General features: G+C 67.6%; 59 protein-coding genes (2 of these 59 only partly in view). 29 read left to right on the forward strand and 30 right to left on the reverse strand.

All coding sequences use genetic code 11. The features are described 5' to 3' along the window. From ACNQPB_RS04940 to ACNQPB_RS04965, 6 genes are all read left to right on the forward strand, one after another. A protein-coding gene (locus ACNQPB_RS04940) for an alpha/beta fold hydrolase (protein ID WP_498749584.1) crosses the window boundary here: on the forward strand, window positions 1-241 show its end. Its footprint begins 578 nt before the window's first position; the window shows 241 of its 819 coding nt (coding positions 579-819); the start codon falls outside the window, past its left edge; the stop codon is at window positions 239-241. Then, the gene (gene pcaC, locus ACNQPB_RS04945) at window positions 238-684 is read left to right on the forward strand and encodes a 4-carboxymuconolactone decarboxylase (protein WP_498749585.1); all 447 of its coding nucleotides are present in this window, start codon (window positions 238-240) and stop codon (window positions 682-684) included. The genes ACNQPB_RS04940 and pcaC overlap by 4 nt, the downstream gene beginning before the upstream one ends. Further along, window positions 681-1919 carry a thiolase family protein gene (locus ACNQPB_RS04950; RefSeq protein ID WP_498749587.1) on the forward strand — a complete coding sequence of 413 codons (1239 nt, stop codon included), beginning with the start codon at window positions 681-683 and terminating at the stop codon, window positions 1917-1919. Before pcaC ends, ACNQPB_RS04950 begins: the two co-directional genes overlap by 4 nt. Before the next feature lie 14 nt (window positions 1920-1933). Further along, window positions 1934-2626 (forward strand): 3-oxoacid CoA-transferase subunit A, encoded by a 693-nt coding sequence (locus tag ACNQPB_RS04955; protein WP_498749588.1) that lies wholly within the window; start codon window positions 1934-1936, stop codon window positions 2624-2626. A 1-nt stretch (window position 2627) separates the two neighbouring features. Beyond that, window positions 2628-3302: a 3-oxoacid CoA-transferase subunit B gene (locus ACNQPB_RS04960; RefSeq protein ID WP_498749590.1), complete on the forward strand. Its 675-nt coding sequence runs from the start codon at window positions 2628-2630 to the stop codon at window positions 3300-3302. A gap of 80 nt (window positions 3303-3382) precedes the next feature. Further along, window positions 3383-4186, forward strand: a complete 804-nt coding sequence (locus tag ACNQPB_RS04965; RefSeq protein ID WP_498749592.1) for an IclR family transcriptional regulator domain-containing protein — start codon at window positions 3383-3385, stop codon at window positions 4184-4186. Window positions 4187-4264: 78 nt separating this feature from the next. Here the strand turns inward: ACNQPB_RS04965 and ACNQPB_RS04970 are convergent, their stop codons facing one another. Together ACNQPB_RS04970 and ACNQPB_RS04975 are read right to left on the reverse strand one after the other, a co-directional pair. Further along, the gene (locus ACNQPB_RS04970; protein ID WP_498749593.1) at window positions 4265-4609 is read right to left on the reverse strand and encodes an iron chaperone; all 345 of its coding nucleotides are present in this window, start codon (window positions 4607-4609) and stop codon (window positions 4265-4267) included. A 159-nt stretch (window positions 4610-4768) separates the two neighbouring features. Next, on the reverse strand, window positions 4769-5380 hold the full coding sequence (locus ACNQPB_RS04975) for an NADPH-dependent FMN reductase (RefSeq protein WP_498749594.1): 612 nt from the start codon (window positions 5378-5380) through the stop codon (window positions 4769-4771). Between the two features lie 259 nt (window positions 5381-5639). Between ACNQPB_RS04975 and ACNQPB_RS04980 the strand changes: the two genes are divergently transcribed. Genes ACNQPB_RS04980 through ACNQPB_RS05000 form a run of 5 tightly spaced genes read left to right on the forward strand, consistent with a single transcriptional unit; the run spans window position 5640 to window position 9634 of the window. Next, window positions 5640-6830: a Re/Si-specific NAD(P)(+) transhydrogenase subunit alpha gene (locus ACNQPB_RS04980; RefSeq protein WP_498749596.1), complete on the forward strand. Its 1191-nt coding sequence runs from the start codon at window positions 5640-5642 to the stop codon at window positions 6828-6830. Then, window positions 6830-7168 (forward strand): NAD(P) transhydrogenase subunit alpha part 2, encoded by a 339-nt coding sequence (locus ACNQPB_RS04985; protein ID WP_498749597.1) that lies wholly within the window; start codon window positions 6830-6832, stop codon window positions 7166-7168. Before ACNQPB_RS04980 ends, ACNQPB_RS04985 begins: the two co-directional genes overlap by 1 nt. Next, window positions 7165-8538, forward strand: a complete 1374-nt coding sequence (locus ACNQPB_RS04990) for an NAD(P)(+) transhydrogenase (Re/Si-specific) subunit beta (RefSeq protein WP_498749599.1) — start codon at window positions 7165-7167, stop codon at window positions 8536-8538. Before ACNQPB_RS04985 ends, ACNQPB_RS04990 begins: the two co-directional genes overlap by 4 nt. Window positions 8539-8562: 24 nt before the next feature. Next, window positions 8563-8910: a hypothetical protein gene (locus ACNQPB_RS04995; RefSeq protein ID WP_498749600.1), complete on the forward strand. Its 348-nt coding sequence runs from the start codon at window positions 8563-8565 to the stop codon at window positions 8908-8910. Window positions 8911-8929: 19 nt separating this feature from the next. Next, window positions 8930-9634 carry an alanyl-tRNA editing protein gene (locus ACNQPB_RS05000; protein WP_498749601.1) on the forward strand — a complete coding sequence of 235 codons (705 nt, stop codon included), beginning with the start codon at window positions 8930-8932 and terminating at the stop codon, window positions 9632-9634. 28 nt (window positions 9635-9662) lie between these two features. Here the strand turns inward: ACNQPB_RS05000 and ACNQPB_RS05005 are convergent, their stop codons facing one another. Together ACNQPB_RS05005 and ACNQPB_RS05010 are read right to left on the reverse strand one after the other, a co-directional pair. Beyond that, window positions 9663-9869, reverse strand: a complete 207-nt coding sequence (locus ACNQPB_RS05005; RefSeq protein ID WP_498749955.1) for an N-acetyltransferase — start codon at window positions 9867-9869, stop codon at window positions 9663-9665. A 6-nt stretch (window positions 9870-9875) separates the two neighbouring features. Next, a complete protein-coding gene (locus ACNQPB_RS05010; RefSeq protein ID WP_498749603.1) occupies window positions 9876-10424 on the reverse strand; it encodes a YceI family protein in 549 nt (182 codons plus the stop codon). Window positions 10425-10563: 139 nt separating this feature from the next. Between ACNQPB_RS05010 and ACNQPB_RS05015 the strand changes: the two genes are divergently transcribed. Both ACNQPB_RS05015 and ACNQPB_RS05020 read left to right on the forward strand, forming a co-directional pair. Further along, complete coding sequence (locus ACNQPB_RS05015) at window positions 10564-10995, forward strand: hypothetical protein (RefSeq protein ID WP_498749604.1); 432 nt, start codon at window positions 10564-10566, stop codon at window positions 10993-10995. A 1-nt stretch (window position 10996) separates the two neighbouring features. After that, window positions 10997-11881, forward strand: a complete 885-nt coding sequence (locus tag ACNQPB_RS05020; RefSeq protein WP_498749605.1) for a diacylglycerol/lipid kinase family protein — start codon at window positions 10997-10999, stop codon at window positions 11879-11881. Between the two features lie 13 nt (window positions 11882-11894). Here the strand turns inward: ACNQPB_RS05020 and ACNQPB_RS05025 are convergent, their stop codons facing one another. Continuing rightward, window positions 11895-12518, reverse strand: coding sequence for a hypothetical protein (locus ACNQPB_RS05025; RefSeq protein WP_498749606.1), 624 nt, complete (start codon window positions 12516-12518; stop codon window positions 11895-11897). A 253-nt stretch (window positions 12519-12771) separates the two neighbouring features. Here ACNQPB_RS05025 and ACNQPB_RS05030 point away from each other — a divergent pair, with 253 nt between their 5' ends. Then, on the forward strand, window positions 12772-12897 hold the full coding sequence (locus ACNQPB_RS05030) for a hypothetical protein (protein WP_498749607.1): 126 nt from the start codon (window positions 12772-12774) through the stop codon (window positions 12895-12897). 571 nt (window positions 12898-13468) lie between these two features. Here ACNQPB_RS05030 and ACNQPB_RS05035 read toward each other — a convergent pair. The 10 genes from ACNQPB_RS05035 to ACNQPB_RS05080 form a co-directional block, all read right to left on the reverse strand. After that, complete coding sequence (locus tag ACNQPB_RS05035) at window positions 13469-14197, reverse strand: maleate cis-trans isomerase family protein (protein WP_498749609.1); 729 nt, start codon at window positions 14195-14197, stop codon at window positions 13469-13471. 10 nt (window positions 14198-14207) lie between these two features. Then, window positions 14208-15632 (reverse strand): amidohydrolase family protein, encoded by a 1425-nt coding sequence (locus tag ACNQPB_RS05040; protein WP_498749610.1) that lies wholly within the window; start codon window positions 15630-15632, stop codon window positions 14208-14210. 10 nt (window positions 15633-15642) lie between these two features. Then, window positions 15643-16455, reverse strand: a complete 813-nt coding sequence (locus ACNQPB_RS05045; protein ID WP_498749611.1) for an aspartate/glutamate racemase family protein — start codon at window positions 16453-16455, stop codon at window positions 15643-15645. After that, a complete protein-coding gene (locus ACNQPB_RS05050) occupies window positions 16452-17138 on the reverse strand; it encodes a GntR family transcriptional regulator (protein ID WP_498749613.1) in 687 nt (228 codons plus the stop codon). The genes ACNQPB_RS05045 and ACNQPB_RS05050 overlap by 4 nt, the downstream gene beginning before the upstream one ends. 56 nt (window positions 17139-17194) lie before the next feature. Beyond that, window positions 17195-18697 (reverse strand): amidase, encoded by a 1503-nt coding sequence (locus tag ACNQPB_RS05055; RefSeq protein ID WP_498749614.1) that lies wholly within the window; start codon window positions 18695-18697, stop codon window positions 17195-17197. A gap of 12 nt (window positions 18698-18709) precedes the next feature. Further along, entirely contained in the window at window positions 18710-20110 is a 1401-nt protein-coding gene (locus ACNQPB_RS05060; RefSeq protein WP_498749616.1) for an MFS transporter, read from the reverse strand. Window positions 20111-20382: 272 nt separating this feature from the next. Beyond that, window positions 20383-21726, reverse strand: coding sequence for an MFS transporter (locus tag ACNQPB_RS05065; RefSeq protein WP_498749618.1), 1344 nt, complete (start codon window positions 21724-21726; stop codon window positions 20383-20385). A 385-nt stretch (window positions 21727-22111) separates the two neighbouring features. Next, complete coding sequence (locus tag ACNQPB_RS05070; RefSeq protein ID WP_498749620.1) at window positions 22112-22981, reverse strand: ACT domain-containing protein; 870 nt, start codon at window positions 22979-22981, stop codon at window positions 22112-22114. Window positions 22982-23113: 132 nt separating this feature from the next. Beyond that, on the reverse strand, window positions 23114-23551 hold the full coding sequence (mscL, locus tag ACNQPB_RS05075) for a large conductance mechanosensitive channel protein MscL (protein ID WP_498749622.1): 438 nt from the start codon (window positions 23549-23551) through the stop codon (window positions 23114-23116). 239 nt (window positions 23552-23790) lie between these two features. Continuing rightward, window positions 23791-24591 carry an alpha/beta fold hydrolase gene (locus ACNQPB_RS05080; protein ID WP_498749624.1) on the reverse strand — a complete coding sequence of 267 codons (801 nt, stop codon included), beginning with the start codon at window positions 24589-24591 and terminating at the stop codon, window positions 23791-23793. An 86-nt stretch (window positions 24592-24677) separates the two neighbouring features. Here ACNQPB_RS05080 and ACNQPB_RS05085 point away from each other — a divergent pair, with 86 nt between their 5' ends. The 5 genes from ACNQPB_RS05085 to ACNQPB_RS05105 all read left to right on the forward strand — a co-directional run bounded on the left by ACNQPB_RS05085 (window position 24678) and on the right by ACNQPB_RS05105 (window position 28223). Continuing rightward, entirely contained in the window at window positions 24678-25070 is a 393-nt protein-coding gene (locus tag ACNQPB_RS05085) for a VOC family protein (protein ID WP_498749625.1), read from the forward strand. 40 nt (window positions 25071-25110) lie between these two features. After that, entirely contained in the window at window positions 25111-26019 is a 909-nt protein-coding gene (locus tag ACNQPB_RS05090) for a PhzF family phenazine biosynthesis protein (RefSeq protein WP_498749626.1), read from the forward strand. 221 nt (window positions 26020-26240) lie between these two features. Next, a complete protein-coding gene (locus ACNQPB_RS05095; protein ID WP_498749627.1) occupies window positions 26241-26861 on the forward strand; it encodes a helix-turn-helix domain-containing protein in 621 nt (206 codons plus the stop codon). A 46-nt stretch (window positions 26862-26907) separates the two neighbouring features. Continuing rightward, complete coding sequence (locus ACNQPB_RS05100) at window positions 26908-27780, forward strand: EamA family transporter (RefSeq protein WP_498749957.1); 873 nt, start codon at window positions 26908-26910, stop codon at window positions 27778-27780. 11 nt (window positions 27781-27791) lie between these two features. Next, entirely contained in the window at window positions 27792-28223 is a 432-nt protein-coding gene (locus ACNQPB_RS05105) for a universal stress protein (RefSeq protein WP_498749629.1), read from the forward strand. A gap of 96 nt (window positions 28224-28319) precedes the next feature. Here ACNQPB_RS05105 and ACNQPB_RS05110 read toward each other — a convergent pair whose 3' ends face one another. The 5 genes from ACNQPB_RS05110 to ACNQPB_RS05130 form a co-directional block, all read right to left on the reverse strand. After that, window positions 28320-29348 (reverse strand): hydroxyacid dehydrogenase, encoded by a 1029-nt coding sequence (locus ACNQPB_RS05110; protein WP_498749631.1) that lies wholly within the window; start codon window positions 29346-29348, stop codon window positions 28320-28322. After that, complete coding sequence (locus ACNQPB_RS05115) at window positions 29345-30298, reverse strand: carbohydrate ABC transporter permease (protein WP_498749633.1); 954 nt, start codon at window positions 30296-30298, stop codon at window positions 29345-29347. Before ACNQPB_RS05115 ends, ACNQPB_RS05110 begins: the two co-directional genes overlap by 4 nt. Next, window positions 30295-31200 (reverse strand): carbohydrate ABC transporter permease, encoded by a 906-nt coding sequence (locus ACNQPB_RS05120; RefSeq protein WP_498749635.1) that lies wholly within the window; start codon window positions 31198-31200, stop codon window positions 30295-30297. The genes ACNQPB_RS05115 and ACNQPB_RS05120 overlap by 4 nt, the downstream gene beginning before the upstream one ends. 90 nt (window positions 31201-31290) lie before the next feature. Then, window positions 31291-32616, reverse strand: a complete 1326-nt coding sequence (locus ACNQPB_RS05125) for an ABC transporter substrate-binding protein (protein ID WP_498749636.1) — start codon at window positions 32614-32616, stop codon at window positions 31291-31293. Between the two features lie 111 nt (window positions 32617-32727). Beyond that, entirely contained in the window at window positions 32728-33822 is a 1095-nt protein-coding gene (locus ACNQPB_RS05130) for a LacI family DNA-binding transcriptional regulator (protein WP_498749638.1), read from the reverse strand. Between the two features lie 80 nt (window positions 33823-33902). On the opposite strand from ACNQPB_RS05130, the gene ACNQPB_RS05135 reads away from it, so the two are divergent. From ACNQPB_RS05135 to ACNQPB_RS05145, 3 genes are all read left to right on the forward strand, one after another. Then, the gene (locus tag ACNQPB_RS05135; protein ID WP_498749640.1) at window positions 33903-35912 is read left to right on the forward strand and encodes a DUF2264 domain-containing protein; all 2010 of its coding nucleotides are present in this window, start codon (window positions 33903-33905) and stop codon (window positions 35910-35912) included. 228 nt (window positions 35913-36140) lie between these two features. After that, the gene (locus ACNQPB_RS05140; RefSeq protein WP_498749641.1) at window positions 36141-36461 is read left to right on the forward strand and encodes a hypothetical protein; all 321 of its coding nucleotides are present in this window, start codon (window positions 36141-36143) and stop codon (window positions 36459-36461) included. A gap of 118 nt (window positions 36462-36579) precedes the next feature. Beyond that, window positions 36580-37824: a hypothetical protein gene (locus tag ACNQPB_RS05145; RefSeq protein WP_498749643.1), complete on the forward strand. Its 1245-nt coding sequence runs from the start codon at window positions 36580-36582 to the stop codon at window positions 37822-37824. 11 nt (window positions 37825-37835) lie between these two features. Here ACNQPB_RS05145 and ACNQPB_RS05150 read toward each other — a convergent pair whose 3' ends face one another. The 7 genes from ACNQPB_RS05150 to ACNQPB_RS05180 all read right to left on the reverse strand — a co-directional run bounded on the left by ACNQPB_RS05150 (window position 37836) and on the right by ACNQPB_RS05180 (window position 45197). Then, on the reverse strand, window positions 37836-38789 hold the full coding sequence (locus ACNQPB_RS05150) for a carbohydrate ABC transporter permease (protein WP_498749644.1): 954 nt from the start codon (window positions 38787-38789) through the stop codon (window positions 37836-37838). Window positions 38790-38815: 26 nt separating this feature from the next. Further along, window positions 38816-39769, reverse strand: coding sequence for a carbohydrate ABC transporter permease (locus tag ACNQPB_RS05155; protein WP_498749646.1), 954 nt, complete (start codon window positions 39767-39769; stop codon window positions 38816-38818). Between the two features lie 19 nt (window positions 39770-39788). Then, window positions 39789-40706, reverse strand: a complete 918-nt coding sequence (locus tag ACNQPB_RS05160) for a phosphodiesterase (RefSeq protein ID WP_498749648.1) — start codon at window positions 40704-40706, stop codon at window positions 39789-39791. A 31-nt stretch (window positions 40707-40737) separates the two neighbouring features. Further along, window positions 40738-41505, reverse strand: a complete 768-nt coding sequence (locus ACNQPB_RS05165; RefSeq protein ID WP_498749649.1) for a tyrosine-protein phosphatase — start codon at window positions 41503-41505, stop codon at window positions 40738-40740. A 44-nt stretch (window positions 41506-41549) separates the two neighbouring features. Continuing rightward, window positions 41550-42911, reverse strand: coding sequence for an ABC transporter substrate-binding protein (locus ACNQPB_RS05170; protein WP_498749651.1), 1362 nt, complete (start codon window positions 42909-42911; stop codon window positions 41550-41552). Between the two features lie 48 nt (window positions 42912-42959). Further along, complete coding sequence (locus ACNQPB_RS05175; RefSeq protein WP_498749652.1) at window positions 42960-44153, reverse strand: ABC transporter ATP-binding protein; 1194 nt, start codon at window positions 44151-44153, stop codon at window positions 42960-42962. A 153-nt stretch (window positions 44154-44306) separates the two neighbouring features. Continuing rightward, complete coding sequence (locus ACNQPB_RS05180) at window positions 44307-45197, reverse strand: MurR/RpiR family transcriptional regulator (RefSeq protein WP_498749653.1); 891 nt, start codon at window positions 45195-45197, stop codon at window positions 44307-44309. A 127-nt stretch (window positions 45198-45324) separates the two neighbouring features. Here ACNQPB_RS05180 and ACNQPB_RS05185 point away from each other — a divergent pair, with 127 nt between their 5' ends. The 3 genes from ACNQPB_RS05185 to ACNQPB_RS05195 all read left to right on the forward strand — a co-directional run bounded on the left by ACNQPB_RS05185 (window position 45325) and on the right by ACNQPB_RS05195 (window position 47814). After that, window positions 45325-46095: an IclR family transcriptional regulator gene (locus ACNQPB_RS05185; RefSeq protein WP_498749655.1), complete on the forward strand. Its 771-nt coding sequence runs from the start codon at window positions 45325-45327 to the stop codon at window positions 46093-46095. Between the two features lie 80 nt (window positions 46096-46175). Then, the gene (locus ACNQPB_RS05190; protein ID WP_498749656.1) at window positions 46176-47360 is read left to right on the forward strand and encodes a 4-hydroxybenzoate 3-monooxygenase; all 1185 of its coding nucleotides are present in this window, start codon (window positions 46176-46178) and stop codon (window positions 47358-47360) included. A 109-nt stretch (window positions 47361-47469) separates the two neighbouring features. Next, window positions 47470-47814 (forward strand): DUF7674 family protein, encoded by a 345-nt coding sequence (locus ACNQPB_RS05195; RefSeq protein ID WP_498749658.1) that lies wholly within the window; start codon window positions 47470-47472, stop codon window positions 47812-47814. 158 nt (window positions 47815-47972) lie between these two features. On the opposite strand, the gene ocd is transcribed toward ACNQPB_RS05195, so the two are convergent. Then, a complete protein-coding gene (gene ocd / locus ACNQPB_RS05200; protein ID WP_498749660.1) occupies window positions 47973-49001 on the reverse strand; it encodes an ornithine cyclodeaminase in 1029 nt (342 codons plus the stop codon). A gap of 136 nt (window positions 49002-49137) precedes the next feature. Between ocd and ACNQPB_RS05205 the strand changes: the two genes are divergently transcribed. Continuing rightward, on the forward strand, window positions 49138-49569 hold the full coding sequence (locus ACNQPB_RS05205; protein ID WP_498749662.1) for an Lrp/AsnC family transcriptional regulator: 432 nt from the start codon (window positions 49138-49140) through the stop codon (window positions 49567-49569). Between the two features lie 79 nt (window positions 49570-49648). After that, on the forward strand, window positions 49649-50542 hold the full coding sequence (locus ACNQPB_RS05210) for an SDR family oxidoreductase (protein ID WP_498749664.1): 894 nt from the start codon (window positions 49649-49651) through the stop codon (window positions 50540-50542). Between the two features lie 22 nt (window positions 50543-50564). Here the strand turns inward: ACNQPB_RS05210 and ACNQPB_RS05215 are convergent, their stop codons facing one another. Next, window positions 50565-51158, reverse strand: coding sequence for a histidine phosphatase family protein (locus ACNQPB_RS05215; RefSeq protein WP_498749665.1), 594 nt, complete (start codon window positions 51156-51158; stop codon window positions 50565-50567). Window positions 51159-51253: 95 nt separating this feature from the next. Here ACNQPB_RS05215 and ACNQPB_RS05220 point away from each other — a divergent pair, with 95 nt between their 5' ends. After that, window positions 51254-52303, forward strand: coding sequence for an FUSC family protein (locus ACNQPB_RS05220; protein WP_498749667.1), 1050 nt, complete (start codon window positions 51254-51256; stop codon window positions 52301-52303). A gap of 247 nt (window positions 52304-52550) precedes the next feature. Further along, window positions 52551-53105 carry a hypothetical protein gene (locus ACNQPB_RS05225; protein ID WP_498749669.1) on the forward strand — a complete coding sequence of 185 codons (555 nt, stop codon included), beginning with the start codon at window positions 52551-52553 and terminating at the stop codon, window positions 53103-53105. Between the two features lie 144 nt (window positions 53106-53249). Here ACNQPB_RS05225 and ACNQPB_RS05230 read toward each other — a convergent pair whose 3' ends face one another. Then, window positions 53250-54702, reverse strand: partial view of an FAD-binding monooxygenase gene (locus ACNQPB_RS05230; RefSeq protein ID WP_498749671.1) — the 3' portion only. It continues 437 nt past the right edge of the window; the window shows 1453 of its 1890 coding nt (coding positions 438-1890); its start codon lies beyond the right edge, outside the window; its stop codon occupies window positions 53250-53252.

The following is a 54702-nucleotide window of genomic DNA, read 5'->3' on the forward strand; positions in this document are numbered from 1 at the left end:
GGCAGGGTTCGACGTCCGCGCGGAACTCGGCACAATCACCGTCCCCGCCCAGCTCGTGGCAGGCGTCGAGGACACCGTCGCCCCGCCGTCGTCCGCCAGGGAAATGGCGGACAGGATCACCGCGGGGGGCGGCACCGCCACGGCCGTGGCGCTCGACGGCGTCGCGCACCTCGCGCCCGCGGAGGCACCTGCCGCCGTCGCGGATCTGATGCGCGGTTTCATGAAGGAGGCTTCGGCATGAGCAATCTTGATCCGAGCGGTGCCGTCCGGCCGGACGCCACCTCGCAGGAAATCTACGACGCCGGCATGGTGGTCCGGCGGGAGGTGCTCGGCGACGCGCACGTGGACCGGGCCAACGCCGCCAAGGACGCCTTCACCGGCGACTTCCAGGACATGATCACCCGGATCGCCTGGGGCGGGATCTGGACCCGGCCAGGCCTCTCCCGGCAGATGCGCTCCGCCGTCACCATCACCGCCATGGTGGCGCACGGGCACTGGGAAGAGCTGGCCATGCACATCCGCGCGGCCCTCACCAACGGCCTGGACCGGGACGAAATCAAGGAAATCCTGCTCCAGACCGCCATCTACTGCGGAGTGCCCTCCGCCAACACCGCCTTCAAGACAGCCCAGCACGTCTTCGCGGAGCTCGACTCCGCAGCCACCCCAGAAAAGGACCCCTCATGAACCAGGCCTATGTGTACGACGCCGTGCGCACGCCCTTCGGCAAGTTCGGCTCCGGACTCGCCGGTGTCCGCCCTGACGACCTCGCCGCCCACGTGGTCCGCGAGTCCGTTCGCCGGGCGCCGGAGCTCGACGTCGAGCGGATCGACGAAGTGGTGTTCGGCAACGCCAACGGCGCCGGCGAGGAAAACCGCAACGTGGCCCGCATGGCCACCCTGCTGGCCGGGCTGCCGGTCTCCATCCCCGGCACCACGGTCAACCGCCTCTGCGGCTCCTCCCTGGACGCGGCCATCCTTGCTTCGCGCCAGATCAACGCCGGCGACGCCGATCTCATGCTGGTGGGCGGCGCCGAGTCCATGAGCCGTGCCCCGTGGGTGCTGCCCAAGACCTCCAAGCCCTACCCGGCCGGAGACATGACACTGGCCTCCACCACCCTGGGCTGGCGCCTGGTCAACCCTGCCATGCCCGCCGAATGGACCATCTCCCTGGGCGAGGCCACCGAACGCCTGCGCGAGAAGTACGGGATCACCCGGGAACGCCAGGACGAGTTCGCCGCGGCCTCGCACAACCTCGCCGCGGCGGCCTGGGACGAGGGCTTCTACGACAACCTCGTGTCTCAGGTCCCGGGCACCGAACTCGTCCGCGACGAGGGCATCCGGGCGGGTTCGACGGCGGAGAAGCTTGCCGGGCTGAAGACGGTGTTCCGGCCGGAGACTGCCGGTGTTTCGGGGCCCGACGGCGGTGCTGCTTCCGGCGGTACCGTCACCGCCGGGAACGCCTCACCGCTGTCCGACGGTGCTTCCGCCGCATGGATCGGATCCGAGGCTGCCTCGTCCATGCTTGGCCTGGAGCCGATCGCCCGTATTGCCGGGCGCGGAGCGCACGGCAACGATCCCCAGTTTTTCGGCTTCGCCCCGGTGGAAGCGGCGAACAAGGCCCTCGCGAAGGCGGGCATCGGCTGGGAGCAGGTGGGCGCCGTCGAACTTAACGAAGCGTTCGCCGCGCAGTCCCTCGCCTGCATCGACGCATGGGGCATCGACCCCTCGATCGTGAACCGGCACGGCGGCGCGATCGCCATGGGCCACCCGCTGGGGGCCTCCGGGACCCGCATCCTCGGCACCCTGGCCCGCTCGCTCCAGGCCTCCGGGCAGCGGTGGGGCGTCGCGGCGATCTGCATCGGCGTCGGGCAGGGCCTCGCCGTCGTACTGGAAAACGTCACTACCGGTGTTTCGGAATAGGGAGCTTAAGGGACATGCTGACTTTTGCTGACTCCGTGGCCGAGGCCGTAGCGGGGATCAAGGACGGCTCCACGGTGATGATCGGCGGCTTCGGCAACGCCGGGCAGCCCTTCGAGCTGATCGACGCGCTGCTGGATTCCGGCGCCACGGACCTCACCGTCGTGAACAACAACGCCGGCCAGGGCGACCAGGGCCTGGCGCTGCTCATCAAGGAAGGCCGGGTGCGGAAGATGATCTGCTCCTTCCCGCGGCAGTCCGATTCCTGGCACTTCGACGCCAAGTACAAGGCCGGGGAGATCGAACTCGAGCTGGTGCCGCAGGGCAACCTGGCCGAGCGCATCCGGGCGGCCGGGGCCGGCATCGGCGGTTTCTTCACGCCCACCGGCTACGGCACCATGCTCGCCGAAGGCAAGGAAACCCGCTTCCTGGACGGCAAGTGGCAGGTCTTCGAGACCCCCATCCACGCCGACGTCGCCCTTATCAAGGCACTGAAGGCGGATGGCAAGGGCAACCTCGTCTACCGCAAGACTGCCCGGAACTTCGGCCCGATCATGGCCGCGGCGGCGAAGCACAGCATCGTCCAGGTCTCGGAGATCGTGCCCGTCGGCGCCTTGGACCCGGAGAACATCGTGACTCCGGGGATTTACGTCAACAGCATTGTCCGCGTCGCATCCGGCAACGCTCCCGAAACGGAACAGGTGGCCTGAGATGAGCACCCTCGAAACCAGCATCCAGACCTCCGCCGGGCCCCTGGGCCGCAACGAACTCGCCGCCCTCGTGGCCCGCGACATTGCGCCGGGATCCTTCGTGAACCTGGGCATCGGGCAGCCCACGCTGGTGTCCAACTACCTCACCGAGGAGCAGGACATCACGCTCCACACGGAGAACGGCATGCTGGGCATGGGCCCGGAGGCCGTGGGCGAGGAAATCGACGGCGACCTCATCAACGCCGGGAAGATCCCCGTCACCGAACTGCCGGGGGCGTCCTACTTCCATCACGCCGATTCCTTCGCGATCATGCGCGGCGGGCACCTGGACATCTGCGTCCTTGGCGCCTTCCAGGTCTCCGCGGGCGGCGATCTCGCGAACTGGCACACCGGCGCGCCGGACGCGATTCCCGCCGTCGGGGGTGCCATGGACCTGGCCACGGGCGCGAAGGACGTGTTCGTGATGATGACCCTGCTGACCCGCGAGGGCGTGTCCAAGCTCGTGGAGCAGTGCAGCTACCCGCTGACCGGCGTGGGCTGCGTGACCCGCGTGTACACCGACAAGGCCGTGTTCCTCACCGGGCCCGACGGCGTCACCGTCCGCGAGACCTTCGGCTGCACCTTCGAGGAACTCCAGGCCCTCGTCCCCCTGCCGCTGAAACCGGCCCCTTCGTGAGCGCGAACGTACAGTTGAGGCCCCGAATCCGGGGTTTTGAGGGCCTCAACTGTACGTTCGCGCCAATAGGATAGGTAACCATGAGCGACGCAGTATCCGCGGCCCCGCAGGCCAGTGACCAGTACGTGCAGTCCCTGGCGCGCGGCCTGGCCGTGATCCGGGCCTTCGACGCCGCCAACCCGCTCATGACCCTCAGCGAAGTTGCCGCCCGCACCGGCCTCACCCGTGCCACGGCCCGACGCTTCCTCCACACCCTGGTGGAGCTGGGCTACGTCCGCACCGACGGGAAGACCTTCGCCCTCACAGCCCTCGTGCTGCAGCTGGGGTACGCGTACCTTTCCGCGCTTTCCCTGCCGCAGCTCGCCCAGCCGCACCTGGAGGAGCTGTCCCACAAACTGGGGGAGTCGACGTCGGCCGCGGTGCTGGATGGTGCCGACATCTTCTACGTCGCGCGGGTGGCGACACGCCGGATCATGACCGTGGGGATCACGGTGGGCACCCGCTTCCCGGCGTACGCGACGTCGATGGGCCGGGTCCTGCTGGCCGGCCTGCCGGAGACGAAACTGCGGGAGTACCTGGACGCCGTCGAGCTCAAGGCCCTCACGCCGCGGACCGTCGCCACCCGCGAGGGGCTGCTGGCCGAACTGGAAAAGGTCCGGGACCAGGGCTGGTGCCTGCTGGACCAGGAACTGGAACTGGGGCTCATGTCCATCGCCGCGCCCGTGCGCAACGCCGCCGGCAAGGTGGTGGCCGCCGTCAACGTCTCCCTGCAGGCGCAGACCGTCGCAGCGCAGGCAGACCCGGAGGCGTACCTCGATGCCGTCCGCAAGGAGATCCTGCGCACCGCGGAACTGATCTCGGCGGATATTTCCGTCAAGCACTGACGGGTTCCGCACGAACGTACAGTTGGGGCCCCGAAATCGGCGATTCCTGGGCCCCAACTGTCCGTTCGCGCTTCCGGGCTACTTTTCCATCTCCGCCAGGCGCAGTTCGAGGATGCGACGAAGCAGATCCTCGGGTACGGGATTCGCCGCGCTGAACCTCAGCGTTCCGGGCGACCAGGAAAAGCCGTCCAGTTCGTCCGCCAAACGGGGCAGCACCCTCCCGCTGTATGGGTACAGGGCCAGGTGCTTCTTGGTTTCGAGGACACTGAGGAATCCCTTGCCGTTCAAGAGCAGCGCGGGCATCCCGTAGCTGGTGCCTTCCTCGACGTCGGGCGCCAGTTCGCGCGCGATCGCGACAACGCGTTCCAGCACGTCCCTGTTGGGTGCGCTCAGGTTCCGGAGATAGTCCGTGACGGTTCCCATAGGGACATGGTGCGCCTTCGGATTTCGCCGCGTCCACAGCCCTGTGTCCGCAGTTACCGGTCCGCAGTTACCGGTCCACGCGCGAACGTACAGTTAGGGCCCCGAAATCCGCGATTCCGGGGCCCCAACTGTACGTTCGCGCTCCAAGAAGGACGGGAGTTAGCGGGTGAGTTTGGCCGAGTCGGGGTGCTCGTCGCCGATGTGGCCGGGTGCGTTGGCTGCGAGGACGCGCTGCACGAACGCGCTGTACTCCTCCATGTAGTGGCGCAGCAGCTCCGCGGTCTGGGGATCGGAGACCGTGCCGTCCTGGCCGAAGCTGTCCGCGTTGAACTTGATGTAGGCCTCGGGCGCGTTCAGCTGCGGGGCGTCCAGGAAGCTGAGCACGCTCCGCATGGAGGACTGCATGACGGCGGTGCCGATGCTTCCGGGGGAGGTACCGATGATGCCTGTCGGCTTGCGGGCGAAGGAGTTGGTGCCCCACGGCCGGGAACCCCAGTCGATGGCATTCTTCAGTGCGCCGGGGATGGAGCGGTTGTATTCCGGGGAGATGAACAGAATGCCGTCCGAGTCGGCTACGGCGTCCTTGAAGGCGCGGCCGGCGGGCGGGTAGTCGGCGTCGTAGTCCGGGCTGTAGAGTGGCAGGTCCTTGATGGGGATTTCGGTGAATTCGAGTTCCTCCGGGGCCAGTTTGATGAGCGCCTTGGAGAGGGTCCTGTTGATGGAATTGCTGGCGAGGCTGCCCACGAGGTAGCCGATCTTGAACGTTGCCATGGCTGCATTCCTTTCCGACGGGGCGGCCGGAACCGGCTTCATCGACGGTGTGGCGGACTGGATTCCCCCAGCCCCTAGTGAGCCTAACGGGGGTGCTGCCGGAAGGGAACGGCCAAACCTGGAGCGCGAACGTACAGATGTGGCCCGGAAAACGGCGTTTTGGGGGTCTCAAGTGTACGTTCGCGATTGAAGGACCCTCCCGCCCGCGCCCGCAGAGGGGTTAGGCTCGTGCCAACCACGGTCGAAGGAGAGGTGGCGGGTGAAAGCAGGCATTGCACGCGAACGCCGGGAGGGCGAGCGGAGGGTGGCGGCCACGCCGGAAACCGTCAAGCAACTGGCGGGCCTCGGCCTTGAGGTGCTCCTCGAAAGCGGGGCCGGCCTCGAGTCCGGCCATCCGGACGAGGCCTACAAGGAAGCCGGCGCCTGGATCGTCAGGGAGCTGGACCTCGGAACCGTCGACCTCCTCCTCCACGTCCGCCCCCTGGACCCCGACATGGCCAAGTCCCTCAAGCAGGGCGCGGTGACCGTGGGGCTGGCCTCGCCGTCGTCGGAACTTCCCACAGTGCGGGCGCTCGCAGATGCGGGCGTCACTTCCTTCGCGCTGGAACTAGTGCCGCGCATCTCGCGGGCCCAGTCCATGGACGCGCTCACCTCGCAGGCGCTCGTGGCCGGGTACCGCTGCGTGCTCGAAGCGGCGATGCGGCTGCCGCGCTTCTTCCCGCTCTACATGACCGCCGCCGGCACCATCCCGCCGGCCCGGGTGCTGGTGCTGGGCGCCGGCGTCGCGGGCCTGCAGGCCATAGGCACCGCCAAGCGGCTGGGCGCCCGCGTCTCCGCCAACGACATCCGGCCCGCCTCCGCGGACGAGGTCGCCTCGATGGGCGGCACCTTCATCAGGCTCGACGTCGAAACGGCCGAGGCGTCAGGCGGCTACGCCCGCGAACTCACCGCGGACCGCGGCGCCCTGCAGCGCGAACTGCTCGCCCCGCACGTGGCCCAGGCCGATGTGCTCATCACGACGGCGGCCGTCCCCGGACGCCGCGCCCCGCTGCTGGTGACGCTCCCGATGGTCCAGGCCATGCGGCCGGGCTCGGTAGTGGTGGACCTCGCGGCGGAATCCGGGGGCAACGTGGAGGGCGTGGTGGCCGGGGAGGACACGGTGGTGCCGACGGCGGACGGCCTCGGAACCGTGACCTTGGTGGGCATGAAGGACGCCGCCTCCGCCCTGCCCGCCGACGCTTCCCGGCTGTACGCGAAGAATGTGGCCAACCTGGTGGAGCTGCTGGTCAAGGACGGCGCGTTCGCGCCGGACTGGGAGGACGCCGTGGTGGCCGGAAGCTGCCTGACACACGACGGCGGCGTGCGGCACGGGCCGACGGCCGAGGCTGTGGCGGCGCTCGCCCCGGCCGACTCCGCGCCCGCCGAGACCGCTAGGGAAGGGGCGAACTGATGGACGGCATGAGCCTCCTGACGGTCACCGTGCTGGCGGTGTTCGTGGGCTTCGAGGTGGTTTCCAAGGTCTCCAGCACCCTGCATACCCCGCTGATGTCCGGGGCCAACGCGATCCACGGCATCATCCTGGTGGGCGCCATCATCGTGGCCGGGCAGGCACACGAGCCGCTGGTGCTCGCCGTGGCGCTGCTCGCCGTCGTGCTCGCCACCGCCAACCTGGTGGGCGGCTTCGTGGTGACCGACCGCATGCTCGAAATGTTCCGCGGCCGGAAACCCGGCGGCCGGAAACCCGTTCCCGGCCCGGACCGGGCCAAGGACAAGGAGGACGCACGATGACCCTCCTCAGTCCCGTCTGGACGGCCCTGCTCTACCTCGCTGCCGCCGTCTGCTTCATCCTCGCGCTCAAGGGCCTGAACTCCCCGCGCACCGCCCGGCAGGGCAACCTGGTGGGAGCATTCGGCGCGGTGGTCGCCGTCGTCGCGGTCTTCCTGTCCGTGCAACTCGACAACGTCCCCTGGATCGTCGGCTCGATCGCTGTGGGTTCGGCGGTGGCGGCGCCCGTGGCCCGGCGGGTGAAGATGACCCAGATGCCCCAGCTCGTGGCGTTGTTCAACGGCGTGGGCGGCGGGGCCGCGGCCCTGGTGGCTCTGCTGGAACTGACGCACAGCGACGACGGCTGGATGCGGGTGGCAGTGGTGTTCACGTTGCTCGTGGGAGCCGTGTCCTTCGCGGGCTCGGCCATCACGTTCGCCAAACTGCAGGAACTCATGACCACCCGGCCCGTGGTGTTCCCGGGGCTGCCGGTCGTCATGGCGCTGGTGCTGCTTGCGGCGGTGGGGACCGGCGTCGGCGTGGTGTTCAGCGGTTCCCAGGCGCTCGCCGTCGGGCTGTTGCTGCTGGGCCTGGTGGTCGGGGTGCTGCTGGTCCTGCCGGTGGGCGGCGCGGACGTGCCGATCGTCATTTCGCTGCTGAACGCCTTCACCGGCCTGGCCGTGGCGGCCTCGGGGCTGGTGCTCGGCAACGTGCTGCTGCTGGTGGCCGGCACCCTGGTGGGCGCCTCGGGCACCATCCTCACCCGGGCCATGGCGGCGGCGATGGGCCGCAGCGTGGCGGGCATCCTGTTCGGCGCCTTCCGCGGAGGCTCGACGGCGGGTTCCACCGCCGTGAGCGAACGCCCCGTCCGCTCGTCCAGCGCGGAGGACGTGGCCGTGCTGCTTGGTTACGCCCAGCGGGTGATCATCGTTCCCGGCTACGGACTGGCCGTGGCGCAGGGCCAGCACACCGCCGCCGAACTGGCGCAGGCGCTCGAGGAACGCGGCGTGGACGTCGATTTCGCCATCCATCCCGTGGCCGGCCGTATGCCGGGGCACATGAACGTGTTGCTGGCCGAAGCCAACGTGCCCTACGAATCGCTCAAGGAAATGAGCGAAATCAACTCCGAGTTCAAAACTGCGGATGTCGCCCTCGTGGTGGGCGCGAACGACGTGGTGAACCCGGCGGCGAAGACCACCGCCGGCTCGCCGATCTACGGCATGCCGATCCTGGAGGTCGCCGACGCCCGGCAGGTGGTGTTCCTCAAGCGCTCCATGCGGCCGGGCTTCGCGGGGATCGAGAACGACCTCATGTACGAACCGCAGACCACGCTGCTGTTCGGCGACGCCAAGGAATCCCTGACCAAGGTGCTGGGGGCGGTCAAGGGGCTGTAGGACTCTAAGCAACGGGGTGCGCAAATGACTGTGAAACTCAACAAGAAGGCTTTCGACCACGCAAAGAAGCTGATCCGGGACGGGAAGATCGTCAAGGACGTCCGGGACGACTGGAGCGAACACGCCCCGTCCAGCGACGATGAAAACGCGTTCCTGGAAAAGCACGGATACGGGGACTATTCCGAGTGGTATCTCGGCGTGGACGATGACCATCCGGCCGATCAAAAAGGGCATTACAAATTCCCCTACGGCGACTTCAAGAAGATCCACCGCTGCGCCGTGATCTCCGCCGAAAGCCGCGCGGCCCAGTACGACCACGACGACATCCGCGAGGCGCTGGGACAGATACTCGAACGCATCGACGCCGACTGAGGGTGCCTATGCTGGGGGAATGACTTCCAGCCCCTCCGCCCAGGAAACCCGCCAGGAACAGGCCTACTACGGCGACACCTACCTCTTCGAAACCGAAGCCACCGTGGTGGCGTCCGGAACGGATGACCACGGTGCGTGGGCCGCGGTGAGCCCCAACATCTTCCACCCGAAGGGCGGCGGCCAGCCCTCCGACGAGGGCACCCTGAACGGCGCGCCGGTGGTTCCTTCGCGCACTGAGGACGGCCTGGTTGTCCTGTCCGGCGGCGCGGAACTTGCCCCGCTGGAGCCGGGCACCGCCGTCGACTGCGCCATCGACGCGGACCTCCGCAAGCGGCATGCCGCGCTGCACACCGCCGGCCACGTGCTTGGCCACCTGGGCGAGGCCCGCGGCTGGACCAGCACCGGCCACAGCCACTACCCGGGTCAGGCGCGCCTGGACTTCTCGCCCGAGGGACTCGAGGTGGGGCTCGCTACCCCGGAACAGCGTGAGCAGGTCCGCGCCGAACTGCAGGAAGCGTTCGACGCCGTGCTGGCCCGTGGCGGTTCCGTCACCGCCGCCACGGACGACGCAGGCCACCGCACGGTCACCATCGAAGGCGTCAACAGCGAACCGTGCGGCGGTACCCACGTGGCCCGCCTGTCCGATCTGCGCGATGTCCGCGTGCTGGAACTGAAGATCAAGCGCGGCGCCCTCAAGGTCCGCTACGAAGCCGAGCACGCCTAGAGCGCGGCGGCGCTAAGGCGCGTCGGTGCTAGTGCCGGGCGGCCTGCTCGACGGCGGCGAGGTGTTCGGGGTGGACGGCTGACACGCGCGCCCGGTAGTCAGGGTGCTTGCGCAGCCACACTTTGACGTACGGGCAGACCGGAACGACGGCGACACCGGCCGCGAGAGTATCGTCCAAGGCCTCCTGCACGAGCCGGGCGGCGAGGCCCCCCGGCGTGCGACGTGCCGATTGCAGGGGCGTTTAGTTGGCGGACAAGACGAACGCGGCGTCGATATTGATGGTCACCTTGTCACCGACGAGCACGCCGCCGGCTTCCAAGGCCGCGTTCCAGGTGATGCCGAACTGCTTGCGGGAAATCACGGTGGTGGCGGAGAAGCCTGCGCGGGTCGCGCCAAAGGGGTCCACGGCAGCGCCGCCGAATTCCACATCGAACTCCACCGGCAGGGTGGTCTCCTTGATCGTCAGCTCGCCGGCCAGCTTGAACTGCTCCGCTGAGCCCAGGGCGCCCGTGGAACGGAAGGTCATCCGGGGGAATTGCTCAACATCAAAGAAGTCCGCGCCCTTGACGTGGGCATCGCGGTTGTTGTCCCCGGAATCGAAGGAAGCTGTGTTGATCGTAGCGCTGACCGAGGACGAGTCCAGGTGGCTGCCGATCACAAGGGCGGCGTCGGCTTCGGCGAACTGGCCGCGGACCTTGCTGATGCCGGCGTGGCGGACCGTGAAGCCGATCTCCGTGTGGGACAGGTCGAGGTTCCAGGTGCCGGGGGTGAGTTCAACTGACATTTTCATTCTCCTTAGGAAGTTGGCGGCCGATCCGCCGATATATGCATTTGCATATACTTTCGCTTGTTTTGCTTGAACTGTCAACTGTGTCGCTGGCCACATGGCTGTTTCCACTTCCGCGTGCTGCGGCCTTAGGCTCGGACCCATGAGCGCACCGGACACCGCACACGACTGGCAACCCCTCTGGGATCGGCTCAACGACGGCGACGGGACTCCGCCCGCCGGCGTCCTGATGACCGCCCCGCCGGGCGACGTCAACGGCGCCCCCGCTCTGGAGTCCGAGTTCGGCGTGTTGGAGGCGCCGCTGGAGGATTACGACGTCGTGGAGCTGGTCCGCTTCGACCGCCCCGTGGCGCGTGGCCGGGTGGCGTTCGGCGAGGGTTTCGCAGTCCTGGGCCCGGTCCGGGCCGTGGACGACGACGAGGTCGCGCCGGACCACGAAGCCGTGGTGCTGGCCCGGCTGGCGGAAGAGGCCTTCGTCGAGGGCGCGGCCATCGTCTACGCGCCCGTGGATGCCGCCGCGGCCGAACGCTACGAGGCGCTGGGCTGGACCCGGGCCGGCGAGCTGGCCCCCTAGCATGCGGGCCGCCGTCGTCATCAACCCTTCGAAACCGGCCGCTCAGGGCATCCGCGCAGTCATCGCCCGGCTCGGCGGCGCCCACGGCTGGGACGAGCCGCTGTGGCTGGAAACCACGGCGGAGGACCCGGGCGCCGGGCAGGCACGGGAGGCGCTCGAGGCAGGGGTCGACGTCGTCATTGCGGTCGGTGGGGACGGCACCGTCCGCTGCGTGGCCGAAGTGCTGGCCGGGACGGAAACCCCGCTGGGGCTGGTCCCGCTGGGCACCGGCAACCTGCTGGCGCGGAACCTCGGCGTGGAGGTGGCGAACGTCGAGGGGGCGGTGAAGGCGGCGCTGCTGGGGCAGGAGCGTCGGATCGATGTGGTCCGTTCCGTGCGCGATGGCGGCAGCGAACAGACTTTCCTGGTGATGGCCGGGCTGGGTTTCGACGCGAGCGTCATGGCCAGCACCGACTCACGGCTCAAGGACAAGGTGGGCTGGCTTGCCTACGTGGACGCCGCCGTGCGGAACCTGCAGGGCAAGCCGGTCAAGGCGAAGATCAGCGTGGACGGCGAGCCTGTGGTGAGCCGACGGGTGCGCAGCGTGATGGTGGGCAACTGTGGCAGGATCCAAGGGGGCGTGGAGATTTTCCCCGGCGCGGCCGTGGACGACGGCATCCTCGACCTGATGGTGGTGGCGCCCGGGAAGCTGGGCTGGTTCGGCGTGGTCGCGGGCGTGATCGGCAGGGGCCGCAGCAAGGACCCCTCGGTGGAGTACTTCCGCGGCGCCTCGGTGGAGGTCAGCCTGGAGCATGCCGACGATTTCCAGCTCGACGGCGACCACGAAGGCAAGGGCTCCCGGCTCAGCGTGCGCGTGGATCCCGGGGCGCTGCTGGTCCGGATGTAGGCACGCGCGCTGATCAGTTGTTCTTGGTTGCCGCGAACAGGGCGCGGAGCGTGAAGAAGCAGCCGAGGGCGCCGAACAGCAGGGCCATCAGGAAGTCGCCGGCATAGCCCTTGACGAAGTCGGGGTTTGTCTGGAGGTTGTACGCCATGAGGTCCCACGGCTCCGGGTCCAGGGCCATGGCCAGCGGTGAGCCGCCGATGTAGGACACCGCGTCCAGCCACACGCCGCCGAGGAAGGCCAGCAGGGCCGTGGCCGCGGTGATGGACGCCACGATCCAGACACCCTTGCGGCTAAGCGTACCGCCTGTGCCCAGGACGTAGAGCCGGGCAGCCAACGCCGCGACGCCGAAGGTCACGAAAGAGGTCATCCAGCCGAAGTTCCAGATGATCATCCAGACGATGATTCCGAGCGGCAGGGCAGCCAGCGCGAAGATGGCTCCGCGGCCGACGTCTTCGCCCTGGTTCTGCAGCGGCCGGGGAAGCGGAGCCTGGGGGGTGGCTTCGGGGTGCCAGGCCGGGGCCCAACCGGCCGGCTGGCCGTTGCTTTCGGGGAGTCGCACGCCGTATTCGGGTGCGGACTTGCTGAAGTCGTTGTTTGTGGGCTGCGGCTCGTTGGGCGCAGCGGTGTTCTCGGACAAAATACCCCCAAAATTTCAATGTCCTGCGACGGATAGGCTCACATATTCGCACGGGACCGGCGCATTTGCCAGAGGACGGTTGGCGGGGTTTGCGGGGCTTGGCGGGCCCTCCTTGCCGTCCGCACTTGTCACGCTCCGCCGACGTTCCTCCCCGTTTGCTTTTGGCCGCACCCGCCCTGAGCCCCGGAAATCCGGGGTTTCCGGCGGAGATGGCCAGTGCAGTGGAAGCAGGCGGCGGAAGGCACCCCATTGCGTGCAGCACCACGTCCTCCACCGCGGCCAGGGGGAGGACCGGGTCCGCCTCGAACCGGACAGTACGGTGCCTGATGAAGCCGCCGCCGTGGCCGTGGTCACAGGCCAGATGGTGCTGCGGCGGTGAGTTGCGGAGCCACAGGCCGTAGTGCGCGGCAGCACTGGCGCAGCTGACCCTCGCGTTGTGCCTGACCGCCGCGACGAACTCCGGCTTTGCGTCGGGATGCAGGTGGATGCCCCTGCGGGGTTGGCGGATACCGGCCTTGGCAAGGCCTTTGATTTCCGAGCGGGTGAAGCCTGCGGAGAGCAGCTGTCCGGTGCGGGCCACGCCACCGAGCTGCACGAGGTAATCGCGAATGTCCATCCCTGCAGTCCACTGCCCGTTGCTACACCGTGGAACCGGGTTTCCGGGCTATGTGGACAAGCAAGGCCGACGTTCCTTCCCGCTTGCTTTCGACCACACCCATGCCGTGCCCCGGGATTCCGGGCTCTCCGGGTGCGCGGCGGCCAGGAAAGAGCGGGCAAGCGGGAGGGAGCGTCACTCCTGGAACGAGGCCGAAACGAAAACGGCCCGCTCCTCAAACCCACACTGTGGGCATGAGGAACGGGCCGTCGTTCTTCCCGGATGCCGCGTGCCGCACTCTGCATAGTGCGGCACGCAACAGGTTCAGCCCGGGCGCCGGGGTGTGACTCGGAAGTCAGTCAGCCAGCAACCGGCCCCACCTTGGGGCGAGCAAGGGGGCGCCGGCAAGCTTCAGGGAGTGCCACAGCGTCACGGCGACGGAGTCGAGCACAGGCACATCCGTGCGCGACTCCACCTCCGCCGTGATGTTGGCACCGTACAGGTTGGTGCAGAGGTAGATCAGGGCGTCGGGCTTCAACGCGGCCAGCTCCAGCGAACCCGGCAGCAGCTCCTCGTCGGTGACCCGGGCGAAGGACTCGTTGTCGCTCAGGTCCAGGTGCCGGTGGTCCACGGTCTTGATGCCCTCCCGCTCGTAGGATGCCACCACGGCCTCGTTCACGTCCGCCGTGTACGGGGTCAGCATGCCGATCCGCTCGGTCCCGAACTCGGAGAAGGCCGCCAGATACGCCAGCGTGGAGGTGGTGGCAGGGATGCCGGTGGCCTCGGTGATCTCGTGCACCAGTTCAAGGTCGTGGGCCGCCCCCAGCCAGGAGCCGGACGTCCCGTTCCAGGCGATGACATCCACGTCGGCGGTCGCGAGCAGCTCCGCGGCTGCACGCATGCCGGCGGCGTCGAACTGCTTGTCCGAGGAATCGTCCAGGGCGATCCGGGTGACGTTGATCCGGGTGAAGTGCAGGGTGACGTCCGTGCGGTCGCCGAGGATCCGGTAGCTTTGCGGCTCCAGGCAGGTGTTGGACGACGGCACGATCATGCCGATGCGGACAGGTCGGTTTTCGGAAGGCAAGGGGTAACTCCTAAACAGAAACGGCGGGGGAAGCGGCCAGGGCGTCGCGGTGCTCGGTGAACCCCTTGCGCGCCACGAAGCGGCCCACGGGGCCGGGATCATGGAAGCCCTCTCCGTCCAGCACCACGCGTCCGGCGGAGACGACGACGGCGGGCCAGCCGTTCAGCGTCTTCCCCTCGAACGGCGAGAAATCAGTTCCCATGTGCAGCGCGCCGCCGTCGACCGTGCGTTCCTCGGCGGGATCGAAGATCACGAGGTCGGCATCGAAGCCTTCGGCGATGGTGCCCTTGCGCGGCACGGCATTGATCCGGGCGGGGGCGGAGGAGAAGACCTCTACGAAGTCCTCCACGGAACCGCCGGACTCGGTGACCAAGGCGGTGAACGCCACGGGCATGCGGGTTTCGACGCCGGGCAGGCCGTGCGGCATGAAGCGGATGTCGTCCGTGCGCTCGCGCTTCTGCGAAAGGTCATAGCAGGAGTGGTCCGAGGAGACGGTGTGGATGGCGCCGGCCGCGAGGCGTTCCTTGAGGGCGGCCACGGTTTCGGGGCAGCGCATGGGCGGGCAGCAGGCGTACCATTCCGGGAATTCCGTGCCGTACACACTGTCGTCCAGGGTCAGGTAGTGCGGGCAGGTCTCCGAGTAGGCTTCCTGGCCGTCGGCGCGGGCCTCGGTGACCAGGTCCACGGCGCCGGCGGTGGATTGGTGCACGAAGTACACGGGCGCCCCGGTGTACTTGGCCATGGCCAGGGTTTCCTTGACGGAGACTTCCTCGGCCAGTTCGGGGCGGGTGCGGTGCAGGTGTTCGATGCCGATCAGCCCGTCCGCTGCGTGCTGCTCGGTGCAGTCGGCGATGATGGCGTCGTGCTCGGCATGGATGTAGGTGAGACCGTCCAGGCGGACCATCTCACGCATGACCTTCAGGATGGTGTCCCCGTCGGCCATCGTGGAGGTGCGGTTGGTGGTGTACATCTTGACAGAGCGCACACCCTCGGCGGCGAGTTGCTCCAGCTGCCACGGCACCGTTTCGTCCCAGCTGATCACGGAGCCGTGGAGGGCCACGTCGCACCGGGATTCGGCGGCCAGGCGCTTCTTATTGAGCACGGCATCCAGCGGGGTTTCCTGGGCGTCCCGCGGGATGCCGAAATCGATGATGGTGGTGGTGCCGCCCCAGAGGGCCGCGGTGGACGTGACGGCGAAGTCGTCCAGGGTGCGGAAGCGGCCGGTCACCTGGGCCACGTGGCAGTGGGCGTCGATGCCGCCGGGGATGACGAGCTTGCCCTGGGCATCGATGGTGCGTGCAGCTGCCGGGACGGGCTGGGAGGCCTCGATCAGCTCCGCGATGCGGCCGTCCTGCACCACGATGTGCGCGGCCTGGCGGCCGAAGCTGTTCACCACGGTGCCGTTGGCGATGACGAGTTCTGGGATGAGGGACATCGGTGTCCTCCTACTTCTGCGATACGGGAGCGGCGGCAGCGGCGGTGACATTCGCTTGTGCCGTGGCGAGGGCGGCGTCGAGGTTTGCGGACAGGCCGCTGCGCTTCTTGACCGGCGGCGGCGCGAACGCGCCCTGCCGGTGGAAGCCGGACTGCAGTTCCACCACTGCTTCGGTCATCCGGATGCCGGCGGAAATGCCGTCCACCACCGGGACGGGGATCTGTCCCTCAAGGTCGCGGGCAAGTCCGGCGAGCGGCGCGCCTGCCAGGATCACGACGTCGGCCCCGTCCTCTTCGACGGCCTGCCGGCTCAGTGCCAGGAGGGTGTCCTTGAAGTCGTGCTGCACGGAACCGATGCCGTGCAGGCTTTGCTTGATGGAGCGGATGGAGGCGAGGCGGCCGCCGAGTCCGAAGTGCTCAACGCAGTCCCGGTACCAGGCAGTGATGCGGTCCGAGATGGCGATGATCGAGAAGCGCTGGCCCTGCAGTGCCGCGGCGCAGAGCGCGGCTTCGGTGATGCCGATGACCGGAACATCCACGAGTTCCTTCAGCGCCGGCATGCCCGGATCGCCGAAGGCCGCCACCACGACGCCGTCCACGCGGCTGCCGTCGGAGGCTGCACTGCCTCCCGCGTATTCGGCGATCAACTCGGCGACGGCGCCGGCAGCGATGAGCGATTCAAAGCGGGTTTCGATGTACTCGACCCCGTGCGGGGCGGTGCGCACGATCAGCTCGGTGTCCGGGCCGGCGGAGCGCAGGGCTTCGGCCTCGATCAGCGCGGTGACGTCTTCGCTGATGTTGGGGTTGATGACCAGTAGTTTCATGTTCGTTTCCGTTGCAGGGTGAGTTCAGTGGCGGGGGAGTCTTCGGGGAACTGTTCGCGGTACTTGCCGATGTGCGACGCCGACTGGGCGGCCGCGCGATCCGGGTCGCCGCTGGCGATCGCGGCGTACAGCTCGCGGTGTTCCTGGATCAGTTCGGGGAGGTCGCTGACGTGGCGGAAGAGCCAGTGCATGCGGCCCTGGAGGGGCTCCAGCGCCGAACGGAGGAAGTTGTTGTTGGCGATGGCCGTGATGGCATCGTGGAATTCGCTGTTGGCCCGGTGCGCTTCGAGGATGGAGCCCTTGGCGAGGAAGCGTTCGGCCTCGTCCAGGAGCCCGGCCAGGCGGTTGAGGTCCTCTTCGGTGGCGCGGCTCGCTGCCAGCCGGCAGGCGAGCACCTCGAGGGATTCGCGGACGTCGAACAGGTCCTCCACGTCCTTGGCGCTCAGGCCCGCCACCTCGGAACCGCGCGAGGCGCGGTCCCGGATGAGGCCCTCCTGGCGGAGCATGCGCAGGGCTTCCCGGATGGGCAGGCGCGACACGTTGAATTCGGCCGCCAGGTCACGTTCCACCAGGCGGGTGCCGGGGGCGTAGTGGCCTTCGAAGATCCGTGTGCGGAGGGTGTCCCGCACGGCCTCGCGGAGGGGGCGGTCCGGGGCGGGGGTTTCTTCTGCTGCCAGCATCATTGCTCCATTCGTGGGGTTTTTAGCGACTTTACGTCCTCAGCGGTGTGCATCGCGGTTCAGTCCCGCACTGTATTGCTGGATGACGTGCTGCTGAATGACGGAGGGCTGAAGCGGCCGAACGCCTTTTCCAGGGCGACAGCCACCGCCAGCACTTCACGGTCGCGGTAGGGCCGGCCCACTACCTGGATCCCCACGGGCAGGCCCTCTTCGGACAATCCGCACGGCACCACGGCCACCGGGAAGCCCAGGATGCTGATGGCCCTGCAGCAGGAACCCAGCTCGGTCCACGGGATGTCCTTGCCTTCCACGGTGAAGCTTTCCTCCCGGGGATCCGAGGCCGGGACGCAGGCCACGGGGAGCAGCAGGATGTTGTGCTCCTCCATGGAGGCCAGCACCTCCGCGCGGATGGCATCCCGTTCCGCCGCGGCCTTGCGGTACTCCACCACGGTGGCAGGCGCTCCCAGCAGCCCGTGCAGGTGGGCGCCGAGTTCGTCCTCACGGCCGGCGGCGAGTTCCGCCACCTCGGGCATGCCTTCCGCAGTGCGCAGCGCCACGAAGGCGGCGGCGGCGCGCTCGAGGCCCGGCGGACGTCCGTGCGTCACCGGAACGCCAAGAGCCGCGAGGGCCTCCGCTGCCGAACGCAGCACCGACACGAGGTCCGCCCGCACGGGGTGGGTGCCTTCGTCCTCGAACCAAGCGGCGGCGAATCCGTCCAGGCTCTCGAGCGGCGCTCCGAGGGGGACCGGCACCGTGGAGGGGTCCACGCCGTCGGGCCCCGCAAGGATCCCGAGCAGCACGCCCAGGTCCTCGGCACTTCGGGCCAGCCACGCCACGCTGCCCAGGCGGTGCAGGGCGGACATCGAGTTCGGGGCCGGCAGGTTGCCGTCGGCCGACGGTACGTACGGCAGCAGGCCCGTTTCCGGGATGAGGCCGACCGTGGGGCGCAGGCTGGTGATGCCCGTGCAGTGCGCGGGCCAGCGGATGGACCCGCCGAAGTCCGTGCCCAGGCCGAAGGCGCTCATCCCGGAGGCGACGGCGGCGCTGTCGCCTCCGGTGGAACCGCCGGAGGTCAGCGTGGTGTCCCAGGGGTTCCAGGTCTCGCCGAAGAGCGGATTGCGGCTGTGGGTCTCCACCGCGAATTCCGAGCAGTTGGTCTTGCCGAGCAACACCGCACCTGCCTCCTGCAGGCGGCGCACCGCCGTCGCCGATTCCGCCGGGACGTAGTCGCCCAGGAGGGGACTTCCCGCCGTCGAGCGCAATCCCTTGACCGCCAGGGTGTCCTTCACTGTGAAGGGGACCCCGTGCAGGGGGCCGAGGAAGCGGCCCCCTGCTGCGGCGGCGTCGGCGGCCTCGGCTTCCTCACGCGCCCGCGGATTGGGGGTGACGACGGCGTTCAGGCCGGGATTGGCCTCGGCGATCCGGGCCTGGTGCAGTTCCAGGCATTCGACGGCGGTCAACCGGCGCTCCCGCAGCGCGGCGGCCCACCCGACCATGGACAGGCCGGTCAGCTCGCTTGCGGCAACCGCGGGGTCCGCGGAAGGCAGGGCGGTGTTGTTCATTGTCAGGACTTTCTATTGGGTGGCCGCGGGGGCCTTGTTGCCGGCGTCGGCCATGGCGATCTTGGAGGTCTCCTTGGCAATGTAGACGCAGTACACCATGAGCAGCAGGGTCGCTGAGAGGTAGCCGGCCACGGAGAACCCGGAGGTGGTGAGGGCGATCAGCCCGACGGCGATCAGCGGGGCGAAACCGCCGCCGAAGACGCCCGCCAGCTGGAAGCCCACGGCAGCACCGGTGTAGCGGACCTTGGTGGGGAACAGTTCGGGGATGAAGGAGGCAACGGGGGCGTACATCGCGGCGACGACCACCAGGCCGATGGCCGGGGCGATCAGCACCAGGAACGGCACCTTGGAGTCGAGCATCGCGATGAACAGGAAGCTGTAAATGATGCCGCCGATGGCGCCGCCGATCATTACCGGGCGGCGGCCGACCTTGTCCGAAAGCGCACCGAACAGCGGGATGGCGATCATCTGCGCGACGGCGGAAATCGTGGAGGCGGCCAGGGCCAGGCTCTTGGGGAGGCCGAGGTGTTCGGTGCCGTAGACCAGGACGAACAGGGCGAAGATGTAGAACGCGATGTCGCTGCCGATGCGGGCGCCGACGGCCACGGCCAGGGCCTTCTTGTAGTGCTTGAGGACGTAGAGGAGCGGGGCCTTGGTTTCGCCTTGCTTCTGTTCTTCGGCCTTCTTTTCCGCGGCTTCGAAGACGGGGGATTCGGCGAGCTTCATGCGGATGTAGAGGCCGATCGCCACCAGCAGGAAGCTGATCAGGAACGGGATGCGCCAGCCCCAGGCCATGAACGCGTCCTTGGCCAGGGTGGAAGTCATGAGCGTGAAGATGCCGGTGGCCAGCAGCAGGCCGGTGGGGGCGGCGCTCTGGACGAGGCTGCCGAAGAGGCCGCGGCGGCCGCTCTTGTCCGACTCGGTGACCATGAGGGCGGCGCCGCCCCATTCGCCGCCGATGCCGATGCCCTGCAGGAAGCGCAGGGAGACCAGCAGGATGGGGGCCCAGATGCCGACGTTCTGGTAGGTGGGCAGGAGGCCGACGCCGGCGCTCGCCAGGCCCATCAGGAGCAGGGTGGTGACCAGGACGTTCTTGCGGCCGATCTTGTCGCCGAAGTGGCCGAAGATGGCGGCGCCGAGCGGGCGGACCACGTAGCCCACGGCGTAGGTGGCCAGGGCCAGGAGCAGGCCGGTACCCGGATCGGAACCCGGGAAGAACAGGGCGGGGAAAACGATGGATGCTGCCGTGCTGTAGGCGAAGAAATCGTAGTACTCAAGGGTGGTCCCGACGAAGCTTGCTGCGACGACCCTCTTCATTGAGTTCCCGCCGCCCTTCTTCGTGGAGCCGGACTGCTTGGAGCCGGGCTGATTGGAACCGGGGACGGAACTGCGGGTCTGGGAATTGATCGACACTGGCCCTCCTGGGCGATGCGACTGGCTCAATGGATGAGCGTTTACTTGCAATAGGCGGCGGGCGAGGCGGTGGCTCTCGGTGCCCTTACATGTGCTTCCGGGTGAACGGTCCGGAGGCGTTCGCGGTGAGGAGGTCGTCCTCGAGGTGCCTGTTTGGGATCCCAAATATGACGGTAAGTTCCGGGGGCTTCGCTGTCAATGGGTTTGGGATCCCAAACTGTGCTGCAGTGCGGATTTCCGCAGGATTTGCCTGGTTGTTCAGTCCGCGCGGCTCAGACCGGGAGGCGCTTGCCGTAGTCGAGCGTCAGGACCGAGATGCCCATGATCACGGCGGACGCCACGAAGTAGAGCAGGGCCCAGGTGTAGCCGCCGGTGGCGCCCACAATGAAGCCGACCGCGATCGGGGTGACCATGCCGGCAATGTTGCCGCTGAGGTTCATGGCTCCACCCAGGATGCCGGCGTTGTTGCGGCCGCCGAGGGTTGCCGGAACGGCCCAGAAGAGGCCCACCCAGCGGAGGAAGAACAGCACCACCGAGAGCAGGACGACGGCGGTGATCGGGTCCGGGACCACGGTGACGCCCACCAGGCCGCCCACCACCACAACGCTGGAAATGCCGAGCAGGGTGCGCATGACCTTGTTGGCGGAAGCGCCGGATTCGCGCCACTTGTCGGCGATGGTTCCGCCGAGGATTTCGCCGATGAAGCCGGCGCCGAAGATCACGAAGGTGGACCAGCCGATGGTCTTCAGGTCGAAGTGCTTGGCCTGGGAGAGGTACAGCGGGCCCCAGGTGAGCAGGCCGTAGAACACGCCGTTGAAGCCGAGCCAGCCGAAGCACATGGCCCAGAAGGAGCGGAACTTCATGTAGGGGAGCAGGCCGCGGCGGGTGGTGGTTGCACCCTGGGACTGGGCAGCCTCGTCCTCGGCGCGGTGCGAGGCCTCGATGTAGTCGGCTTCGGCGTCGTTGACGGCCTTGTGTTCGCGGGGGTTGTCCCGGACGTACCACCAGATGGCCAGGCCGAGCAGCACGGTGAGGATGCCGGCAATGATGAAGGCCATCCGCCAGCCGCCGGCAGCAGAGATAAGCCAGGTGATGAGGATGCCGCCCACGCCGGCGCCCAGCGGTGCGCCGGCGTCGAGGATGGTTGCACCGCGGCCGCGCTCCTTGGAGTGCATCCAGAGGGCGTTCAGTTTGCCGCCGGCCGGCATGACGCCGGCTTCGGTCACGCCGATGGCCATGCGGGCAATGAACATGCTCACGAAGCCGCCGGCCATGCCGGAAGTCGCCGTGGCGGCGCCCCAGCCGATGCAGGAGGCCGTGACCACCTTGCGGGGGCCGAAGCGGTCGATCAGCCAGCCGACGGGGACCTGCATGAGTGCGTAAGTCCAGAAGAAGGCGGAAAGCAGCAGGCCGACCATCTCCGGGCCGAGGTTGAATTCCTTCTGGATGATGGGCAGCGCCACCGAGATGGAGCCGCGGTCGATGTAGTTGACGGACACCAGGACCAGAAGCAGGAGGAAGAGCTTCCAGCGGACGTTGGTGCGGCGCTTGCCGGCAACACTGCCCGCTTGCGGACGCTCGGCTTCCGTGGTGGTTTGGGAATTATGGAGAGACACGCTTCTCCTTAGTTTGGGGGGACTGAATGCGGAGGAGTTCTTGGGGATTCGCGTTCGCGGTTCGGCGGGCGGTTCGGTTTGCCGGAGGTTCGGCGGCAAGCTGCTCGTTCTGCCGGTGGGGGATCCGTAACAAGATTGTCGTTTTGGGATCCCGCGTTGGGATCCCAAAACAAAACTAAGTGTGAGGTGCCCCACTGTCAAGGGTTTTCTGTGTGCTGCCTCACGCAACCAAATGTGACCGGCCGGCCGTCCGCCGTCCTACCAGGCCCAAGGCGCGCCGCGTTCCCTCCCGGTTGCTTTCCGGTTCACCGTTTCCTCGCCGCGGAATTCCACGGGTTTTCGCGGCGCGCGCCGGGGCAGCGGGCAGGCAAAGCGGGAAGGAGCGTCACGCCGCTCCGCTGCGTCCGTGGGCCAGGATCTCGGCGAGTTCCGCCAGGCGGTGGGCGCGGGCAGACTCGGCCGGGGTGAAGGGCTCGCCCGGGCGGGAAAAGACCAGTGGTCCGTGCCAGGCGGTGGGGATCTTCAGCAGCGTGCCGGTTTCCGGTCCCGTAGCGGAATGCCCGACGCCGGAACCCGCCACGCCTGCCTGCGCTCCGGTCCCGGCCGGGACCACCTGCGCGGACAGCAGTTCCGCGACGGCGAGGGCCAGCTCGCCCGGGTTGCCGGCCACGCGGGCGGCGATGCTCAGCGCCTTGGTCTGGCCGTCCGCCATAGCCAGCGCGGTGGTGGGCCAGACGTGTGGGTCCCGACCGCCGCCGTCGGCCAGTGCTTTCAGCAGTTCCTGCTCGCCGAGGTGGCCGGGCGCCGATAGGACGAACTCATCCAGCGCGGCTCCGTCCATCGGGTGGACGTGGATGCTCAGGATGTTCGTGTCCAGGCGGGCCAGTTCCTGGGTGAGTTTCTGCAGGGCGCCGGGCTGGTCGCGCACCACGGTGCGGGCCCGCCAGAGCGCCGGGGCCGAGTGCAGCCTGCGGCGGTGCCGGAGTGCGGGAGCATGCAGCCAGCTGCGCAGCACCCGGGCCGCGGATGGCTCGGCCACCCAGATCACCAAAGCCGTGGCCGTGACTGTCAGCAGCAGCACCTTGGCCAGGTAGGGGAGCCCGGTTTCCACCACGAGTGCGTGGACCAGCAGCTCGATGGGAAGCATGGCCGCGATCTGGGCCACGGTGAACCGCGCCTTGGGAGGTTCGGGCATTCGGCCGCAGACCTCACAGCTGAGCTCGGCGGTGGCGGGCGTCCGCTGCTTGGTTTTCATGCCCCCATGTTCCCCGGCGGGTGTTTCGCTGCCGTTGCCGCCCGGTCACGAATGTGGGGCTTAAGAAGGAAGGGCCGGCAACACCCCGTGCGGGAGCTGCCGGCCCTTGCGGTTGCTTGCGGCTGCGCCGTCCTAGCGGCTCATATCGGAGTCCCGGGAGGCGCGGTTGGCTGCGGCCAGCTCGCCGAGGAAGTCGCGGATTTCGACCAGCAGTTCTGTGTCCGTTGGCTCGGGGGCAGCTTCCTCTTCGCCGCCGCGCCGGTTCTTGACCATCGCGTTGAACTTGTTCATGGGCGCCACGAAGATGAAGTACACCACGCCGGCCGTGATCAGGAAGGTCACGAAGGCGGTGATGACGGCGCCGAAGTCTACGAAGGTGGCGGGGTTCTCCGGCCAGATCCGGAAGCCGAGGCCGCCCGCGTCCACGCCGCCGGCCGCGGCGATGACCGGGTTGACGATGTTCTTGGTGAAGGCCGAGACGAGCGCGGTGAACGCAGTGCCGACCACCACGGCGATGGCTAGTTCGATCACGTTGCCGCGAAGAATGAAGTCCTTGAATCCCTTGAGCATGAAGAGTCCTCCGGTGTTGTTGGGTGTTTCCGCGCCGGCGCTGGATTCGGCCGTTGGATGCGGGCACTTCGGCGTGCCGGGAGGCGGATGGCGGCCTTCGGGACGCCCCGCACAATGGATACCAAAATATCATTTTCCGCAGGGCCGGATCGGCTGGCGCGGACTGCGGTGCAGGGCCGCGGCGCGGGCCGTGAGTCGGGTTTGCGGGCCGGAGTTGCCGGCCCGTCGGCCGCTTCGGTTCAGGCCGACTTGGCGGCGACGAACTGCCGGATCCAGGCGACCGTTTCCGGGTGGTCCAGATGGAGGCCGTGGCGGGCGCCGGGAACCTTGACCAGGGTGGAGCGGCGGATGCCCCGGTGGAGCAGTTCGGCGTCGGCAAGGGGCGTGAGCGCGTCCTCGATCCCGTGCAGGATCAACGTGGGTGCCTGGATGGCGCCGAGCGAATCCCAGGCGTCGTGCGTGCGGCTCGCCTGGAAGTGCCGGGCCTTCGCCCAGGCCGACGCCGGGGTCCCGAAAAAGCCGCGGACGGCATCGGGATGTTCCCGGGCCCATGCTGGATCGAAAAACAAAGGTGCCATCAGTTCCGGGTCGCCGCTGAGCAGCGTTTGAAGGGCCGATTGCGTTTGAAGGGCCGTTTGGAAGGCACCGTCCGCTTCGCCGCGGGCCCGCCGTCCGCCGCTGGTTGCGGCCAGCACCAGGGTCCGGACCCGGTCCGGGTGGTCGATGGCGAGCCACTGCGCGATCCGGCCGCCCATCGAATGCCCGTACACATGGGCCGATTCGACCCCGGCGGCATCAAGCACGGCAGCCGCATCCTCTGCCAGCGACCGGGTGGTGTAGCGCTCCGGATCGCCCCTGCTGCTGCCGCCCACGCCGCGGTGGTCGTAGCGGATGACGCGGAAATGACCGGCGAGCGCGTCCGCCGTCGGCCCCCAGCCGGCCATGCCGGTCGCCTGGCCTGCGAGCAGGAGGAGGGGGTCGCCGTCGCCCGCTTCGGTCCACAACAGGTCGGCGCCGTCCGGGGCCGGGGCAATCTTCACCCGGCCACTTTAGCCGGGCAGTGCCGGGAGCGCCGTGGTCCAGCACACGCCTTGATCCGGCAGGGAAGGGCTCCTAGGGTCGGGGCATGCTGATCGTTGGATCCATCGTCATCCGCGTGGAGGACCTCGCGTCCCAGATCGGCTTCTGGACCCGCGCCCTGGACTATGTCCTGCGGGAACCGCCGGAGGACGACTTCGCGCTGCTGCAACCGCGGGCAGGGCAGGGGCCGAATGTCTCGCTCGACGCCGTTCCCTCCATCCGCGTGCTGCCGCCGCGGATCCACCTGGACCTTTACGCCCAGGACCAGGCCGCTGAAGTGCGGCGCCTGACGGCCCTGGGCGCGCGCGAGGTGGAGTGGAGCCGCAAGCCTGCCGATGCGGACTACGTGATCATGGAGGACCCCGAAGGCAACCGCTTCTGCGTGGTGGATGCCGCGGGCTGGTCAGGCTGGGCACGGGTCCGCAGCCAAACCAGTTGATCAAACTGGCTATGTTTTCCAAGGCCACTTTGGGTCTAGCGTGAGGGTTGAACCCGATTACTCGCAGGAGGAAAGCACCATGGTCAGCTATGAATTCACACAGGTGGACGTCTTTGCGCCCGGTCCCAAGGCGGGCAATCCGGTGGCGGTGGTCCACGGCGCAGACGGCCTCAGTAGCGAACGGATGCAGGCCTTCGCCAACTGGACGAACCTCTCGGAAACGACGTTCCTGCTCACGCCTGAACACCCAGAGGCGGACTACAAGCTGCGGATCTTCACCCCGCGCAGGGAACTCCCGTTCGCCGGGCATCCCACGCTCGGTTCGGCGCACGCCTGGCTGGAAAACGGCGGAGTTGCCCGCGACAGTGAACGGCTCGTCCAGGAATGCGGAGCCGGCCTGGTGCCGCTGCGCCGCTCGGGGCCGGACCTCTCCTTCCAGGCACCGCCGCTGGTGCGGTCCGGCGAGCTCGAGCCGGAGATCCTCGCACGCGCGGTTGCGGCCCTGCGCATCGCGCCGGAACAGGTGCTCGGCAGCAACTGGATCGACAACGGCCCCGGCTGGCTCGGCATCCGCCTGCGGTCCGCGCAGGAAGTGCTGGACGTGCGCCCGGACTACGCCGGGATGGGTGAGCTCGCTGTCGCCGTCGTCGGGGCGCATCAGGGCGACGGCGGGTCCGACGGCGGCGGGGTTCCGGGCGGCGCACCGGCCGACTTCGAGGTCCGGGCCTTTGTTCCGGGCCTGGACGTGAACGAGGACCCCGTGACCGGCAGCGCCAACGCCGGCCTCGCCCAATGGCTCCTTGCGGAGGGCATCACCGACGGGAACTACACAGCCCGGCAGGGAACGGCCCTGGGCCGCGGCGGCATCATCGAAGTCCGGAACGAGTCGGGAGCCATCTGGGTAGGCGGGCGCAGCCGCAGCGTCATCAAGGGCACGGTCAGCTTCTAGCCGCGCGGCTTCGGAAGGGGCCAGCCCTGCACATTCTGCTGGATCACCTCCCCCAGGGCCGGCGGGACCTCGGCTGCTCGGGTTCCACGGGGTCTCCTCCGTCGGGTGATCCAGCAGAATGTCCGCCCGACCCACCGCGGGCTGGTCTGCCTGGGTGAGGGTCCATGGCCAAACGAGCTGGTGCTTCGATCAGTGCACTCGAAGTGCACTATGATGCACTCATGGATGATGAGACAAGTGTGCTGGCGTCGGCGATCGGCGCCCGCGTCAAACAGGAGCGGCAGGGCCGGGGATGGACCTTGGACCAGCTCGCCGAATCCGCGGGGGTCAGCCGCCGGATGCTGGTGAACGTGGAGCAGGGTGCGGCCAACCCGAGCGTCGGGACCCTGCTGAGGATCAGCGACGCCCTCGGGGTGGGCCTGCCCTCCTTAGTGGAACCGCCGCGCTCGAAGCCGGTGAAGATCACCCGGAACGGCGAGGGCGCCGCTTTGTGGAGCAGCGCTGCCGGCGGCCGGGCCCTGCTGATGGCCGGCACCGAGCAGCCGGACGTCGTCGAGCTTTGGGACTGGACCCTGGCTCCCGGCGACCGGCATGGGAGCGAAGGGCACAGCGCCGGCACCAAGGAACTCCTCCAGGTCCAGGGCGGCACTCTTACGGTGACCGTCCAGGACCAGCCCTACACCCTGGAAGCCGGGGACGCGCTCTCCTTCCCGGGCGATCTCGAGCATTCCTACGCCAACCTGGCCAAGCAGCCCGCGAGGTTCACCCTCGCAGTGTTTGAGCCCGGCGTCGGTGCCGGTCATAAGGAAAGCGGCCATAAGCAAGAGTCCGCCGGTGCCTAGGATCGCGGCGCCACCGGTGCCCCCGTGGAGCATGGCCGTGACGGCGATGCTGTCCGTCCAGTTGAGCTCGGCCCTCTCGGTAGGCCTCATCGAGACGGTGGGCCCGGCAGGGACAGCCTGGCTGCGGCTGAGCGTCGGCGCCCTCATTTTCCTGGCCATCGCCCGGCCGCCGCTGCGCACGGTCCGCCGCCGCGATGTCCCGGTGCTCCTGGGGCTCGGCATCGCCACGGGATTGATGACCATCGCCTTCCTCGCCGCGATCGATCGCATCCCGCTCGGCACCGCCGTCGCCATCGAATTCCTCGGCCCGCTCACGGTTGCCGCGGTGCGCAGCCACAATGCGCGGGCGCTGGCCTGGCCCGTGCTGGCGCTGCTCGGCGTCGTGCTGCTCACCGAACCCTGGAGCGGACAGGTCGACGGCGCCGGGCTCCTTTTCGCGGTGTTGTCCGCCGCCGGGTGGGGCGCCTACATCCTGCTCACCCAGCGGGTGGGCGACCGCTTCAGCGGCATTGGCGCGCTCTCGCTTACTGTGCCGGTCGCGGCGCTCACGGCCGCCGTCGTCGGGATCCCGCAGGCGGCGGGGCAGCTCAGCCCCGGCGTCCTTGCCGCCGCGCTGGGCGTGGCCGTGCTGATGCCTGTGCTGCCTTTCGTCCTGGAACTGCTCGCTTTGCGGCGGATGACCTCGACGGCGTTCGGCACCCTGATGGCCCTCGAGCCCGCCTTCGGGGTGCTGCTCGGGCTGATCGTGCTGCACCAGCAGCCCTCGCCCGCCCAGTTCATCGGGATCACCCTGGTGGTTGTCGCCGGGGCGGCGGCGCAGCGCGGCGGCCGGCGGCCCCGGCCCGCCGCCCCTGCAGTGCGCCCGGCACCGGAACCCGCCGGCACGGTAGTTTTGGAGCGGGAACCCCCAACACCATGAAGGAGAAACACATGCCGGAAATCGTTGTCGTCGGAGTTGATGGAAGCGAAACCGCCACAAAGGCGGCGGAGACGGCCAGGAACCTCGCCGCCGCCCTTGGCGCCAAGCTGCACGTGGTCACGGCTTTCGAGGGCGACCGGGTGTCGCTCCACGGCGCCGGCAGCGAACGGACCATCGTCCTCGGGGACCCGGGGCGCGAGGCGAAGGAAACGGCCGGCAAAGTGGCAGCGGGCCTGGACCAGGATGGCATGGACGTCGAAGCCTTCGCGGCTGTCGGAAGCCCCGCCCAGGCACTGATCGCCCATGCGGAAAACCACAAAGCCAGCGTGATTGTGGTGGGCAACCGGCGCATGAAGGGCCTGGCCCGCGTCCTGGGCAGCGTGGCCAACACCGTGGCCCACAAGGCGCCCTGCGACGTCTACATCGCCGACACCGTCGAATAACTCCCCGCAAACACGGCGCGAACGTACAGTTGAGGCCCTGAATTCCGCGAAAACGGGGCCGCAAGTGTACGTTCGCGCTTCCCTTACGCCGGGAACCTAGGCGGTGAAGGCCAGGTCTTCGGCCTTCACCGCGAAGCGCAGGGCCTCGCCCCGTGCTGCCCGGTAAGCTTCGTCGATCGCGCTCGCGGCCAGGCGCTCAAGCTCGTTGCCCAGGGAACCGGCCAGGTGCGGGGTCAGCAGCACGTTCGGATTCGAGTAGAACGCCGAATCGGCGGGCAGGACCCACGGCGTGGTGACGTCCAGCACCGCGAACACATCGCCCTTCTCCAGCCGGCGCAGCAGTGCGTCCTGGTCCACCAGTTCGCCGCGCGAGGTGTTGATGAAAGTGGCGCCGGGCCGTAGTTCGGCGATCAGGCCGGCGTCGATCATGTGCCGGGTGGCCGGCAGGGACGGCGCATGCAGGGACACGACGTCGGACGTCGCCACGAGTTCTTCCAGCCCCACCAGTTCCACGCCCAGGGCGGCGGCCTGCTCCGGCGTCACGAACGGATCGGCCAGGACCACCTCCAGCTCGTAGGACGCGAGCAGCCGGATCACGTGCCGGCCGATCTTGGATGCGCCGATGATCCCCACGCGCTTGCCGTAGTTGCCCATGTCCGGGAAGAGCCCTTCGGGGTCGACGGCGGCCCGCGCCCCGTGCAGCTCGCGCGCGATCTGCAGCACCCCCTTGTTCGCCAGCAGGATCATCGCCAGGGTGTACTCGGCCACCGGGACCGCGTTGGCGTCCGCCGCCGTGCTGACCTGGATCTCGCGTTCCCAGCATTCCGCCCCGACGTGGTGCTTCACCGAGCCCCCGGCGTGCAGCACGTACCGCAGCCGCGGCGCGGCGTCCAACGCGGCGGCGTCGATCATCGGGCAGCCCCAGCCGGTGAGCAGCACATCGGCCTCGGCCAGCAGCCGCCTGGCTTCCGGGGCGGAAAAGTCCGTAATGGGCTCAGGGCTGAGCAGCCGCAGCGGCCCCGTCACCGTGGCGAGGCGCTGCGGCGGGAAGACTTTATGCCCGACGTCGGCAGCCATGGCCAGCGCGACGTTCAGCGGGCGGGTGGCTGGCTTGGCTGTGCTCACTTGACGCTCCCTGCGGTCAGGCCGGACTTCCAGAAGCGCTGCAGCATGATGAAGGCCACGAGCAGCGGGATCACCGAGAGCAGGGACGCCGTGATGACCATCGGGGAGAACTCAGGCTGCGGGACGGAATAGCCTTGCCAGATGGAGATGCCCACGCTGACCGGGAGCAGCTGCTGGTCCTGGAGCATGACCAGCGGCAGCATGAAGTTGTTCCAGACGCCCACGAATTGGAACAGGGCGATGGTGATGAATCCGGGCATCATCATGGGCAGGCCCAGGGAGAAGAAGGACCGGACGGGTCCGGCCCCGTCCACGCGGGCAGCTTCCAGCGTTTCATCCGGAACATAGGAAGAGCTGTAGACCCGGGCCAGATAGACGCCGAAGGGGTTGCACAGGACCGGGATGAGGATGGCCCAGACGGTGTTGGTGATACCGAAGACCGAGGCCAGCAGGTACATCGGCAGCACCGTGGCGGTATTCGGGATCAGCACGCCCAGCAGCACGAAGCCGAACCAGGCCTTCTTGCCGCGGAACTGGAACTTGTCGAAGGCGTAGCCGGCCATGACCGAAATCAGCCCGCCCAGCACGGCCCCGAATGCCGCATAGAGCACGGAGTTGCCCATCCAGCGGAAGAAGATCCCGCCGTCCTGGCCGACCACCGCGCCGATGTTCTCGAGGAAGGCGAAGCGGCCCAGCGAGTACGCGGGGGTGCCGTAGAGGTCGGCGGTGTCCTTGGTGGCGGCGAAGAAGAGCCACAGCACCGGAAGCACCATGTAGGCACAGCCCAGGACCAGCAGGGCATTGACGGTGAAGGCGCTCGCAAAGCCGCCCTCGCGGGACAGCCGGTTGCGGGCCGGTCGTTTGCCGCCCGGCCGGCTGCCGCCGTCGTGCTTCTGCCGGGCGACGCCGGCGCGCGGGCGGGACGGGACACGTACGGTCTCGGTGCTCATGCTTTGTTCATCCTGGAACTGAATCGGGTGACGGCCAGGGAAAGCCCTGCGGCCAGGAGGGCGATGATGATCGAGGCGGCCGCGGCCTGGTTCAGATTGTGCCTGTTGAAGGCGGCGTCGTAGGCCCAGAGGTTGGGCACCCAGGTACTGGTGACCGAGGCCGTTGCCTTGGCGATGATGGACGGCTCGGTGAAGAGCTGGAGCGTGCCGATCACCGTGAAGAGGATGATGACGCTCAGGGCGGGCAGGATGAGCGGGAACTTGATGCTCAGGGCTGCCCGGATTTCGCCGGCGCCGTCCACACGCGCGGCTTCGAGGATCTCGCGCGGCACGGCCTGCAGCGCGGTGAAGAGGATGATCACGTTGTAGCCGGTCCATTCCCAGACGGCAATGTTCACGATCGAGGGCAGCACCAGGTGGGCGTCGAGGAAGTTGAGCTGGATGCCGCCGCCTTGGAGCGCCTGCACGAGAGGACTGACGCCGGGGGTGTAGAGGTAGGCCCAGATAAGGGCGGCGATCACGCCCGGCACCGCGTGCGGCAGGAAAACCAGCAGCTGGAACAGCTTGCGTGCACGGGCCACGGTGGCATCCAGGAGGAGGGCGAAGACGACGGCGCCGCCCACCATGCAGGGAATGTAGATGAGGCAGTAGAGGCCCAGCCGGCCGAGGCCGCCTGTGAAGGTTTCGGACTGGAAGACCTGGAGGTAGTTCTCCAGGCCCACGAAAGAGGTCTTGGCTCCGCCGAAGCCCAGGCCCGATTTCTGCTGGGCATAGAAACTCAGCACCAGCGAGTACACCACGGGGGCGATCATCGCCACGGCGAAGACCGCGAAGAACGGGGTGAGGAACAGGGTGGCGGTGCGGCCGCCGGTGCCGGACGTGGAGCTTGTCTTTCTGGCCATGGGTATCTCCTGAGGGGGTGGCGGCGCCGCGGGGATGTGTGCCCCGCCGCGCCGCCGGGATGCTGATGCCGGTGCTGGTTCCGGTGGCGCCTATTCCTTGACGGACAGGCCGCTCTGCTTGAAGCCGGACAAAGTGGCTTCGTTGGAGCTTTCCAGGGCGGTGTCGATCTTGCCGCCGGTGGTCAGGGCACCGAAGGAGTCCTTGAGGGCGGTATTGGTGACCTCCCAGTTCGGACCCCACTGCCAGCCGGGGAGGATGGTGGCGTAGGCCTTGTCGAAAACGGCGTAGATGTCGTTGCCGAAGTAGCCGGCCTTGAATGCCTTCTGGGCTTCCTTCGTGAGGCCCGGGTAGGCGAGGTAGGCCGAACCGGTGTTGCCGCGTGCTGCGACGGCCTCGGGATTCGTGGCGAGGAACTCGATGAACTTCGCGGCGGCCGCGGGGTTCTTGCTGCTCTTGGTGATGTTGAAGCTGGAGCCGCCGTAGAACGCGCCGGCCGGGGTGCCCCAGTTCGGAGCCTCCGCAGCGATCCACTGGCCCTTCTGGCCGCTGGCTTCGGTGCGCTTCTGGATGCCCGTGGCGCTCCAGTTCGCGCCAAGCACGCCGGCCAGGGTGCCGTTGGCCAGGTCCGCGCTCCATTCATCGCTGAATGCCTGCTCCACCTTGACGATCTTGGTGTCGATCATGCGCTGCCAGAAACCCGAGACCTTCTTGGTGGCCACGTCCTTGAGGCCCAGCTTCCAGCTGTCGCCTTCGGTGTTGAACCACTTGGCACCGGCCTGCCAGGACAGGGCGGCCATCAGGGTGGGTTCGTTCGGATAGAAGCTGGCCAGGTAGGACTTGGGGGACACGGCCTTGAGCTTCTTGCCCGCGGCCTCGAATTCCTCCCAGGTTTTCGGAACTGCGGCGCCGGCCTTGTCCAGCAGGTCCTTTCGGTACCACATGATCATCGGGGCGGCGTCGTAAGGCAGGCCGTAGCTCTTACCGTCGAACTGCACCAGGCCCCGGATCTGCTCGCTGAGCTTGTCCACGGTGTTGGATTTGTCGATGAAGCCGTCCAGCGGAACCACCTGGCCGTTGCTGACGAACTGGGGCAGCTGCGCATATTCGACGGTGGAGACGTCTGGGCCGTTGCCCGCGGTGATGGCGGTGGAGAGCTTGGCATAGCCGCCGTTGCCGCCGTTGGGGATCGTTTCGAACTTGACTTTGATCTTGTCCTGGCTGGCGTTGAACTTCTCGGCAACCTTGTCCATGCCGGCCAAGGAGGACCAGAAGGTGATGGTGCCGCTGGCCTCTCCGCTTGGGGCGGACGGAGTGGCTGCGGGGCCGGTGCTGCAGCCGGTCAGCAGGGCCGCGCTGGTGAGCAGGCTGGCTGCGCCGAGCAGGACGTGGCGGCGCAGGACATGGGGACGCTTCATTGTGTTCTCCCTTGAATTCACGATGCGAAGGAATGCACACCATGAAATCCACAAAAGTGAACATGGGCAACGATCTGAACAGAAATGAACATCCGCCGGTCGGGGAAGGCCTCAGGCCCGGGTGGAATCCCGCACCACGAGCGTGGGCGAAAGGCTGACCCGCTGCAGCGCGGCCGTGCCGCCGCGGCGCCCGCCGATCCGGTTCAGGCACATCAGCAATGCCTGGTATCCGACGTCGAACTTCGGCGGTGCCACAGCGCTCAGGGGAACGGAGCCCAGGGCGGCGATCTCGTCGTCGTACGCCACGATCGCGAAGTCCTCCGGCACCCGGATCCCCCGCTCCTGGCAGGAGGTGGTGAACTGGAGGGCGTCCTCGTCGGAATGGATGATCGCAGCCGTGACGCCCTCCGCGGCGAAGCCGTCGAGGATGCTGCCTACCATCGCCTGATGCCCGGCGGGATCGCTCCGCGGCCGCGTCAGGGTGTGCACCAGGGATTCGTCGCGGGCGATGCCGGCCCGCTGCATTGCCAGCTCGTAGCCCGCCGCCAGCTGCGATGCCGTAGGGCTCCCTTCCCGCAGGCACAGCGCCACTTTCCGGTGCCCGAGGGAAAGCAGGTGGTTCACGGCGATTTCCGCCCCGCGGACGTGGTCGCTGCGCACGGACTCGAGGTCGCCGTCGTCGAGCGCCCCGTCCAGCGAACGCTCGACCACGACTACCGGGACCCCGGCGCCGGCCAGCAGGGCGAGGGTGTCCGTGCCCGCCAGCGCGGCCTCGCTGGGGGTCACCAGGATGCCGTCGACGCCGTTGTCCAGCAGGCGCCGGAGTTGCCGCTGTTCCTCCTGCGCCGAGTAGTTCGAGACGCCGAGCACCAGGCGGACGCCCCCTTCCTGCGCGGCCGCTTCGGCGCCGCGGATCACGCCGGGGAAGTAGTACGACGCCGACGGGACCACCATGCCGATGGTCGCCAACGGCAGGCGGCGGGGACGCGGTGTCTTGGGGTTGCGCTGCGGCCCCGGAGCGCTTTCCGGGGCGGCGACCGCGCCGCCATGGACACGCACCAACAGGCCTTGGTCGGCGAGTGCGGCCAGGTCGCGGCGCACGGTCATTCCGGAGATGCCGGCCTTGGCCGCGAACCCGGCGGCGTTCAGCGAACCGCGCATGGCCAGTTCACGCAGGATGAGCTCTTTTCGGTCCTCGGGGAGCATTGGTCCGTCCTGGAGTTTGTGTTCACTAGTGTTCAGATTGTTCACCATGAACTAGAGCGGACCTAGAGTGTGGAGTCAAGATGACTGCACACGAATCGCCCCGTCAAACAGCGGCTCCCGGCGGCTCCTCCACCATGCCGGAACCGGACTTTGAGCTCAGCCCCATCACCGGGTGGACCCGGGCCCACTGGCTCGCCTTCGCCGACCAACAGCTCCTCGCGGCCCGGGCTTTCTTCTCGCCGGGCAAGGCGCTCATAGTGCTGCCGGGCAGGGCGTCCTGGTCGGGCGAATTGTCCGACGGACTGGAGGGATTCGCCCGGACCTTCATGCTGGCCGCCTTCCGCGTGGCCGGCGAACAGGGCAGCGACCCTTTGGGGCATCTCGCCTTGTATGCCGAGGGGCTCCTGGAGGGCACCCGCCCCGGCAGCAGCGAAGCCTGGCCGGCCATTGTGGACCGCAGCCAGCCGATCGTGGAGGCCGCGTCCATAGCGTTGGGTCTCCAGCTGACCAAGCCCTGGCTGTGGGACCGGTTCCCGGAGGGGGAGCAGCGGCAGGTGGCCGCGTGGCTCCAGGGTTCCTCCGGCAGTGAGGCCTGTGACAACAACTGGGTGCTCTTCCAGGTGCTGATCGCCGAGTTCCTGGCCGGCGCCGGCTTCGAGAACAACGCGGCGCAGATCGAACATGGGCTGTCCCGGTTGGAGGACTGGTACGAAGGCGGCGGCTGGTACCGCGACGGCGACAACGGCGGCACCGGCGATTTCTACGACTACTACTGCGGCTGGGCCCTGCACCTCTATCCGGTGCTGTGGGCGGGATTCGCGTCGGGCCGGCATCCGGAGGCCGAAGTTTTGGGCGGCCGCTATGCGGGACGGCTCGCGGAGTTCCTGCAGGACCACGCGTTGTTCTTCGGGGGGCGGGGCGCGTGCGGGCAAGGCGCCCCCGGCGGGCCGGGCACCGGCGACGGTGCGCCCGTCTTCCAGGGACGTTCGCTGATCTACCGCCACGCCGCCGTCGCGCCGTTGTTCCTGGGTTTCCTGGGCGGTTCCCCGGGCGACGCGCGGGTGGGCGGTCCGCTGACGCCCGGCCAGACCCGGCGGATCGCGAGCGGGGCGGCAAAGTATTTCCTGGAGGGCGGCGCCTACCCGGACGGGCTGCCGACCCTCGGCTGGCTGGATGCCTTCGAGCCCATGGTGCAGTCCTACTCCGGCCCGGCCTCGCCGTTCTGGACGTCCAAGGCGTTCGTGGGCCTGCTGCTGCCGGGCACGCATCCGGTGTGGACCGCCGTCGAGGAGGCCGCGCCGGTGGAAACCGCAGACCACCTCCGGCACAGCGCCGCCCCGAACTACCTGCTGCACAGCACGGCGTCGGACGGGATCGCCCGTGTGCTCAACCACGGCAGCGACAAGTACTACGCCCCCGGCCCCGACGATCCGCACTACCGGCGGCTCGCCTACTCCAGCCACACGGCGCCGATGTTCACACAGGAGCCGGTGGACAACCATTTTGCGGTGTTGGATTCTTTGGGCACGCCGAGCCGGCGGTCACGCATCCACCGGCTGGCTGCCTTCCCGCTCTCTGCGGCGAGCTACTACCGGCCGGTGTGGTCCGACGTCGAGGACCAGGCTGAATCGCCCTGGCGTGTAGCGAGCGGAACGGCGGCGGCCGGCGGTTACGAACTGCGGGTGCACGTAGTGGACCGCGACGGCGAGGCGCCGGCTCGCGTGCGCGAGGGCGGTTACGCGCTGGCCTCCGACGTTCCTCCTGCTTCCGCCGGGCAAGTCCTCGGTGCCGACGGGCTCCATGCCGCCATCTGGCCGCTTCATGGCTACACGAGCTCGGACGTTTTCCGGGCGGAAGGGGTCTCGCCGCTGGGGCGGCACTCGGCGTGCGGGGTGTTGCTCGGAGAGGCCGCTGGGAACCGCAGCGTGTTCGCTTCCCTTGTGTACCTTGGCGGCGGGGCGCCGGAGCTGGGGGCCGGAAGTCTTGACGTCCACGACGACGGCACCCGGGTTACCGCTTCGCTGGAACTGTTGGGGGCGGGCGGGGAGCCCGCCCGGACCCTGGAGCTCGTGTTCGATTTCCCGGGGTGACGTTCCTTCCCGCTTGCTTCTGAAACCACCGGTGCGGCGCCGCGGAAAGCCGCGGATTTCCGGGCCTTGGCGAGGGTGACCAGGAAAGCAAACGGGAAGGAACGTCGCGGCAAGTCACTTTCAGCAGCTGGGGCCGATCTGTCCGTGCAGTACAGCACAGGCTTTCGGATACGGTGGGCTCACCGTAAGGGACGTGGACACAGACACGGCGGAATCCAAGGGGTTCGGATGACTTATGTATTCAAAGGCGGGCTGGAAAGACCCGGGAAAATGACAAGGATCCTCGGCCCCTGGGTGCTGTTGATCCTGGATGATTCACATATTGAATTCCGGATGAGATTTCGTTGGCTCGCGCGCTTTGCCGGGCCGTGGCGGGTCGAGCGGTCCGCCATCCGTGAGGTGTACCTAGGCCGCTTGAACGTCTTGACGCCCGCGGAGGTGAACTTCCTCGCAGAGGAGAACATGCCCTGGACGTTTCTTGCCCGGTCGCCAGGCCCCGTTCTTGAAGCCGCCGAAAAGCTCGGCTACCCGGTTCGTCCCGAAGCCTAGAAAGCGTCTTCCCGGATTCCGGTCACAATCTGCTGCCAGCCACTCCAAGATGAGCGGCGCAGGCAGCCAGGTTTACGCTGCTCGTTGACACGCCCCATCGCACCCCGAAGAGCCACCAATGACGCTTGACTCTGCCCTTTCCGGGCCTGCCCGGTCCCCGAAAAAGGCCCGGCTCCCGGAAGCCCGTGAACGTGGCTTCATTAGTACGGCGATCGGGGCTTTGGGCGCAGTGGCGTTGTTCGGCGGATTCGCCCTGGCACTGGGAGCAATTGCCGGCATTTCGCCGCGGCTCGGGGCGGTTTCCGATGGCTGGGCCGCCGACGTGCCTCATGATGCTTTCGCCGCCTTCCGCTGGTTCCTCGGCGACATGAGCGAGCCGCAGTTCTACAAGTCCGATCTTGCCTCCCTCGCCCTGCTCGCCGGGGCCGGCCTGGCATGGTGGGCCGGCCGTCGTCGGAAGAATTGGGCGGGCGCGGCGCTCTCGTACGGGACCGGCCTGTGGCCGTGGCTCCTGGCCGCGGCCGCCTTGAGCCTGATGATTTCCAACCTCGCGTTCGGCTGGCTGCTCGACGCCGGGTGGCAGCCGACGTTCGTTCCTTTCGTTTCCGTGGCTCCCGCCTTGGTCCTTGTTTACGGGCCCGGCTGGAAGACGTGCCTGAGCGGTGCCGTCCTGGGGGCGCTGACGACGACGCCGCTGGCCTTGCTCCTCATCGCTGCCGTCTCCCGGCCTTTGGGTCTGCCCGCCGTGGTGGCCTGTGTCCTCGCCATGGCCACGGGCTCGGCACTGACGTTTGCCCTCGCGCGAAAGCTGCCTTGGCTGGTCCTCCCGTTGGAACCCTTCCGGGAGGACGCCGCGGGAGACCCGCTGCCGCCGTCGTCCCTTTCATTTCTCAGGAGCGACGCGCTCTGGGCCGCACGCCGCGTCCTCTGCGACTTCAGCGAGGCGCCGTTCTTCGCCAACGAACTCGCCAGTGCCGGCCTGCTTTTGGGTGTCGCGACGGCGTTCGTCCTCAACCCGGCGCTGCCCGCCGATGGGTCCGGGCTGCTGCCGCAGATCCTGTTCGCGCAGGCGCTCAGCTCGGCCATCGGCGTGGTCCTCTGGCGGGGCTGGTACCGCGACGGCGGATCCGCGGCGACGTACGCGTCCGTCGTGTCGGTTGCGCCCGCGGCCGTGCTCGCGACGGGAGGTTCCTGGACGGGAATCATCGGTGGGGCCGTGCTGGGCGCGGTCCTGGCACCTCCCGTGGCCCGGGCCGTGAACGCCCGGTTGCCCAGGGGATTCCACCCGACCATCGGCAACACTGTGGCAATGGCCGTCGCGACGGCGGTCAGCCTGCCGGTTCTCGGACTGCTTCCGGCATAGCACGCCGGAGGCTATTTCAGGCCGGACCTGACGAAGGCGTCCACGACGTAGCGCTGCAGGAAGATATAGATCAGGAAGATCGGCAGGCACGCCAGCGCAGAGGCTGCCATGATTGCCCCCCAGTCGTTTCCTTCAGCGCCGAGGAAGCCGCGGATGCCCACCTGGATCAAGGCGTCGGATTTCTGCATGATGAGGGACGGCCATAGGTATTCGTTCCATGCGCTGATGAATAGCATGATGCCGAGCGCGGACAAGGCCGGCCGGAGGTTCGGTACCACGACTTCCCACAGGGTCCGCCACGAGGAGCGGCCGTCCATCTGGGCGGCGTCGAGGAGTTCGGCTGGGAAGGCTTCGAGGTGCTGACGCAGCATCATGACAGCGAAGGCCGAGCACAGCTGGGGCAGCACCACGCCGGTGATGGTGTTCAACAGGCCCATCTGGGAGATCAGCAGGTAGTTGGGAATCATAGTCACCTGGAATGGCACGAGCCACGAGCCGACGAACAGCAGGTAGAGCGCCTTTTTCCCGGCGAAGTCCCACCGGGCGAAACCGTAGGACGCCAGAATTGCTACCAGCAGCTGGGCCACAGCCAACGCCAAGGACATGGCAAAGGTGTTGGCCAGCATCCCGCCCACAGGTAGGGCCTCCCACACGTGGACGAAGTTCTCCAGGCTCAACGGCCCCGGCCAGGGGTTGGCTGACAGTGCTTCGGCGGACGGGCGGAACGCCGTCACGAACATCCAGTAGATCGGAAAGACGGACGTCACGGCCAGCACGACCAGCAGGAGGTGGCTGGGAGCCATGCCCAGTGCCCGGATGCGGAGTGCCCGGATGCGGAGCGCACGGCGGCGGACGGCTCCCCCGGCCGACAACTGTTCGCCTGATCCTTCGGCGTGGGACCCTGGGGCCGGTGTGAGAAGTGCTGAACCGGGCTGGGACGGTGCAGCAACGGTAACGAATGCCATGGTTGTTCTTCCTGGTTGTCGAAAGCTCAGTTGTCGTAGAAGCTCAGGCGTTCGGACAGCTCCACGAAGACCAGGGCGACCAGCCCGAAGCCAAGGAAGAAGAGCGTTCCCGCGGCGGCAGACAGGCCGGCGTCGAAGTTCCGGAAACCGAACTGGTACAGCAAGTAGTAGATATTCGTGGACGAATTGCCCGGCCCGCCCTGCGTGACGAGGTCGATGATCGGATAGGTCCACTGGGCGGAGAGCAGGATGGTCATCAGGGACAGGAAAACCAGGCTGGGTGAGAGCAGCGGCAGGATGATCCGCCAGGTGATCTGCCGTCCGCTGGCCCCGTCGATCGAGGCAGCCGCGGCGTAGTCCGGGTTGATCCCGGCGAGCCCGGCGGATACCACCAGAACACCGAAGCCCAGCATCTGCCAGCCGACGATCACGATCACGGAAAGCATGGAACTGGCGGGGTCGCGGAACACATTGTCCATCGGCGCGCCCAAGGTGGCGGCGATGGCGGGGATGGTGCCGCCTTCGGGGGCAAACAGCCAGCGCCAGATCGCGCTGGTTGCCACCGGCGTAACCAGGAACGGCACGAAGATCAGAGCCTGGTAGACGGTGCGTGCCTTGCCCTGGACCTTGCGGGACAGCAGGGCGAAGACCACCGGCAGTGCCACGGAGATGCCGAGGAAGGCCAGGATGTACAGGCCGGTGTTGAGCAGGGCCTGGTGCAGCTCGGGCAGGCTGAGGACCTTGGCGTATTTCTGTACGTCCACGAACTGCTTGGGCCTGGTGGGGATGAGGTTCCAGTCGTAGAAGGACAGTCCGACGGTCTGGCCCAGCGGCCAGTACGTCCAGACGAGCAGGAGCACGACGGCGGGTAGCACGAAGAGGTACGGGCTCAGGGTGCGGCGGGGGCTTCGGGCAGTGCGCGGGCCAGCCGGACCGGCAGGGGTGGTGCCCGCTGCCGGTCCGGTGGTTTCGATGAACATCGGGTGGTCCGTTCCGGTCTTAGCGGGCGGTACCGGCGAGGGCGGCGTCATCGGAGGCGCCGGTTCCGGCAGCCTCGTCGCCGACCTTGAAGCTTTCGAGGGCTTCAGCGAGCTGGTCCGCCGTCATGGAGTACACGGTGGAGAATTCGCCGATCGGGACCACGGAGTGCATGATCCTGTCGCCGTAGACGTGTACGAGGTTGAACGCCTGGGCGCCATCCTGGCCGCGCATGGCCCCCTTGGGCACGCGCAGGTCCTGCGTGTAGCAGGTGGCCGATGCGACGCTCACCGGCACCCCCGCGAAATTGGAGAACGTCGAGTAGTGAAGGTGGCCGCCGACGAAACCGCGCACGTCAGTGCCTTCGATGACCGTGGCCAGACGATCCTGGTCCTTGAGGTCAACGAGTGCCATGACGTCGATCGGGCTCGGAACCGGCGGGTGGTGAAGCGCGATCAGCGTGCCGTGCGGTGCCGGAACGGACAGGACGTCCTTCAGCCAAGTCAGCTGCTCTCCGGTGATTTCGCCGTGGTGCTTGCCCGGGACGGTCGAGTCCAAGGCGATGATGCGCAGGCCGTTGATGTCGTAGACCATGTCCACGGATTCCTGGCCGGCGTCGGAATCAAGGAGTTCCGAGCGGAACGCGGTGCGTTCGTCGTGGTTGCCCATGACCCAGATGACCTGGGCGCCGAGCTCGGCGGCAGCCGGTTCGACGAGGGCGCGCAGCCGGCGGTAGGCGTCGCGGCGGCCGGTGTCGGCGAGGTCGCCGGTGAAGACGATGGCTTCGGGGCGCGCCTTGGTGGCCGCGAAGTCGCGGAACAGGCGGGCCAGGTTCGAGTCACTGTCCACACTGCCGTGCAGCAGTTCGTTGTCGGCGACGAAATGGGTGTCGCTGATGTGCAGGATGAAGTGTTCGGGCGCGGGGTGTTGGGTGTCCATGTGGGCTTTCCTTCGGGGTTGGGGGGATAGTTCAGCGGGTGGTCAGGACGCCGGTGAGCCGGTTGAGGTCGTCGTCGGAGAATCCATGGGCTTTCAGAAGGCCTGCCGGGCTGCCGTAGAGTTCGTCCACCAGGTCCAGGGCGCTGCGGAGGACCTGGGCCGGGCTGGCGGAGATGATGGAGTGCAGTTCGCTGCCCGCGTTATTGAAGTCCGGGTGGGCGGCGACGGCTGCCAGCATGGCCTCACTCCATTCGCCTCGCAGGTTCTCTTCGCTGGCGGTGTAGTCCAGGATCACCTGTTCCCGGTCAACGCCGGCGGCGAGGAGGGCCAGGGCGATGACGAGGCCGGTCCGGTCCTTGCCAGCGGTGCAGTGCACCAGCACCGGCGTGGTTCCGGAATCGGCGATGAGCCGCACGGCCTGGGTGAGCTGGGACGCGTGGTTGCGGACCATCAGCAGGTAAATGTCCAGGAGCCCGGCGATTTCCTTGCCACCGGGAACGTTGCCTTCTTCGAAGATGGGGTTGTGCCGGACGTCCACCGGCAGTCCCTCGAGACGGCTTGGCGATTTTTCGAGTTCGGTCCGGTCCCGAAGGTCGATGATGAGGCCGATGCCGAGATCGCTCAATTGGTTACGGCCGACGTCGTTCAGGCGGTGGAGTGCATCCGAGCGGAAGAGCTTGGCGTTGCGTACCCGCCCGTCCGCGGCCGGGTAGCCGGTCATACCCCGGAAGTTGTAGGTGCCTTCCACGGGGAAGGGGCGGTTGCGCGTTCCAAAGACTGCGTCTTCGATGGTGGTCACGGTGTGGGTCCTTGTTTGGTGGCGGGGTTCGGTGCTGTCGGGCATCAGCGGGGGAGGAGGTCCTGGGCGCGCTTCGCTGCTTCGGTCATGGTGGACTTGGCGTCCTTGCCGAAGTAGACAACGTCTTCGACGGCGGTGGCCAGGATGTCGTCTACCTGCACATAGCTGTTGCCGGGGTAGGAAACCCAGGGCTGGAGGTGGTCAAGCTGGGCGAGGTTCGGGGCGAGCAGGGGGTTCTTCTGTGCCCACTCGTGAAGCACTCCACCGTCCTCGGTCAGGCTCGGGCGCAACGGCAGGTAGCCGATCTTGCTGGAGATCATTTCGTAGGCCCGGTCGCTGGTCATGTATTTGATGAGTTCCCAGGAGGCACGCTGCTTGGCGGGGTCCTGGGAGAGGATGAAGAGGGCGGAACCGGAGTTGGTGGGGACGGCCGGCTTGTCTCCGAAACGGGGCATGGCCGTGTTCTTGAGCTCCCAGCCGCCCTTCGCTGCAGCCTGCATGTACATGCCCTGAAGGGCTGAGGTGGTGAGGATGAAGGCGGTGTCGCCCTTGGCCAGGCCTTCCATTTGCGAGCTGGCGTCGGAGTTGCGCAGCACGCCGGACTTACTGAGGGCTGCGAGCTTGGTGACGGTGTCGACGGCGGCATCGGAACCGAAGCCGATCGTCTTCCGGTCATCGGAGAGGACCTGGGCGCCGTTCGATTTGAAGAGCCCCTGCATGCACCAGTTGCCGCCCTTGCTGGTGCAGGTGATGTCGAGGGAAGGCTTGCCGGTTTTTGCGGTGACGGCTTTTGCCACTGCCTCGACCTTGTCCCAGGTGGACAAGTCCGGGGTGCCCTTGATTCCGGCGGCGGCAAGTTTGTCCGCGTTGTAGAACAGGACCGGCGTGGAGAACACGTAGGGGATGCCGTAGGTCTTGCCGTTCCAGTCCGCCAGGTGTTTCGCGTTCGGGTGGAAGGGGTGCTTGCCTCCGAGGTGCGCGTCCACGGCGTCCTGGCCAACGAGGTCGCTGATCGCGTTGGCGCCGAGCTGTGTGGCTGCGAAGTCGAGGGAGTCGAAGGTCAACTGGGCGACGTCGGGAGCCTTGCCCGCCAGGAGTTGGGTCTGGACGCTGCTGACGGTGTTGGACCCGACGGCGCCACCGCCCTGCGGTGCCTGGGCGTTCACCTTGATGTTCGGGTGGGCCTTCTCGAATTCGGAAACGAGGCCCTTGATTGTGTCGGTCCACACGCCGGCCGAGGCCAGGTTATAGCTCTCGAAGGTGATCTCGACCTTCTGGTCGGCCTTGAGTTCGGGGATCCGGGCTGCGGCCGCCGTCGAAGACTGGGCAGGGCCGGAACAGGCGGCGAGGGCCAAGGCGGCCGTGCCGGCGGCCAATGAAAGTGCAATTGAACGGAGAGGACGCACGGTGTTTTCCTTGCTTGTTGGGGGGGCTGGCGTTGGGGATAAGGGGTCCTAGGAGATGGTGCTCCCCGCGGACACCGCGGGAACGGGTGCAGGGCCGTGTGTAGAGGAGGCGTGTGTGGTGGAGGCACCGGCGGTTGGGGCGTCGGGCTGCCATTCGAGGCGGCGACCGCTGCTGCGGTCGAACAAGTGGAGGTTCCCGGCGTCGGCGCTCAGCACAACGGCGCTGCCGGAATCCCAGTGCTCGTTGCGGCCGGTGCGGACCGCCACCCGGTTCTTGCCGACCTTGCAGTACACCACCTGTTCGCTGCCGAGGTTTTCGGAAAGTTCGACGACGCCCCGCAGGGCAGCTCCGGACCTCGGCGCCGCGGCGGCGGAACCGGCCGCGTGGATACTCAGGTGCTCGGGGCGGATGCCCAGGACGATGTCACGTTGCGGTGTCCCGCCTGGCCAGAGGACGGCTTCGAGCGACGGGGCCATGACAGTGATTGAGCCCTGGCTGGTGGACAGCTCGGCATCGAGCAAGTTGGTGGCGGGCGAGCCCAGGAAGCCTGCCGCGAACACTGACGCCGGCCTGTCATAGAGCTCTTCGGGCGTGCCAAGTTGTTCGAGCCGGCCGCCGTTGAGCAAGGCGATCTTCGTGGCCATGGTCATGGCTTCGACCTGGTCGTGGGTGACGTAGATGAACGTGGCACCCAGCCGGCGGTGCAGGCCGGCGAGTTCCTGACGGGTGGCGGTGCGTAGTTTGGCGTCCAGGTTGGACAATGGCTCGTCCATGAGAAAGGCCTTGGGTTCGCGGACCAGGGCGCGTGCCACCGCCACCCTCTGGCGTTGCCCGCCGGAGAGTTCCTTCGGCTTGCGGTCCAGGAGATGGCCGATTTCGACCATGTCCGCAACCGCCTTGACCCGCTCGTGGGCCTGCTGCTTGTCGACGCGGCGCACCTGCAGCGGGAAGGCGAGGTTCTTTGCGACGCTCAGATGCGGATAGAGCGCGTAGCTCTGGAAGACCATCGCGAGGTCCCGCTTCTTGGAGGGCGCATCGGTGATGTCCATGCCATCAAGTTCAAGTGAGCCCGACGTCGGTTCCAGCAGCCCCGCGATCATCCGCAGCAGGGTGGTCTTACCGCAGCCGCTGGGCCCTAGCAGGACCAGGAAGTCACCGTCTTCAACGGTGAGGGAAATGTTGTCTACAGCAGTGACGCTCTTGAAGGAGCGCGTCAACTCCCTGAGCACGAGTCTGCCCACGATTACCTCCGAAGAAACGATATTTCCCGATCGGTGTTTTTCAGGAAACGTCTTACCCTTCGAGGGTGGGGGCTGACGGTTAACGCGTGGTGGGGCTTGGATGAACTGCCAGCGCGCGGACAGGAAACAGTTGGAGCCCCCGCCGGCCGCGGTTTATTCAGGGTGTTCCACCATGTGCAGGACCTCTTCCAGCACCGCAGACCGGGCGCGTTCAACCTCGGCAGAACCCGCGGTGACCGCTGCCTGAAGGGCGGAGAGGAGCAGCATCTGGACAAGGTTCCCGATGGGCAGGGGGTCGTTCCAGGAATGGAATTCGGCACCGGCCACCAGGGTGTGCGCAGCCAGATCGGCCAAATCGGACTTCGCGTAGCTCGTGATTCCGACCACCGTCGCTCCCTGATCTGCGGCGATGCGGGCCCCGCCCAAGGTGAAGGAGTTCATGCCGCTATCACTGACGGCGATGCAGACATCGCCCGGCGACAGGAGCTTGGCCGCAATATGTTGAGACACGATGTCCGAAGGCGCTTCGCAGATGATGTCTGCTGCAAGGAAACGCAAAGCGAGTGACTTCGCAGGAGCCAAGGAGGCCCCGTTTGCAACCACGAGCAAGCGGCCGGCCCTGCGGATCGCCACGACGGCGGCGTCGAAAGCCGAGAAATCCAAGGTGCCCAAGGCCCCGCGGATATCGTTGGCGGCCCTCGCGAAAATTCCGGAAACCAGGTGCTCCGAACTCCCCGGCTCACCGACGGCGCCGCTCTCCTCCTGTTGCAGGCTGTCCCGCGCCGCGGCGCCCAGGTCGCGCAGCAGGAGCTGGCGCAGGTGCTGGAATCCGTCGAACCCAAGCCGTTTGCAACTGCGTACGACGGTTGCGGGGGATGTCCCGGTCTGCGCCACAAGATCAGCAACAGACATCCTCGCCACCGTCTCCGGCGAGTCAAGGCATAGCTGTGCCACCCTTTGTTCACTCGGAGCCAGGGCCGGGAAGATCGACTTGATGTGGGCGCGGATTCCGCCCAGGGGTGGCTCGGACTGCAAAGAATTCATGTGGCCTTCATAGCAGACTGGCTTGAACAACGGGATCGTCTTGGCGTGCGCAGCCCGGCCTACCATTGAATGGAACCGGCCGCTGCGGATGTGGCCGAGGTAAACAAACGCTGCAAAGGAGCGCGGCATGGCCAACTCGGCATCCGGGGACTCGGTGGTGGATCGCGTCGTCCGGGTCATCGAAGCCTTCCCCGAGGGGGCGGACGCGCTGCAGCTGTCCGAACTGGCCGAACGCTCGGGACTGCCCCTTTCGACCGCGCACCGCCTGGTCCGCCAGCTCGCGGCACATGGCCTTTTGGAGCTCGGCGCCGGCGGTAACGTGCGGTTGGGGCTGCGCTTCTGGGAACTGGTCAGCCGCAATTCACGCGCGCTGGCACTGAGGCAGGCGGCGATGCCCTTCATGGAAGACATCCAGCAGGTGCTCAAACAGAACGTGAACCTGGCCGTACTGGAGGGCTGGGAGGTCCTGTTTGTGGAGCGGCTTTCGCGCCGGGGCTCGGTGGCGAACCGGGCCCGGGTCGCCGGGCGCATGCCTGTCCACATTTCCTCCGCGGGCCTGGCCCTGATGTCGTACCAGCCCCGGGCGGTCCAGGCGGAGTACCTCACGCAGTTCCATGACCCGGCAGGGAAGGTGACGGCCGGCGTCGTACGCGGGATGCTAGCCGAAACGCACCGCCAAGGGTACGCGGAACTGGCTGGTGTGGTGGACCCGGACACCTGGGGAATCGCGGTGCCGGTGCTCGACGGCGGGAAGCGGGCGGTGGCGGCGCTCGGCGTCGTGGTGCCGCTTGCGGAAGTCCGGCTCCAGTCGCTGGTTCCGGCGCTCCAGACGGCGGCGCGCGGGATCGGGCGGCAGCTCGCCGATCCGGGTGGTTTCCGTTCAACGGAATCGATGTAACACCGTTCACCTGCTTCCGTCCACACTGTTCCTAAGCCGGGCGGCACGCCGCCGCAGACCGCAACGAAGCGAGGAACACCGTGGCACGAACACGCATCACCACCCGGGTGGCCATCATGGGCGCCGGACCGGCAGGGCTCATGCTCTCCCACCTGCTGGCGAAGCAGGGAATCGACTCCGTGGTGGTGGAAATCCGCAGCCGGCAGGCCATCCAGGAGACCGTGCGCGCCGGGATCCTGGAACACGGCACGGTCAAACTGCTGGTGGACTCCGGCGTCTCGGACCGGGTACTGCGCGAGGGCGACCGGCACGACGGCATCGAGCTGCGTTTCAACGGCGAAAGCCACCGCATCGACTTCAAGGAGCTGGTGGGGGAGTCAGTCTGGCTGTACCCGCAGACTGATGTTTTCAAGGACCTCGCCGCGCGGCGGGAAGCCGACGGCGGCGACATCCGGTACGGGGTCACGGACACCACCGTCAACGAGCTCGGCGGCAAGCCGAAGCTCTGGTTCACGGACGCCGACGGGCAGGAATTCGAGGTCGAGGCCGACTTCCTGGTGGGCGCGGACGGTTCCCGCAGCCACTGCCGGCGCCAGATCTCTGAGACCGCGCGGACGCAGTACTTCCACGAATACCCCTTCGCCTGGTTCGGCATCCTGGCCGAGGCCCCGCGCAGCGCCGACGAGCTCATCTATGCCAACTCCGGGCACGGCTTCGCCCTCATCAGCCAGCGAACCGAGACCGTGCAGCGCATGTACTTCCAGTGCGATCCCCGCGAGAACGTGGCGGACTGGGACGACGAGAGGATCTGGGCCGAATTCCGGAAACGGGTCAACGGCAACGGCTTCGAACTCAGGGAAGGGCCGGTGCTGGAGAAGGTGGTGCTGCCGTTCCGCAGCTTCGTGCACGCACCGATGCGCCACGGGAACCTCTTCCTGGCCGGCGACGCTGCCCACACCGTCCCGCCCACCGGTGCCAAGGGCCTGAACCTGGCCATCAACGACGTGAAGATGCTGTCCCAGGCTTTCGATTCGTTCTACGGTTCCGGTTCCACGGTGCTGCTCGATTCCTACAGCGACCGTGCCTTGGAGCGGGTCTGGAAGGCCCAGCATTTCTCCTACTGGATGACCTCCATGCTGCACACCGTCCCCGGTGCCGACGATTTCAGCCGCGCCCGGCAGCTGGGCGAACTTCGCTCCGTGGTGTCCTCCCGGCACGGTCAGGCGTACCTCGCCGAGGCGTACACGGGGTGGCCGGGGCGGTAAGGGTTGCTCGCCTCACGGCGCAGGGGCGAGCCTTCCCCCGAAACGTCGCCGGCGATAGCATGACACTCTCCTGCTCCGACGAGCTGTCCGCCGTTCTTGGGGGTGCTGGATGAGTGATGCAAGCGAGGACCTGATGTGGCAGCTTGTGGGGGTGTACCCCGGATTTGGTCCGGTCCTGGCCGAGCATCTTGAGGATAACTCCGATGAGATGCTCCCCCATCTCGCGATGTCGGATTTCGTCAGGTGGCTGGTGGATCAGTACAGCTTGGATCCGGCCATTTGTGAATCCGCTTGGGCCTGGTTAGAACGGGCATTCGACGAAGGGTCCGAGGATGTCAAAGATCTCATTGGGGTCAGCGCAGTCGAGATGATCCCTAACCCAGGTGATCCCGGCTCCGGGATGCGGGACATGCTTGGGCCATCCCTCCGCGAAATGGATGACTGGCTCCAATGATTGGTGGTCGGTCCGGTGTCCTGGGCAGATGGGACCTCGGTTGCTTCTAAGACACGAGAACAACGTGCCGCAACGCCCGACGGCTAACGCCCGACGGCGGGTGGTCGCCCAAGGTGACCACCCGCCGTCGGGCGGCTTGTTGAGGCCGCCCGGACCCGTCACCCCACCGGCGCCAGTGCCGAGACCAGGCCGAACAGGTCCTTGGGTTCGTCGGGGTTCGCCACGAGGTCGATCTCCTCGAAGAACGCCGTGCCGGCAACGGAGTCCCGGACGTAGCGCAGCGCGGAGAAGTCCTCGATGGCGAAGCCGACCGAGTCGAACACCGTGATCTGCTCCGGCGAGGTCCGGCCCGACTTGGTGCCCGCCAGGACCTCATGGAACTCGGTCACGGGGAAGTCGGCCGGCAGTTGCTGGATTTCGCCTTCGATCCGGGTCTGCGGAGTGAACTCGACGAACACTTCGCCGGCACGCAGGATGGCCGGGTCCAGTTCGGTCTTGCCGGGGCAGTCGCCGCCGATCGCGTTCAGGTGCACTCCTTCGCCGATCAGCCCGGCAGTGAGGATGGTGGCCTGGGCCTTGTCCGCCGTGCAGGTGGTGATGATGTCGGCCCCTGCCACGGCGTCCGCGGCCGAAGCGGCAACGGTGACCTCGAAGCCCAGCGGCTCGACATTCCGGAGGAACTTCGCGACGGCTGCGGGATCGGTGTCCCAGACCCGCAGCTCGCGGATTCCCAGAGCGTCCCGGAACGCCAGGGCCTGGAATTCCGACTGGCTGCCGGTCCCGATCATGGCCATCACGCGGGAATCGGGGCGTGCCAGGCGGCGGGCCACCATGGCCGAGGTCGCTGCCGTGCGAAGGGCGGTGAGGACCGTCATCTCGGCCAGGAACGTGGGGTAGCCGTTGTGGACGTCGGCCAGCACCCCGAAGGCCGTGACGGTCTGGAAGCCGCGCGAAGGGTTCGAGGGGTGCCCGTTGACGTACTTGAAGCCATAGCTTTCGTGGTCGGACGTGGGCATCAACTCGATGACGCCAAACTGGGTGTGGCTGGCCACGCGAGGGCATTTGTCGAACTGCTCCCAGCGGCGGAAGTCCGCCTCGATGTATTCGATCATCCCGGCTATGACCTCCGCGGGGCCCTGTTCGGCCACCCAGCGGACCATGTTCTGAACGTCGACAAAACGCGCCATGGCGTCCTCTTTTCTGTAAGCAGCAGTTTGTTGTCAGCCACAGTACGGAGGGGCGGTTTGCATGCTCAAGGGCGAAAATGCCGACTTTTCGGATGAAGACCATGCAAAATGCTGACCCCGGTAATACATTGTGTGCATGGCTGAACTTGATGACCTGGACCGGCGGCTCATTTCGGCCCTCCGCGAGGATGGCCGCGCACCGGTGGCCGCGTTGGCCAGGAAGCTCGGGGTGGCACGGGCCACGGTGAACAGCCGGCTTGAACGGCTCGTGTCCTCCGGCGCGGTGGTGGGCTTCTCGGTCCGGGTCCGCGACGAGTTGGACCCGCTGACCATCCGCGCCGTGTCCCTCATCGCCGTGGAGGGGCGCTCCACCGACAGGGTCATCCGCCAGCTCCGCGGTTTCCCCGAGATCAGCGCCCTGCACACCACCAACGGCGGCTGGGACCTCGTGGCCGAACTGCGCACCGAGGACCTGGCAGCCTTCGACGCCGTCCTGGGCCGCATCCGCTCGATCGACGGCGTGGTGAACAGCGAAACGAGCCTGCTCCTCAGTTCGGTGCTGCGGTAAGCCCCTATCGGCGCAGGGTCTATCAGCGCGGCGCGGTCCGTGCTACGACTGGAATGAGGAACAACCCCCGGGAGATGCCATGAGCGAAGAACAGCCCGTCCTCGTCGTTGGAGCAACTGGATACCTCGGCGGCCAGGTGGTGGACCAACTCCTCAGCCGCGGCAAGCGCGTCCGCGCGCTGGTCCGTCCGGCGTCGGACGCCGGCAAGCTTGAAACGAAAGGCGTGGAGATCGCCCGCGGGGACATGCTCGACGTCGGATCCCTCCTCAAGGCGATGACCGGCGTCGCGGCCGTCATCTCGACGGCGGCCGGCTACACCCGGCACGACAAGAACGCCGAAGCGATCGACACTTTCGGCTACGCCAACCTCGCCACCGCCGCAAACCTGGCCGGGGTTCCGCGCTTTGTCCTGATCAGCATCCTCACCAGCGACCAGACGCCGCAGGTTCCGCACTTCTGGCACAAGAAGCTCGCCGAGGACAAGTTCGAGGAACTCGGCGTCCCCTTCGTGGCGCTGCGGCCGGGCGCCTTCTTCGACATGGTCACGCAGATGGGGAATCCCTTCGAGAAGGGCCGCATCATGTGGTTCGGCGACAAGGGCACGCCGCTGAGCTTCGTCCTGACCAGCGACCTCGCCGGATATCTGGCCGACGCCGTCGAAGCGGACGTTGCCGTCGGTGAGCGGGTGGACATCGGCTGGAGCCGCCCGATCAGCATGCTTGAGGCCGCCAAGCTGGTCTCGGCGCACAGCGACAAGGACGTCAAGGTCATGGCCGTGCCCACCGGGGTACTGCGTGTCGCCGGAAAGGTCACGGCCAAATTCGCCCCGATGATGGCCGACATGGCAGCCATGGCGGCCTGGTTCGACACCGGCAGGTACGTCGCCGACACCACCCGCCAGGCCGAGCTGTTCGGACCCCCGACGACGCCGGAAGACGCCGTCGCGCGCCTGGCCGCCAAGTTGGGGCACTAGCGGGTATCAAAGCCAGCAGGTATTAGGCCTCGACGCCGGCCAGCAGCCGCTCGCCGTTGAAGAACTCCAGCTCCCAGCCGTCCACCGGGTGGTGGTGGGCAAGGTTGAGGGCGGCGTTCTCGACGCTGGGCAGGGACCGGCCGGTGGCCCGGTCCAGGGTCAGCCGGATCAGCGTGCCGTGCGACACCACCAGCACGCGGCGGCCGCGGTATTCCTCGGCCAGGTCTACCAGGGTGGCCAGCCCGCGGGCGGCTGTGGCCTCTTCGCTTTCGGCGCCTTCGAAGCCGCCCGGGACGCGCAGGGCGTCCAGTTCCGGACCGGCCTGCAGGCCTTCGGCTTTTCCGTAGCCCCGCTCGATCAAGCCGGGCAGGCGGCGTGACACGTTCAGGCCGAGTCCCGCCGCGATGAGGTCGGCCGTCTCCGCGGCCCGGCTCAGCGGCGAGGACACCACGGCGTCCCATTCGTAACCCGACAGGACGGCGACGGCGTCACGCGCCTGGCCGCGGCCGACGTCGTTCAGCGGAATGTCGGTGGATCCCTGAAGCCGGCGTTCGGCGTTCCAGTCGGTCTGGCCGTGGCGGACGAGGGCAAACGTCGTAAGGGTCATGCCTTCCATTCTGCCTGAGGTGGTTTTCCCGGACGTAAGATTCGAAACGGACGCCAGCGCCGCCGTCGTAATGTTGACCCTGCGAAGAAAGGCGGAACGCCCGCGTGAAGGCCGTTGCGGAAATGTTCACTATGGCCCCTGGAAACAAGGACCACCACCCCGCACTCCGCTGCGCCATAGGCATCTTCGTCCCGCTCATCACGCTGACGCTGATCGGGCGCCTGGACCTGGCCGCCTTCGCTTCCTTCGGTGCGTTCACGGGGATCTACGGCAGGAACGAGCCCCACAACCTGCGTTTCCGCAGCCAGTTGCGTGCCGGCGGGCTCATGCTGCTGGTGATCCTGTCGGCCACCCTGACCGCGCGGCTGGCACCCCAGTGGGGGCTCGGACCGGCGGGATATTCCTGGCTCCTGATCGCCGCCACCACCTTGGTTGCCGGAGCCTGTTCGGTGGCCATCGCCTACTGGCGGCTCCGGCCCGCGGGCTCCCTGTTCCACATCTTCGGCTTCGCCGCCATCGCATCGATTCCCGTGCAGCCGCCGCTCGGGGAGGCGATGCTGGCCGCCGTGCTGACCACCGTGCTGTGCCTGCTGATCGGAATGTCGTCCCGGGTGGTCAGGAGCCACCGGACCGCCTGGAAACGTCCCCCGCCCATCCGGCACACCGGGCCCGAGCGCCGCGCTGCGTGGCAGGAAGGCGGCGGTTACCTGGTGGCAGCCGGTCTCGCCGGGGTCCTCGCAACAGTGGTGGGCGAGCGGCTCGGCTTCGGGCACAGCTACTGGGCCATGGTGGCTGCCGTCGTGCCGTTGGTGGGCCATTCAACGCGCCACCGGATCCGCCGCGGCATCCAGAGAATCGCCGGAACGGTGATCGGGCTCGTCCTGATGGCAGGCATTCTGTGGCTGAACCCCGCGCCGTGGGCCATGGTCCTGGTGATCGCCCTGTGCCAGTTCGGCGCCGAGATGTTCATCGCCCGGCAATACCTTGTTGCCCAGGTCTTCGTGACGCCGCTCGCCTTGATTTCAACGCTTCTGGCCGCCCGGGTGGATCCCGGCCTCCTGCTGCGGGATCGCATCGTGGAAACGGTGATCGGTGCCGCCGTCGGTGTCGCGGTGGTGGTGGCCCCGGCGGTATGGAGGCGGGTGCGGCGGTGACGACGGCGACGCTCCGGCCTTTGTTCATCACCCGCATCGCGATGTTCGCGTTCGTTCTTTTCGCCCAGGGGTCTCTCGGGTTCCAGTTCGGCCCTTCGCTCCTTGCAGAGGGGCCGGAGGTGATTGACGTCGTCGTGCTCGCCGCGATTATCGGAACATTTCTCTGGATCAGCTGGAGGAACTGGCATCTGGGTGTGCGGGTGACCCCCACCGACGTCACTTTCTCGGGTTCTTCCGGGATCGGACCGTGCCGCGATCGGCTGTCCAAGACGTCAGCCTGGATTCCCTGCTTGTGTGGTGCGATGCGGAAGGGCGGATCCGGGGGACGCCAATTTTGGCCTTCTTCGGCGTGCGGGGTGGACTTGGCAGCTGGGTCGTGGACCGCAACGAGCGCATGCTGGCGGTTCTCAGGGGCGAGATCCTCGGTGATTTCGTCAGCGAGTGTGTGCCCTCCGTGGATAACCGAAGCTTTGACCCGCCGAGCTACCGCAGGCCACGCGAACGTGCAGCGCCACCGAAGCACGTGGGCACCCGCAAGCTTCTGGATGTGGTTCCTGCGGTTGCGATGCTAGGTGGGAGCCTGATCTTCTCTGCTTTCGCCGGATGGACCCTCCTCGAAGCTGTGCTTTGGATGAGCGGCCACGCGGAGTCTCCCGCAACGGTGCGCTTGGTTTTCAGCGAGGATCCGTACTCGCGCGGTGACGCGGTTTTCTCGGTGGTCTTCCACTCGGTGCTGGCCGCCGTCGCCTTGGGAACCACGATCCGCCTGCTCTACCTTGTATTCCGGCCCGTGCGGAAGTAAGGACGACGACGCTCCGGCCCGCTTGCACGCGAATTGCCCGGCACACGAGGGCCGTGTGCCGGGCAATTCCGGGCTTTGCTGCCGGTGCCTGCAAGAGCAAGCGGGAAGGAACGTCGCCTAACGCAGATGCCTAAAGCGGAACCCCTACGCCGGGAGCCGCTTGGCAGACAGGAGCGGCGCGAAGAACGCGGCGAGTTCCGCCGTCGCGCTCAAGGGCAGGACGTTCGCCACGTACTGGTCCGGGCGGACCACCACCACGACGCCCCCGCGGTCCAGGCCACGCTGTTCGAAGATGTCGGCCTCCGGGGCGGTGGCGTAGACCTTCTCGTAGTCGGTGAGACGGAAGGGCCCGACGCTCGGCTTGAACACGGCCGGCACCGCGCCGATGTCCACGCCGGTGTGCGGCTGCTGGTAGATCACCTTGAGGTCGAACCATGCGTCCGGATCAGCGTCCGACGGCGTTGCCGCCAGCGGCGAGTCAGGCGCCGTCGCGATCCACTCGGCGAAGTCCGCGACCGGACCCGCGGCTCCGGCCTCGGCGGCGTCTGCGAAGACGTAGATCCGCCAGCGTCCGTCTGCCCTGGCGTGGTGGCCGAGGTGCATGGGGTTGGTGTCGCAGACCCGGTGCACCAACGCCGACTTGAAGCGCTTGCCGATGGTGAAGCCCGTGGCGAGGTCCTGGTGGGTGGCTTCGCCGATGATCAGGGACGGCGTGTACTGGGTCATGAAGCCGGCAGGGAACTCGGCCGTGCGGACGTAGAAGTCCTCCAGCTCCGAGGGGTCGTCGAACTCCTCGGGCTTCTTGGCCATCATCGAGGACCACTCTTTGTCGAAGTCGATGAGGTTCTTCGCCACCACCTGGCGCTCGGCCGAATAGGTGGACAGCAGGCTTTCCGGGCTGCGGCCTTCAAGCACGTGGCCCAGCTTCCAGCCGATGTTGAAGCCGTCCTGCATGGAGACGTTCATGCCCTGGCCGGCCTTGGCACTGTGGGTGTGGCAGGCGTCGCCGGTGATGAAGACGCGCGGAGTGCGGTTGCCGAGCTCCTCGGGCAGGACGTCGTCGAACCTATCCGTCAGGCGGTGGCCCACCTCGTAGACGCTGTGCCAGGCAACGTTGCGCACGTCCAGGGTGTACGGGTGCAGGATCTCGTTGGCCTTGGCGATGATCTGCTCGATCGTGGTCTGGCGGACGGCGTGGTCCTCGCCGGCCTCGCCCAGGTCCACGTACATGCGGAACAGGTGGCCGCCTTCGCGCGGGATCAGGAGGATGCTGCCGCTTTCCGCCTGAATGGCGCACTTGGTGCGGATGTCCGGGAAATCGGTGACGGCCAGGGTGTCCATGACGCCCCAGGCGTGGTTGGCCTTGTCGCCGGCCATGGTGCAGCCGATCGATTCGCGGACCTTGCTGCGTGCGCCGTCGGCACCCACCACGTACTTGGCGCGGACGGTGCGCTCCTGGCCCTCGAGGGGGCCCGCCGTGTGGAGGAGGGTCACGGAAACGGGGTACTCGCCGTCGCCGTCGACCTCAAGGCCGCGGAACTCGTAACCGTAGTCGGGCTTCATCCGGCTGGGCGAGTTCGCCATGAACTCGGCGAAG

Source organism: Curtobacterium sp. LFS079 (assembly GCF_047977865.1).
Classification (GTDB): Bacteria; Actinomycetota; Actinomycetes; order Actinomycetales; family Micrococcaceae; genus Arthrobacter.

What these genes read in the sequence shown, in the direction of transcription:
- pcaC (WP_498749585.1), top strand. Translation starts at nt 238, where the DNA reads ATGAGCAATCTTGATCCGAGCGGTGCCGTCCGGCCGGACGCCACCTCG.
- ACNQPB_RS04950 (WP_498749587.1), top strand. Translation starts at nt 681, where the DNA reads ATGAACCAGGCCTATGTGTACGACGCCGTGCGCACGCCCTTCGGCAAG.
- ACNQPB_RS04955 (WP_498749588.1), top strand. Translation starts at nt 1,934, where the DNA reads ATGCTGACTTTTGCTGACTCCGTGGCCGAGGCCGTAGCGGGGATCAAG.
- ACNQPB_RS04960 (WP_498749590.1), top strand. Translation starts at nt 2,628, where the DNA reads ATGAGCACCCTCGAAACCAGCATCCAGACCTCCGCCGGGCCCCTGGGC.
- ACNQPB_RS04965 (WP_498749592.1), top strand. Translation starts at nt 3,383, where the DNA reads ATGAGCGACGCAGTATCCGCGGCCCCGCAGGCCAGTGACCAGTACGTG.
- ACNQPB_RS04970 (WP_498749593.1), bottom strand. Translation starts at nt 4,609, where the DNA reads ATGGGAACCGTCACGGACTATCTCCGGAACCTGAGCGCACCCAACAGG.
- ACNQPB_RS04975 (WP_498749594.1), bottom strand. Translation starts at nt 5,380, where the DNA reads ATGGCAACGTTCAAGATCGGCTACCTCGTGGGCAGCCTCGCCAGCAAT.
- ACNQPB_RS04985 (WP_498749597.1), top strand. Translation starts at nt 6,830, where the DNA reads ATGGACGGCATGAGCCTCCTGACGGTCACCGTGCTGGCGGTGTTCGTG.
- ACNQPB_RS04990 (WP_498749599.1), top strand. Translation starts at nt 7,165, where the DNA reads ATGACCCTCCTCAGTCCCGTCTGGACGGCCCTGCTCTACCTCGCTGCC.
- ACNQPB_RS04995 (WP_498749600.1), top strand. Translation starts at nt 8,563, where the DNA reads ATGACTGTGAAACTCAACAAGAAGGCTTTCGACCACGCAAAGAAGCTG.
- ACNQPB_RS05000 (WP_498749601.1), top strand. Translation starts at nt 8,930, where the DNA reads ATGACTTCCAGCCCCTCCGCCCAGGAAACCCGCCAGGAACAGGCCTAC.
- ACNQPB_RS05010 (WP_498749603.1), bottom strand. Translation starts at nt 10,424, where the DNA reads ATGAAAATGTCAGTTGAACTCACCCCCGGCACCTGGAACCTCGACCTG.
- ACNQPB_RS05015 (WP_498749604.1), top strand. Translation starts at nt 10,564, where the DNA reads ATGAGCGCACCGGACACCGCACACGACTGGCAACCCCTCTGGGATCGG.
- ACNQPB_RS05020 (WP_498749605.1), top strand. Translation starts at nt 10,997, where the DNA reads ATGCGGGCCGCCGTCGTCATCAACCCTTCGAAACCGGCCGCTCAGGGC.
- ACNQPB_RS05040 (WP_498749610.1), bottom strand. Translation starts at nt 15,632, where the DNA reads ATGTCCCTCATCCCAGAACTCGTCATCGCCAACGGCACCGTGGTGAAC.
- ACNQPB_RS05045 (WP_498749611.1), bottom strand. Translation starts at nt 16,455, where the DNA reads ATGAAACTACTGGTCATCAACCCCAACATCAGCGAAGACGTCACCGCG.
- ACNQPB_RS05050 (WP_498749613.1), bottom strand. Translation starts at nt 17,138, where the DNA reads ATGATGCTGGCAGCAGAAGAAACCCCCGCCCCGGACCGCCCCCTCCGC.
- ACNQPB_RS05055 (WP_498749614.1), bottom strand. Translation starts at nt 18,697, where the DNA reads ATGAACAACACCGCCCTGCCTTCCGCGGACCCCGCGGTTGCCGCAAGC.
- ACNQPB_RS05070 (WP_498749620.1), bottom strand. Translation starts at nt 22,981, where the DNA reads ATGAAAACCAAGCAGCGGACGCCCGCCACCGCCGAGCTCAGCTGTGAG.
- mscL (WP_498749622.1), bottom strand. Translation starts at nt 23,551, where the DNA reads ATGCTCAAGGGATTCAAGGACTTCATTCTTCGCGGCAACGTGATCGAA.
- ACNQPB_RS05085 (WP_498749625.1), top strand. Translation starts at nt 24,678, where the DNA reads ATGCTGATCGTTGGATCCATCGTCATCCGCGTGGAGGACCTCGCGTCC.
- ACNQPB_RS05095 (WP_498749627.1), top strand. Translation starts at nt 26,241, where the DNA reads ATGGATGATGAGACAAGTGTGCTGGCGTCGGCGATCGGCGCCCGCGTC.
- ACNQPB_RS05100 (WP_498749957.1), top strand. Translation starts at nt 26,908, where the DNA reads ATGCTGTCCGTCCAGTTGAGCTCGGCCCTCTCGGTAGGCCTCATCGAG.
- ACNQPB_RS05105 (WP_498749629.1), top strand. Translation starts at nt 27,792, where the DNA reads ATGCCGGAAATCGTTGTCGTCGGAGTTGATGGAAGCGAAACCGCCACA.
- ACNQPB_RS05115 (WP_498749633.1), bottom strand. Translation starts at nt 30,298, where the DNA reads ATGAGCACCGAGACCGTACGTGTCCCGTCCCGCCCGCGCGCCGGCGTC.
- ACNQPB_RS05120 (WP_498749635.1), bottom strand. Translation starts at nt 31,200, where the DNA reads ATGGCCAGAAAGACAAGCTCCACGTCCGGCACCGGCGGCCGCACCGCC.
- ACNQPB_RS05125 (WP_498749636.1), bottom strand. Translation starts at nt 32,616, where the DNA reads ATGAAGCGTCCCCATGTCCTGCGCCGCCACGTCCTGCTCGGCGCAGCC.
- ACNQPB_RS05130 (WP_498749638.1), bottom strand. Translation starts at nt 33,822, where the DNA reads ATGCTCCCCGAGGACCGAAAAGAGCTCATCCTGCGTGAACTGGCCATG.
- ACNQPB_RS05135 (WP_498749640.1), top strand. Translation starts at nt 33,903, where the DNA reads ATGACTGCACACGAATCGCCCCGTCAAACAGCGGCTCCCGGCGGCTCC.
- ACNQPB_RS05140 (WP_498749641.1), top strand. Translation starts at nt 36,141, where the DNA reads ATGACTTATGTATTCAAAGGCGGGCTGGAAAGACCCGGGAAAATGACA.
- ACNQPB_RS05145 (WP_498749643.1), top strand. Translation starts at nt 36,580, where the DNA reads ATGACGCTTGACTCTGCCCTTTCCGGGCCTGCCCGGTCCCCGAAAAAG.
- ACNQPB_RS05150 (WP_498749644.1), bottom strand. Translation starts at nt 38,789, where the DNA reads ATGGCATTCGTTACCGTTGCTGCACCGTCCCAGCCCGGTTCAGCACTT.
- ACNQPB_RS05155 (WP_498749646.1), bottom strand. Translation starts at nt 39,769, where the DNA reads ATGTTCATCGAAACCACCGGACCGGCAGCGGGCACCACCCCTGCCGGT.
- ACNQPB_RS05160 (WP_498749648.1), bottom strand. Translation starts at nt 40,706, where the DNA reads ATGGACACCCAACACCCCGCGCCCGAACACTTCATCCTGCACATCAGC.
- ACNQPB_RS05180 (WP_498749653.1), bottom strand. Translation starts at nt 45,197, where the DNA reads ATGAATTCTTTGCAGTCCGAGCCACCCCTGGGCGGAATCCGCGCCCAC.
- ACNQPB_RS05185 (WP_498749655.1), top strand. Translation starts at nt 45,325, where the DNA reads ATGGCCAACTCGGCATCCGGGGACTCGGTGGTGGATCGCGTCGTCCGG.
- ACNQPB_RS05195 (WP_498749658.1), top strand. Translation starts at nt 47,470, where the DNA reads ATGAGTGATGCAAGCGAGGACCTGATGTGGCAGCTTGTGGGGGTGTAC.
- ocd (WP_498749660.1), bottom strand. Translation starts at nt 49,001, where the DNA reads ATGGCGCGTTTTGTCGACGTTCAGAACATGGTCCGCTGGGTGGCCGAA.
- ACNQPB_RS05205 (WP_498749662.1), top strand. Translation starts at nt 49,138, where the DNA reads ATGGCTGAACTTGATGACCTGGACCGGCGGCTCATTTCGGCCCTCCGC.
- ACNQPB_RS05210 (WP_498749664.1), top strand. Translation starts at nt 49,649, where the DNA reads ATGAGCGAAGAACAGCCCGTCCTCGTCGTTGGAGCAACTGGATACCTC.
- ACNQPB_RS05215 (WP_498749665.1), bottom strand. Translation starts at nt 51,158, where the DNA reads ATGGAAGGCATGACCCTTACGACGTTTGCCCTCGTCCGCCACGGCCAG.